Below are 56,745 nucleotides of genomic sequence, written 5' to 3' on the forward strand. Positions count from 1 at the left end.
CCCCGTCCGGTCCACTGCAACGGCGTGGTGCTCGCCCTTGCCGACGTCCAGGCCGATGAAGACATCAATGCTTTCGCGGTTTCCGATCACCTGTACCTCCCCGTCACAGCAGCTGATACCTGTGCTGGACTGTCCGCGGTGTCAGAGCCCGTATCCACGTTACGCACGACGATCCCAAACTGTCCTGCCTCTATTAGCGGTCTCTCCGGCACCTACCGGACCCCGGTGACAACACCCCCCGGAGCATTGACGACTGGGGGCGGCAATCATGCCGGGGTTGGCAGGCCAGCACACCCTCATCCTGCAACAGGAACGGGCTACGAAAAAGGTAACGGGGCGGCACCGGTGGCGCCGACTAGTTCCGGCGGCTCTCTCGCTTCCGTCCTGGCCCGGGCTCTCGCGGGTTGCGGCCGTGGGAGTGGGACCGACGCAGTGCCGTGGTCTTTCTGTGGAAATCGCCAGCATCGCCGGCCCTGCTTGGGCGAGACCGAGGGACACGTGCGGAACGACGGGCTGGTGCTGGGCAGGCGGGTGTCCCTGACTGGGGCGGAGCTTCCTGAGCGTGGAGTCCGATGCGTTTCCGGTGGCCGTACCGTCCACTCTGTTGCGTTCCGTGGGTGGAGCTTCTGATCGCATGGAACGGCCACACCGAGCACAAATGGCAGCTGCACGGTTCTCGTTGTTGCGGAAAGGCCCCCTCTCTGCCGGTGCCGCTGCGATCGCGCTAGTCAGCAACAGCCATCTTCGCCGCCTTCCAGAGCTCACTGACCAGCTGGGCTGGAGTGGTCCGTCAATGTTTCACGTGAAACGGGGCCGCGAATCTGCGCCTTGCCCCATCGAACGCCAGGCAGGCCGGGCACCTATGTGAGGAGACAAAAGGGCAGATGAATCCGGCCAGCGTTTGGAGACCGCTGCGCAGTCGTCAATCCGGCAGCTGGACTACATCCCCGTCCGTGCAAGTCCGCCTGCGGATTGGCGATCCGGCTCGGCCATTGCGCCGTAGGAGGTCATCGCAATGCCGGTGGACTGGGGTGCCGACCAGTCGTTTGACCAAGGGTCCACCGTCTGCGTCATGACGGTTCGGCCTTCCCCTTGCAAGAAATCGACCCACAGCTATGGCCCACCTTTGCCCGTCGGCCGGGCCGGCCGCGGGTGCGCCATGCGACCACATTGGTCCATGCCGGTGCGAAGCAGGAGAAGCGGCTCACTACGGCGCGGCTGCTGCTTGGCGGCGGAGCAAGCTCGCCGCAGCCACAGACGACCTCGGAGCGACTGTTGTACCGTTCCCAGTCTCTGCGGGATCACCTGCTCCTGGGCGCCTCTGAAAGCGTCATATGGCGCCGCTACTGCGTTGTATGCCCGCGTGGTTGGCTGAACGAAGGCTAAGCAGGCTGCAGGGCATCCGCAGCCTTGCACACCTCGGGATGCTCTAATACGGCACTGCCCGGTCCTGGCGGAGGCCGGCGGCACTCTCTCGCTGCTTACGATCACGGGTCGTGGGGGCAGCTTCCGTGAACGAAAATTGAAGTGGGTTGAACCGTGGGTTCGCGCGCGGGCCGGCAGGTTGGTCTGCTTGCTGCTTCGTCGGGTTCGGGCCATGGCTTTGTAGGAACGTTCCGGTGGTTACGGTAGAAATTGGCGCCGGACACGCGCCTCGAAAAGCGAACCTCAACAGAGGTCTCGATGTGGGCGTGGACGAAGATCGGGACAAAGTCGACGGCGCAGACCTGGACGCCGACCTTGGCGCGGGAACGGACGCGGGCCGTGATGCGGACGGTGATCTGGCGTCGGCGCCACAGGAAGCATGTAGTCTCGATCGCATTGTTGAAGACCTCTTGTGGGAGTCTGATCGCGAAAGCTGACCGGAACTGCCTCGCTTTGCGGATGTCTGCGTCCTTCGACTCCCCCGCTAACTTGCCGCTCACCCCTTCGCCGGCTTGCACCCACGTCCCCGATTCCGCATTCGGTACATGATTGTGCCTGTCAGTTTGCCGGGACCCGGGCAAAGGGAACCGGGACCCTGACACGCATCCTCCCCACCCAGGTAGCCGGGTGCCATGACCGCCAACGTTCTGCTGCAGTCCCATCGCCGCATCCAGCTGTAACCATGCGCCATGGGGCATGCCGGCGTGCCAGGCATGCCTGATCTCCTTGGGGCCCCGGCGGGCGTGCTGTTCCTGCCGCATTTTTCAGCTTCCTCCGGTGAGCCCGACGCCTTATCCAATAGCCGAGATGGCACTCTGGGGGTCTATTCCGGCACTCCGGACACGGCTCCCCTCATCCGGAACAGCACACCGGACGCCTCGCGGGCCCCCCACACTGTGCCGCTGCTGACGCACCTGCCGGCTTGCCAGTACCCGCTTGATGAGAGTGCAGTGCAGATCCTGTACTGCTGCACACCGGCTGATCCTGCTGCAGAGTGTTGGAAGGGGTCTTCCGGCAGGAGCTCAGGCCGCGCGACGCACCCGCGAGAAGGGAAGCGGAGGCCATGTGAAGTAGGGCCGGGGTCGTGCCGATTGATCCCAGACGCCGACCACGCCTTCCTGTGGATTCGGCCTGGCTGGAACTGTCGGGATGGCTCTTGTGTGGGCATCCAGCCGCCATTATAGGGAAGCAGCCGAGCTGCTGCATGTTCCAACTACACGGCTACCAGCGCCGGGTCCGCTCCCCCGGACCAGTGTGTTTCGGGCGGTAAGGTTCGTCGCCCCGGGCACCAGGGCGCAGTTGCCTGCAGGATCCAATCCGCTGATCGCACCGGACCCGTAAGTTGGTGCGGCAACCGGAGGGATTCAAACCGCAAAGAAGGAAGGTCTGCATCCGGACCAATCTGATTGGGTTCGGGACTCGTGCTTGCGCGTGTCAACTGTGCGGGCTCGACCGGCCCGACCGCTTTTGCAGTCCGGTGCCTCCCTCATCCGAATCCCCGGGTCGACAGGCAATGCTTCAGTCGGGACAAGTCCAGGGCCATCTCAATGCAAACAACGCATGGCAAACACACGGTGGACGAGCCTCTTCGTGTTGGCATCGGCCAACGGACACGGGGGGTCCGCGAGGACCGGAGTGGAAAGATCATCGACCGGACAGACCCAGCGAGGGCGTGAGGTCCGCCAAGGTCTCCGAACTCAGAGAATGTGAGCTGCCCGGAAAACCCATCGATTCAGCGGGTGCCGTTGTCGCATCTTGGCCCGGCAAAACGATCACCTGGACGTGGGACGGGAGAGTTCCTTGGGACAGTGACTCCGCTCCCCTGGTCTTCTTGAAGTCCGCCTTGCGCTGTGGAACAAGCTGGCTTCGGCCGGCGCGGCGGGCGATGCAATGACACGTCGGCGGTCCCGGCGCTCGACGGGTTTTGGTTCGACCCACGTGGATTTGCAGCTCCCGGCCGCCGTGGGATGACGCGTCCGGAGGGTACTTCACCGCAGGTCAAAGCTGCATCCAGGCGAGGTTCGCGGGGCCGCTCCCGGCCCGAGTTTTAGCCAGCGGCCGGTCGATGGCGCGGTGGATAGCGCGGTGGATATTGCTGTGGATAACTTTGTGGATTAGTGACTGACGGCAGCCCGCTCGGGACGCCAGATTCTTGTACGAGCTGCTGCCGTGACAACTGCCCCGAACCTCCTTTGAGGGCTCACTGTCTGTTTCACGTGAAACATGATTATGGTGTGCAGCGACGATGGTCGAAGCATTCGCGAAGATGTACTAAATCGCCGTTCTACGGTTAATTTTTCGGGGATATACGCTCGATGACCTGATTGCGGGCCGGAGTTCCTCATTGGGGTCCAGGACATATCCCCGGCACGGCGGGTGGCGGGTCAGAGGACCAGTACCGGAGGGGCGACGGCGCTCGGCCGCTCACCAGGAAGGGCATGTGAATAATCTCTCAGCACCTGTGGATAACGGTGTGAATAACTTCTGTGGAGAAACTGGTGGATATCGAGTGAGCTCCGGATCTTATAGCCGCTAGACAGGCCGGAAATGCTTGGGTGTCGGCCACCGCCGACCTCCGCTTGGTACCCAGCTCGGCGGTCGTGATGGCTCGTGGATTGACGGTCGGAAAGCCTGCACCGGTCACTATGAGAGTGGGGAATTACGGACAGACGCCGAGGGCTCGAAGGACATCCATAGCGGGCAGCGGCGGTTGCGGCGCCTGCCGGGGCGGGGGCAGGTTCGCGGCTGGACCTGGGTGTCCTTGGTCTTGCCGCCATGGAATCGAACCTGCTGCGCCGCGACTGTCAGGGCACAGACACCAACCTTCATGAGAACAAGACTTTATGAGAGCGGCCGTGCGATCTTCTTGTCCCGCGAATGCCGAATGGTCCCTACTCGGGGACACAAGAGCCGGCCCAATCCGGTCCCCTCTAGAGCAAAATGGGGCGGCCAGCCGCTAAAGGCACAGGAGTTTGGGCAAGCCCAATGCAGCTTGAGTGGAGCCTGAGACCGAACCGGGCCTGGGCGGAGACAGTGGGCATTGATCAGCGGGACAAGACCATGCCGCGGGCTGAACGGTGATGGTGATTGATGAACCGATCAGCCCACGAACTCTGAACAGGCACTGCACGATTGACCTTGACCGCCGCCGGAGTGACCCTGGACAGGAACCATGGTGAAGCGGAGCAGCGACTCGTACAGGGGCGTAGGACGCGGACCGGAGGCTGCGACGGTCCAATTGTCGGGACGAGCCATGGATTGGACCAAGTGTCGGACCTGACCGTCAGAATCGCCTCAGCGCCGGGCCCTGTGTTTGGTCGGGGTCCCTATGGAATGCAGGTCCGGTTCCGTGCGTCCCACGCCGCGCAGGGTGCGGGAACTGCGCCGGCCGTAACGGCGGCGGGGCGTGTTCATTCGATGACTGACTGCCGCAGCGATCCGAAATTGATCATCGGTTCGCTTCAAATCAGACAACATAGGCCCATGGTCGTAAGCGGGCGGCCGAGAACGCCCATGAGCACTCTGCCCCAAGCTCAGGCGGCTGAGCTCAGGCAAGTCCCCTCGCCGGTTACGGGGCGCACTGCACGCCGCTTCAAAGGCACCCACGTTCGCCTGTCCCCACACACGGCGGGTCACAGAGGCCTGGAGGGGCTGGCGGCCGTTCCCCCGTCGGTGGCTACGGACGGGAATCTGGGTCTGCTTTGCCGCAGACTGTTTCTGGTCCGCTGACATGTTTCACGTGAAACCAGGAGGTCTGGAGATGTTGGGACGGGATCGGATCCGGTGAACCGTGCGAAATCCGGTCTGTTGTGCGGAATTTGGGTCGGAGCCGGCGGTGCTGGAGCGAGCGTTAGGGCGGGGAACAATGTCGTTCACGGGCGCGGGCCAACGTCCCCGGGGGCCGCTCAGCCAAGGTTGGGCCGCGCCTTTCCAGCTGGGACGCACAGACCATCAAGCGAATCTTTGCGTCCCACCGACCTCTATTCCTGCGGAAATGGGCGGGCTGAGTCGGTAACCGCGGCGGCTTATCGAAGAGTCAACTATCACTTCGCGCCAAGTTGCGATTTATGGATTGCGACTATGGGTGTTTCACGTGAAACATCGGCGCGGCGGAGGTGGGCGGAAGTAGTCGGCACTCTCGCGACGTGCACACCCGTTTCACGTGAAACATGGGGAGCCTGGAGGTGGGCCGGACAATTCGGCAGCTGCGACGTACACACCTGTTTCACGTGAAACAGGGTCCGAACCGGGCGGCCGGTGGCTAGGACCGCTAGTGACTTGCCAGCATTGATCGCCGTTCTTGGAAAACGTGGACGAATGTGTGTGTTAGAGACAGTCGATCGCAGTCCTGGCCACCCGCCGACTGGTCTACTATTTTGCCGCGGACCAGGGTGGCCCCCAACTCTCCCCGGACCCGTGGCGGACGTGCAGGAGCAGTCATGGCGTGTTGCGCTGGCAGGAGGGCCCCGACCCTGCCCGAACTCGGGGCGGCAGCGGAGTGCGGCGCCGCCTTAACGGCAGTTTCGGCAGAAGCCTACCCGTCAGAAAACCACGAACCTGGTACAAGTGGGACCTCCACCCTCGACTCCCCCGCGGCGGGCCATGAGTGTATGGAGTGCATTTCGAGTCCGGACTCATCCGAAAGCCGTCCCAAACTTCATGACCCTAAGGAAGTTGGATGTTTCACGTGAAACACGTCCATTACGCGACATGGCGCATGGTGCTTCGGTGGAATTTTGGCAACCAGCCCTCGGCATACACGCAGACAACGTAAATCGGCTGTGATGTCCTAATGGGAACCCGCTGTGTCTACGCGCAGGTTCACATCGCGCACCGAACTGATAAGTGGGGGTGCAGCGGTCATTATGTTTCACGTGAAACAAGAGGGTGCTGTCCCCTAAGCAACGGCCAAAAACCCTACGTGACTCTCAGCACGAATAGCAGTTCGCCGGCCGAGGGATACCCCATTTCACAAGCCGGCGGCGGCCAGGGGAATTCTCAGCCAGCAGAACAAAAAACCACTCCGATAGACAGCCACCCAAGGTTGCAGTAACGGTTATGGCAGATCTAGGGGCTGTCCGCCTAGTCCTACTCCCCGATCGTGGGCCGTGAAGCACAACAAAAAAGTGGCCCCCGCCAGAAGCGGGGGCCACTTTCGGTCAGCCTAGGACAGGACGTCCGCAAATTCCTTCTCGAAGAACTGCTTGGGCCGGGCGCCGATTACGGTGCCCTTGACCTCGCCGCCCTGGAACAGGTACACGGCAGGGATGGAGGTGATGCCGTACTCGGCAGCGATGGCCGGGTTGTCGTCAACGTTCACTTTGACCACATCAACCTTCTCGCCGTACTCGACCGAAATCTCGTCAAGAATCGGACCGAGCTTGCGGCAGGGGCCGCACCATTCGGCCCAGAAATCGACAATGACGGGCTTTTCGGAGGCCAGTACATCAGTGCTGAAGCTGGCGTCCGTTACGTCTTTTGCGTTGCTCATAACCTTTGTCTCTCTTCCGTTGGTTGCTGCGCGCCGGTTAGGCGTGGAAATCTGCGAGGTAGTGCTCGACGTCGAGGGCGGCCACGCACCCGGAACCGGAGGCCGTGATGGCCTGGCGGTAGGTCGGATCAATGACGTCGCCGGCAGCGAAGACGCCCTGGACGCTGGTCTTCGAGGTGCGGCCGTCCACGGCGATGGTTCCCTCTGCGGTCAGCTCGAGTTTGCCCTTGACCAGATCGGTGCGGGGATCGTTGCCGATTGCCACGAATACTCCGGTTACGGCCAGTTCGGATTCCGTGCCGTCCACCAGGTTCTTCAACCGCAATGCGGTGACTTTGTCCTGTCCCACCACGTCTTCCACACCGGTGTTCCACACAAAGTTGATCTTCTCGTGGGCCAAGGCGCGGTCAGCCATGATCTTTGAAGCGCGGAGGGCATCGCGGCGGTGGACCACCGTGACGGACTTGGCGAACTTGGTGAGGAACAGGGCCTCTTCCATGGCGGAGTCGCCGCCGCCAATGACGGCAATGTCTTGATCCTTGAAGAAGAAACCGTCGCAGGTTGCACACCAGCTCACACCGTGGCCCGAAAGCCTCTTCTCGTTCGGCAAGCCGAGCTCGCGGTAGGCCGAACCGGTGGAAAGAATGATGGAACGGGCCTTGAAGGTCTCCCCCGTGCCGATGGTGACGGTCTTGACGTCGCCGTCGAGGTCCAAATCGGTGACGTCCTCAAACTGGATCTCCGTGCCGAAACGGGCAGCCTGCTTCTCGAAGTTCTCCATCAGGTCCGGGCCCATGATGCCGTCGGGGAATCCTGGGTAGTTCTCCACGTCCGTAGTGTTCATCAGTTCGCCGCCGGCCGTAACCGAGCCTGCCAGGAGCAGCGGCTTCAGGTTCGCGCGCGCCGTGTACACCGCTGCGGTGTAGCCCGCCGGGCCGGAGCCGACGATGATGACATCACGTACTTCGGAGGCAGTGTTTTCTGCGTTGCTCACTGAACGGTGAACCTCTTCCTTTGTCGATGCGCCCGCCGCGATGGCCGGCCACATGGCACAACTATTGCCGGGCATTGAATATTCCGGCCGAAATGGGCGTCACGGAGCAACACCACTACTCAGGGTACCGGTTTGCCGGGGTCGGGGCCGGAGACGGCCCCGGATTACCGGCCAACCGGCGGGCAAGGCCTCCGCTGCACGACAGCCGCCTTAGGGCGCAGCGGCAGTCTTAGAGCGCAGCCGCAGCCTTACAGCGCAGCCGCCGCCTTTGGGCGCAGCGGCAGCCGCGCAGGGCCGTTACTGGACTTTGATTTCGGCCAAGCGCAGGCCGTACCCATAGCGGGTCTTGGGTGCGGCCAGCTTCGGAAGCTTCTTGATGGACACGATCACGTACTGCGCCGTGACGGGTTCAGACAGCGGCATGGTCAGGTCCGGTGACGTAAAGCTGTTGCTGCCAATCTGCTTTGCACCGTCCAGGGTCGGCTTGTCATTGGTGAAGACGCTGATGTTGCCACCGGAGGCCCCCAACTGGCTCAGAGTGACGGAAGAGACCTTGGAAGGGTCCTTCAGCTTGACCACGAGCGGAACTTCGGAGGCGAGTCCGCCCCAGTCGTCCGTCGCGAATTCCATGTCTGACCAGAAGCTCGCGCCGTTGCCGTCAAAAGTCTTGACGAGGTCGGAGTCGTAATTTCCGGCGAAATCGAAGTTGCCGAGTCGCGTCACGTCTTCGATGACGGGCGGTCCGGCCGCCGGCGCCTCGGTGGCGGTCGACGACGGCTGCGCGGTGGACGGTTCCGGTGCGCTGGAGGAGGCGGAGGTTGCGGCGTTGGTCTGCGGGCTGCTCTTGAAGAGGCTGCCAAGGTTGGTGACCGCGAAGATCAGGCCGACCACCAGCACGGCAGCCAGGAGCCCGCCCACCAGCCAGCGCATGGAACGCGGCTCCCGGTTGGGCTCGTCCTCGTCTTCGTACTCGTACTCGTCCTCATCCTGGTCGACGGCGGCACGGGCGGAGGCGGGGAAGTTGCCCGGAGCCCGATCCGCCGAGTCGAAGCCGGCAGCAGCCACTCCGGCAGCCGCGGCTGCGCCGCCGTGGTGCTCTCCGCCGCGGTGATCGTCACCGGTGTAGTCGTCGTCGGACCACAAGGAAACTTTTGGTGCCGCGGCGGTTGCCGGCTGCTGCGCTGCCGGTTCGGCCTGGCGGGGCGAGCCGTTCTGGACGGGCTGCGGCGCCGTTGAATGCGCCGCCGTCTCCTGCGGTGCGGTTGTGGGTGCCCTGGCGGCCGCCGCGGCTGCTGCCGCGGCAGCAGGAGCGGAAGCGGGCCGCGACGGTACTCCCGCGGGGGGCGGTGCCGGAGAAGCCGGCGGCTGTGCGTTTGTGCCCTGGGCCTGGCCATAGTTGATGTACCCGGCGTCGACTTCCTCGTCGTCGTAAAGCCCGTCGTAGGTTTCGGGTTCGTGGGAGCGGGCCTGCCCAAAGATCTCGCTGCCCAGCGTGTCCGTGAAGAAGGGTTCGACGTACGGCGGGTTGGAAGAGACCACAAGATCCAGCAGATCCGCGGCCGAGGTGTGGTTGGTGATCAGGTACGTGGTGGCGTCGCTGACGCCAAGATCGAGGATCTGCACGTTGCCGGGACGTTCGCCCGTGGCCACTTCACGGGCGCTCTGGGCCACCTGGTCGGCGTTGCCCGGGCCTGCGACGAGTATGCTCACGGGGCGGTTGAGCACCTGGTCCACACCGTCCAGCACCAGATCCTGGTCATGTGAGGTCAGTACGGTGGCAGTGACCTTGTAGCGGCCACCGAGTACTGATCCGACATCGATCGGGTGGGACACGGGCTCCTCCTAGACTGTCCGGGACCTGCCGACGTGGTCACTCCGAGAGCGACCGTGTGCCCTCCGGTAAGCCGGTTGACCGCTGGTCCGCAACTTCCCTTGTTAGTCTTCGATCCTAGCCGATGCTCTGTCCAGGCCGCGTGAGCACGGCAGTTCGAAACGGAGCCGGGATCATTTTTTCTTTTTCCCGCCAAACGGGAAGTAGGGGTTGTGGCCGGCCGGCCCCTGGTAGGTGCGGCGGCCCGGCAGGGGAACATCGCCCTTGCCCAAGCCGCCCTGCGCGGTGCTGGGGAGGTCTTCTGCCGGCAGGTAACCGCCCTCCGGGCCAGCGGGACGGCCGTAAGGGAACGAGTCCTCTTCCCGAATGTCGGGACCGGCACGGAACGACTCGGCGTCGAACTCGCCGGAAATTCGCGGAATCAGGCCCGTATCCACCGAGACGGTGGCCCGCTCCGGTGCCCTCCGGACCTCCGCCGCGCCGTCTGCCTGCGGCCCCGTGCCGGGCCCTGCGGCGGTGCTGCGCCGGAGCCGCCCAAGCAGCGGCTGCAGGAGGTCCTGCAGCTCGGTGACCCGGAAGAGCTTCAGCAGCAGGAAATAGGCGGCCAGCATGACGGGACCGACGACGACGATTGTCACCAGGGCGGCGGTCCGGTCGCTCCAGGCGTAGCCGTCCGGGTTGTAGCTGCCCAGCAGCCACAACGCCACAGCTCCGGCGAGGGCGGAACCCAGGGCCGCATACCCCATGCGGATGTAGGAGCTGGCGATGCGGGGCCCGTCGAGGTGGCCCAGGAGCCGGCGCAGGAAGGTCGCGCTGACGATCACGGAAAGGATGTTGCCGGCCGTGTAGAGGATCGCGATGGCGAAGATGATCTGATCGAACGGCAGGAACTGGATCGCGAACGCGGCCGACAGGTTGACCAGCGCCAGGACCAGCTGGATGAAGAACGGCGTCCGTGCGTCCTCATTGGCGTAGAACACCCGCGACATCATGAAGTTGGCGCTCATGAACGGGGTGCTGAGGGCCAGGATCGTGAGGGTTTGGGCCAGCATGACGCCGTCCAGGCGATTGTTGCCGGAGAAGAACATGCCCAGCGGTCCGGCCAGCGCGAAGAGCGCCAGCGCGCCGAAGACGGTTGCCACGGCCATGGTCCGCAGCCCGTGGGAGAGCGCGTTTCGCAGGGCGGCCCGGTCACCGTCCTGGGACGCCCGGGTCATCCGGTTGAACAGCACGGTGGCCAGGGACAGGGCAATGATGGAGTGCGGCAGCAGGTACAGCTGGCTGGCCACCTCCAGCACCGCGTTGCCTGGAATGAAGGCTGCCGCGGGATCCCCGGCCTGCTGGAGGCGGAGCCGTTCCGCGCCCGGGATCGTCGCGATGCGCATGACGTAAAGGAAGGCGAACTGCCCGACGGCGGCGGTCGCCAGGGTCCAGACGCTCAGCTTCGCGGCATGGCCCAGACCGACCCCGCGCCAGCCGAAGCGCGGCCGCAGCCCCAGCCGGAGCCTGAACACGGGGATGAGCAGCACGGCGGTCTGGGTGACGACGCCGATTGTGGAGAACCCGGCGACGAGGATGGTCTGGAACGGGCCCCAGTTGTCGATCGTGTGCGGGTTGGTGGCGTTGGCCCCCATGATGCCGATGAACATGCCCAGCCCGGCGATCGCCACGACGTTGTTGATGATTGGCGCCCACATCGCGGGTCCAAAGGCCCCGTGGGCGTTGAGGACCTGGGTCAGCAGGGCGTACAGGCCGTAGAAGAAGATCTGCGGAAGGCACCAGAACGCGAACGACACCGCGAGGGCCTTCTGCTGCGGCGAGTAGCCCTGGGTGGTCAGTTGAATGACTGACGGCGCCAGGAGCGTGACCAGCAGCGTGAGAACGAGCAGCACCAGCACCGCCAGCGTCAGCAGCCGGCTGATGTAGTCCGCTCCCTTGTCCGGCGCCTTGCTGGCTTTGATGATCTGCGGCACCAGAACAGCATTGAACACCCCGCCGGCCACCAGCAGGAAGATCAGGTTGGGAAGGTTGTTGGCGTTGATGAAAGTGTCGTTGACCGTCGAGCCCAGGCCCAGGGCGGCGGCCAGCATCCAGGTCTTGGCGAAGCCCAGGAAACGCGAAACGAGGGTTCCGGCGGCCATGACGGCGCTGGAACGGGCTTCTCCGGATTGGGCAGCTTTGGAATCGGCGGGGCCGGAGGGTACGGGGGCGGGTTTGGCTGATGACATCGTCTTCATCGTCTCACCCGCGCGGGGCATTAGTCGCTATCCGTGGACGTGACCGGCCGCACCGGCGGCCTTCAGCGGTCTTCCGGCAGGACTTCTTTGGCCAGATCCGCGATGCGGCGTTCGTTGGGGAAGGACAGCTTGCGCGCCAGCTCCTGGATCGGAACCCATGCGACGTCCACGGCTTCCTTGTCCGGATCGTTTTCGATGGTGAGTTCCCCGCCGGTGGCCCGCAACAGGTAGTGGTGCACGGTCTTGTGGACGCGGTGCCCGCTCACGGTGAACCAGTAGTCGATGCTCCCCAGCGGTGCCAGGATCCTGCCTTCGATCCCGGTTTCCTCGGCGATCTCGCGGACCGCGGCTTCCTCGTTGCTTTCCTTGCCTTCCGGGTGGCCCTTCGGCAGGCACCACTCGAGACGTCCGCCGCGGTTAAGGCGCGCGATGATCGCTACCCGCAGGTCGGCGTCGGACATGTCCACCACGACGCCGCCGGCGGAGATTTCCTCCACGGTGGGCAGGGAGGCGTGGCCCGTGTGCTGGACAGGCGCGACGTTGGCACCTATTGCCGACGGCAACGGTGCGTTTGTCCTCCTGCCGGGAGCGCTCGGTACGGGATGGGCCATGAGGTCCACTCTAACGACTCTTGCCCGCTGTTGATGACCTAAACATGGCCGGAAAGTAGACGGCCGGGAAAGTCGGCCCGCGCCGGTTCGTGCGCAATCGTGACGAACCCGCCGGATCCTTGCGGGTTCCGGTGTGGTGCTGGCGCGGTTTTCTGACAAGCTTAAGTAACTATGGCGCACGCACATCACAAGACTGACTCCCACACCGTTTCTTTCCAGGTGGATCCGGTGGTTCTGGAGCTCGGGCAGCGCTTCGTCGACGCCGGCCACGAGCTGTCCCTCGTGGGCGGGCCGGTCCGTGACCTTTTTCTTGGCCGGGTCTCGCCCGACCTGGACTTCACCACTGACGCCACTCCGGACCAGACGGTTGCCCTGATCAAGAAATGGGCGGACAACTACTGGGAGATCGGGCGCGCCTTCGGCACCATCGGGATGCGCAAGGACGACTTCCAGATCGAAATCACCACCTACCGGGCCGACGCCTATGATCCGGAGTCCCGCAAGCCGATAGTGGCCTTCGGAACATCCCTGACGGATGACCTGTTGCGGCGGGACTTCACGATCAATGCCATGGCCCTGCGGCTGCCCATGCTGGAGCTCGTCGATCCTTTCGGCGGCGTCCGCGACCTGCACGCCTCGATCCTCAACACGCCCGGGCCGCCGGAAACGTCCTTCTCCGACGACCCCCTGCGCATGATGCGCGCCGCGAGGTTCGCGGCCCAACTGGGGGTGTCGCTGCACGCCGACGTCCGCGAGGCCATGGTCCGGATGGCGGAACGGATCAGCATCATCTCGGCCGAACGCGTGCGCGATGAACTGATCAAGCTCATCTGCGCCGCGCAGCCGCGGGCCGGCGTGGACCTGCTGGTCGATACCGGACTTGCGGACCTGGTGCTGCCGGAAGTCTCGGCCCTGCGCCTGGAATCCGATGAACACCACCGCCACAAGGACGTCTACCAGCACTCGCTGCAGGTCCTGGAACAGGCAGCAGCGCTGGAGTCGAAGGCGGACGGCCCGGTTCCCGGCCCGGACTTCGTGTTGCGGTTCGCCGCCCTCATGCACGACGTCGGCAAGCCGGCCACGCGCCGCTTTGAACCGGGCGGCGCAGTGAGCTTCCGCCACCACGACATGGTGGGCGCCAAGCTGACCGCCAAGCGCATGAAGGCGCTGCGCTTCGACAACGACACCATCAAGGCCGTGGCCAGGCTTGTGGAGCTGCACATGCGCTTTTACGGCTACGGTGAGGCCGGCTGGAGCGATTCCGCGGTCCGCCGCTACATCACCGACGCCGGTCCCCTCCTGGAGCGCCTGCACCGGCTCACCCGCTCCGACGTCACCACCCGGAACCAGCGCAAGGCGGACCGGCTGTCCTTCGCCTACGACGACCTCGAGGACAGGATTGCGGCGCTGCGGGAGCAGGAGTCCCTCGACGCCGTCCGCCCGGACCTGGACGGCGGCCGGATTATGGCGCTGCTTGATCTCAAGCCCGGTCCCGTGGTGGGCCGCGCCTACAAATTCCTGCTGGAAGAACGCATGGAGCACGGCCCGCTCGATCCCGCCGTCGCCGAATCCCGCCTGCGGGACTGGTGGGCGGCACAGCCCGAGGCGGCGCCCGCCGGCGCCGAACTCTCCACCACTGAGGAGTCCTAAGTGATTGCACCATCCAACGGCCCCCGCCCCCAACTGTGGATCCTGCGGCACGGTGAAACAGAGTGGTCCAAGAGCGGGCAATACACCGGTCTCACGGACATGCCCCTCACGGTGGAAGGCGAGCAGCAGGCCGTGGAGGCGCGCAGGGTGCTCGAGACAGTCGACTTCGACCTCGTACTGACCTCACCCCTGCGCCGCGCCCGCCGGACCGCCGAACTCGCCGGCTACCCCGACGCCCAGTTGGAGCCGCTGGCGGTGGAGTGGGACTACGGCGACTACGAGGGCATCAGCTCGGACCTCATCCGCAAGGACAACCCCGAATACCTGATCTGGACGCACGGCGTGCCCAATGGTGAAGCGCTCGACGACGTCGCCGCCCGCGCGGACAAGATCGTGGCCCGGGTGCTCGAATCGGGCCTGGACAATGTGCTGATCGTAGCGCACGGGCATTTCTCCCGCATCCTGACCGCCCGGTGGCTCGGATTGGACCCCCGCGAGGGCCGGCATTTCGTGTTGGGGACCGCCAAAGTCTGCACACTGGGATGGGATAAGAAGACACCGGCAATCGTGCGCTGGGGACTCTAAAACCGGTTTTTAAAACAAAGTTAAAAAAAGTTTATGAATTCGGTAGGCAACTGCCGCATTCGTAGTGTATTTTTATTTCTGACCCCAAGGCGACTTGCCGGGGTCACGGCGCGCGTCGCCCGGCCTGTCAGCCGGAGCCACGGCAGAACAGAAAAGGAGGTTGGGAAAATGATGATTACTTTGACTAGCGGATGGATGTACTCCACCACCGCCAACCCGGCCTCGTTCGCTGACCCGCGCCCAAATGTCGGACTGACTGTTTCCTGACCGCTTTCCCGTCCCAGGCAATGCAGCCTGGGACCCGCGGCAGTTGGCCTTCCATGACGGAAAGCCGAATGACGGCAGCCTGAACAGGCGGAACCACGCGGTTGCGCAGCCTCCCCATAGTTCGGAACCCAGCTTCTTGTTGGGGTTTCGGCGCTACCGCGTCCAGGGGCCATTCTCCATCGAATAACTATTTCCTATCCGGAATTCCGGCCTAATTAAGGCCGGGGATTTTCGGGCTAATTGCCACGCCCGGAACCGGTTATTCGAATTCCCTGCATCCAGCGCTCTATTTGTCGCGCCCAAAATACGGCGGCCCGTTTCATCCGCCCATTCCTGCTGCCTCCTGTTCGCCCCATTGAACCAAGGCGGCTCAATCCCCACCAACGAAAGGTCCCTGTGACTACCGCAACCACCGCTCCTGCCCACCGCACAGCCCTGCCCGCCACCAGGGCGCGCCGATCGAGTCCCCGAGGGGAGGTAAGAACCATGATGAACAAGCTCTATACGGTCCTGTTCCGAAAGCTGAGCCGCAGGGAGTCGACACGCTTCAACGGCCAACTCCTGGACCAAAGGCGGGACGACACGTTCCTCGCCATGCATCAGGCCGGCCTGATTCGCTGACGCCCGATCTGCTGACGGCCGGACATTTCCGCCACCGGCGCATGGACTAGTCCCGTGCAGGGGCGGAGCCCGTTGCCGGCAGGACTGTCCGCAGCGAAGGAGGACCTGATGACTGACATTGGAACCGATCCCAGGGAGCCCGTGCGTCGCCGCACGGGCTCCCCCTTTTAAGCATCCCTTCGTGGCCAGCCGTTGTGGCGGCTCCGATACGACGTGCCAGCGAAGACCGCGGCGCGGCACGGGTCAATGTCCCCCGGTAAGCTCAAGGTCATGCAGGAGACAAAGCCGCCGGAGCGCAAACGGGTCCGATTGGTCATCCCGAGCCGCAGCGACCCTTTTCTCCGAAACTTCACGGAACTGGTAGGCGGTCCCTTGGGCCACCGCTCGGCGCCCGGGATCGTTTCGCCGGGATTCTTTACGGTGGATCGTGTTCTGGTCATCCTCACTGTCCTCGCCGCCCTGGCCGGGATTCTGCTCAAGAACTTCTGCCGCACCAACGGCTGGGAAACACCCGGGCAGTTCTACGCCACGTGCTACTCGGACTTTCCGGAGCTGTTCCGCAACCGCGGCCTCGGCGATGGCGCCTTCCCCTTCATTACCCCGGGAAGCCTCTTCGAGTACCCCGTGCTGATGGGGTTGATCGCGGGTGCCACCGCACTTCTGGTGCCCGGCGCCGGCACCGACGATCCCCGCGTCCTTGGCTACTTCGACGTCAACGCCACCTTGATCGCCGCCGTCTGGATCATCACCGTGCTGGCCACGGCGCGGACGAACCGCCGGCGGTCCTGGGACGCGGCGATGGTTGCCCTCGCCCCCGGCATTGTCCTGGCGGGCGTCATTAACTGGGACATGTGGGCCGTGTGCATGCTGGCTCTTGGCATGTACTTCTTTGCGCGGAACAAGCTCGTCCTCGCCGGGATCTTCATCGGCCTGGGCACGGCCACCAAGCTCTACCCGCTGTTGATCCTCGGCGCCGTCCTGCTGCTGGCGCTCCGGAGCGGGCGCATCCGGGCGCTGCTGATCACGGCCGGTGCCGCAACCGCGGCCTGGCTGGCGGTCAACGTCCCGGCAGCCGCGGCAAATCCGGACGGCTGGAAGTACTTCTACCAGTTCACGCAGGAGCGGCCGGCGGGCTACAGCTCGCCCTGGTTCGCCTACAACCTGGTGGCCGCCCGGCTGGGCTGGAATCCGCTTGAGGCCGCGGCCATCAACTCCCTGGCACTGGACCTGTTTCTCCTGGCCTGCATCCTGATTGCGGTCCTGGCACTGACGGCACCCCGCCGGCCGAGGATCGCGCAGCTGGCGTTCCTGATCGTGGCCGCGTTCATCCTGACCAACAAGGTGTACTCCCCCCAGTTCGTGTTGTGGCTGATCCCCCTGATCGCCCTTGCCCGGCCCCGCTGGCGTGACTTCGTCATCTGGCAAGCCATCGAAGCGCTGCACTGGGGCGCCATCTGGATGTACCTCGGGCAGGCAACCAGCGGCGGCTCGACCCAGCACAACATCGACATGCCCTACTACGTCCTGGCCGTGGTTGCCCACATGCTCGCCACCGCGTACCTGATGGCCCGTGTCGCCTGGGACATCTGGGATCCGTCCAGCGACGTGATCCGCCGCCACCGCATCGATGATCCGCATGGCGGCCCCTTCGACGGTGCACCGGACTGGCTGCGGATTGATCTGCGCCGGCCCGCGGCGTCCCTGGTGCCGTGGCGGAAGCGTGCCGTGGCGGAAAGCCACAGCGCATGACTGACGTCGCCGTCGTCGGTTCCGGCCCCAACGGGCTGGCCGCGGCGGTGACCATGGCGCGGGCCGGACTCAAAGTCCACGTGTTCGAGGCGGCCGCCACACCCGGCGGCGGACTGCGCACCGCCGAACTGATGGAACCGGGCCACTTCCACGACGTCTGTTCGGCCGTGCACCCCATGGTTCTGGCCTCACCCTTTTTCCGCCGGTTCGAGCTGTCCAGGCGCGTGCCCCTGGAGGTGCCCGAGCTCTCGTACGGATCCCCGCTCGACGGCGGCCGCGCGGCGCTGGCCTACCGTTCCCTGGACCGCACCGTTGCGGAACTCGGGAGGGACGGCGCCGCCTACCGCCAGCTCATGGAGCCCCTCGTGCGGCGGATGGAGGGCGTCGCGGACCTCACCCTGAACCAGCTGCTGCGGATTCCGGCAGATCCCCTGGCCGCCGCCGCGTTCGGCCTCCGGGCGCTCGAACAAGGCTCGCCGCTGTGGAATGCGAGGTTCAGCCAGGACCTGGCTCCCGCACTGCTGAGCGGCGTCGCCGCTCATGCCGTGGCGCCGCTGCCCTCGATCACCGCCGCCGGCGCCGGGCTGATGCTGGGCGCCCTGGGCCATGCCGGCGGCTGGCCGGTTCCGCGCGGCGGATCGGCCGCGATTGCCCGGGCGCTGACCGCTGACATCGAGGCCCATGGCGGGGTGGTCGAGACCGGCAGGCGGATCACATCGCTCGCGGAGCTGCCGCCGGCCCGGGCCACGCTGCTGGATGTGGCACCCCCCGCGCTGCTGCACCTGGCGGAGGGCCGGCTCCCGTCGCGCTATAGGAGCGCCCTGGCGTCCTTCCGCTTCGGGAACGCTTCCTGCAAGGTCGATTTCATCCTCTCCGGACCGGTGCCGTGGGCGGCGGACGGCCTCGCCGATGCCGGGACGGTGCACGTGGGCGGCACCCGGGCGGAAACCGCCGAAGCGGAACGCCTGGTCGCCTCGGGACGGCATCCGGACCGGCCCTACGTGCTGGTATCCCAGCCCTCGCGTTTTGATGCCGGCCGCGCGCCGGCCGGCCGGCACATCCTGTGGACCTATTGCCACGTTCCGGCCGGTTCCACCGTGGACATGAGCGATGCGGTCATGGCGCAACTGGAGCGCTTCGCGCCCGGGTTCCGGGATGTGGTGGTGCAGTTCAAGGTGACCACGGCCGCAGGGCTGGCGGCGTACGACGAGAACTTCGTCGGTGGGGACTTCGGCGCAGGCCGCATGGACCTTTGGGGCATGTTGCGGCGGCCGGTGCTGAGCCCGGTGCCCTGGCGGACGCCGCTGCCAGGGGTGTACTTGTGCTCGTCGTCGACCCCGCCCGGTCCCGGCGTCACCGGGATGCCCGGCTTCCACGCCGCCCGGCATGCCCTCAAGGACATGTTCGGTCTCGGCGTCCCGGACCTCGGATACCGGGTCCCCTAGCCGCTAGCCCCGACGCGGCGCCGCAACGGCCGCCGTCGCCGCCCTGGCGGACAGCCGTCCGTCGCGCATGCTCGCGACGGCGTCGGTGAGCGGCACGAAATCGGTGTCGTGGGTGACCATGACCGTTGCCACGCTGAACTCGTCGGTGACCTGCCGCAGCAGCCGGACGATTGCTTCGCTGCGCTGGTGGTCAAGGGCTGCCGTTGGCTCGTCCACCAGCAGCACGGCAGGGTTGCCCATGAGTGCCCGGGCAATGTTGACGCGCTGGCGCTGGCCGCCGGAGAGCTGGTGCGGCCGCTTCGCCAGGGCATGCCCGAGGCCGACAAGGTCCAGCAGAGCCGCGGCGCGTTCCCCGGCCGCCCGCGCCGTCCCGCCGCGCAGGCGCTGGGTGATCACGAGCTGCTCGACCGCGGTGAGGGAGGGCAGGAGGTTGGGCTGCTGGAAGATGATGCCGATCTTGTCCCGCCGCAGTGCGGTGCGGCCGGAGTCGGGCAATCCGCCGGCGTCCTCGCCGTCGACCACCACCAGGCCGGCGGTGGGCCGGACCAGGGTGGCGGCGACGGCCAGCAGGGACGACTTGCCGGACCCCGAGGGGCCGATCAGGGACACGAATTCGCCTGCGTTCACCTTGAGGCTCACGGAGTCCAGGGCCTTGAGGGTGCCGTCTCCGTCCGGGTACTCCAGGGTGACGTTGACGAGGTTCAGGGCGGTGTTGTTCAGGGTTGAATTCACGAGATATGCCTTTCTAGGAATATATGGGGCGGGCCGGGGCTGCTCAGTTGCCGCCGAGGGCGATGAGCGGATCGACGCGGGCCACGCTGCGGACCGCGAGGGCTGCCCCGGCCAGGCCCAGGAGCACGATTCCGGCGATGGGCAGCAGCGTTGTCCAGGGCGTGAGGAGGAACGGTGCCGCCTGCGCCGCGAGGACTCCGCCGGCAACACCGGCCAGCCCGCCGGCCACCGCGCCGGCCAGCAGGACCAGGGCCGCCTGCGCCATGGCGTCCCGGAGGATGTAGCGGGCGGACCCGCCCAGTGCCTTCAGAACGGCGATGTCCCGGGTGCGCTGGACCGTCCAGACCGTCAGGAAGGCCACAATCACGAGGGCTGAGATGCCGTAGAGAAAGGCCTGCATGAGCAGCAGCGAGCCGTTCTCGCTCTTGTACGAGCCGAGGGCCTGGAAGGACCCGTCGATCGTGGTGCTGACGGTTCCCGCGGCGGTGTTGGCGGCAGCGAGATCCACCCCTGTTCCGGCGGTGGAGTCGAATGTCACGGCCAGCACCGTCGCGGCGTCCGCGTCTTGGATATGGGCCAGCTTCTGCCAGTCGGCCAGCGTGGTCCACACGACGCCAGTGTGGGAATACCACTGCTCCGGCACGACGGCCGTCACCACGAGGTCGGCGCCGCCCACCGAGGCGTGGCTGCCGATGCTGAGCTCCAGGTCCTCCGCCAGTCCAGCTCCGACGGCGATGGTTCCCTCTGCCAGCGGGGCGGGAGCCAGGCCTGCGCCGGGCTCGGTGCCGAAGACCGCAACGCTTGCCGTGCGTGCCGGCACGCCTCCGGCGCCGAGTGCCTGGAAGCGGCTCTGGCTGATCCCAACGGCGTCGGCGCGGGCGACGCCGTCGCGCGCCGACCACAGGCCCTGTTGGGCGCGCGTGACCTCGGATTCGGTAAACGAGGCCTTGGGTTCGCTCCCGGCCGGGGCGCCGAAGACCAGCTGGTCGGCCGGGAGGGCGGCGAGGGCCGACGTCGACTGGTTTCCGAGGCCGGCCGTCAGTCCGGAAAGCATGACGAGCAGGAGGGTAATGAGGGCGACGACCGCACCCATCAGGGCGAACCGTCCCTTGGCAAAGCGGATATCGCGGATGGCGAGATACATGGTGTCCTTCGTGGTGTCGTTTGAGGCGCTTGTGGCGTTTCTTCCAGCCTTCCCTCCGCCGGACTCCGGGGCATCGGCCGCCCGGTTGGACCGCCGGCACCGGTCGGACGGCCCTGCGATCAACCAAAAGGTTGATTCCGCCGGGGGCGGGCCGTTTTCCGCAGGAGCCCCGCCGCACCGGCACTACGCTGGAAGCATGGAGGGCGACGCCGGCAACACGGTCCACAACGGCACAGGACCCAAGGGCGCTGGGCATGCCGGGGCTGGGCACGCCGACGCTGGGCATGCCGGCGCACCGGCGCCGGGCACGGAGCCCACCGGGGCGGCCGTCATTCTGCGCGTCCTTCGCGTGAGCCTGCACGTCGGCTTTGCGGTGCTGCTCCTGGTGGCGCTGCTCCGGCTCCTGGCCGGCGGCATCACGGGCCAGGAGTGGATCACCTTGTTGCTGGCCGTGCTGCTCGCCGCCTTTTACCTCGTGGGCACCGTGCTGGAGAAACGGCACGCCGCCCGCCGGACCCGGTTCGATCCGCGGCCCTACTCGGCCTGGTGGCTGGGCGGCGTCTGCCTCCTCTGGCTGCTGCTGGTCTGGGCCAGTGCCGACTTCGTCTGGCTGGCCTTCCCGCTGTTCTTCCTGCAGTTGCACGTTCTCCGGCGCCGGCTGGCGCTGCCGGCGATCGCACTGAGCACAGTGTTTGTCATTGCGGCGCTCTGGTTCCACAACGGCGGTACCGCGTCTCCCGATCTGGCCAGTGCGGATCCGGCCAGCGTGGGGCTGCAGCTGCCCATGGTGCTCGGGCCCTTTTTCGGCGCTGCCTTCGCTGTGGTCACCGGGCTGGCCTACCGGGCACTGTTCCTGGAGGCGGAAAACCAGCGGCTGGCGGCCGAAGAGCTTCGCCGCACCCGCGCCGAACTCGCCCGGACCCAGCACAATGCGGGCACCCTGGCCGAGCGGACCCGGCTGGCCCGGGAAATCCATGACACCCTCGCCCAGGGCTTGTCCAGCATTGTGCTGATGGGGCGCGCGGCCGAAAAGGCCCTGGACGACGGCGAACCCGCCGTGGCACGGGACAGGCTCCGCATTGTCCGGGACACGGCCGCCGCCAACCTGGCAGAGGCCCGCAACTTCGTCCGGGCCCTGCAGTCCCCCGATCTTGAGGACGGCTCCCTTGTGGCCGGACTTCTCCGGCTGTGCGAAACGACCGAAGCGGAGACCGCGGCGCGGGGTGCCGGGCTGCGTTGCCGCCTCGACGTCGAAGGCGTGCCGGTGGAACTCCCCGGCTCCCACCAGACGGTCCTGCTCCGGGCCGCGCAGGCGAGCCTGGCCAACGTGCGGGCGCATGCGCAGGCGGGCACCGCCGTCGTCACCCTTTCCTTCCTGGGCCCGGAGGTGGCCATGGACATCTACGACGACGGCGCCGGATTCGACCCCTCGGCCTTGCCGGCCCGTCCGGACGGGTCCGGCTATGGGCTGACGTCGCTGCGGGACCGCGTGGCCGCCCTCCACGGGCAGCTGGACATCGAGTCTGCCCCGGGTGAGGGAACCGTGGTGGCCATCCGGCTGCCACTGGGCCAAGCGCCCGGTTCCAACGCCGCGCCGGCGCCGGCCCGCGGGGACCGGAAATGAACAACATCCGGGTGTTCCTGGTGGACGACCACCCGGTGGTCCGGGCCGGTCTGCGGGCAATGCTGGGTGATCTGGAGGGCATCACAGTGGTGGCCGAGGCCGCCGACGGCGCCGCCGCGCTGGCCGGACTGGCCAGGCTCCACACCCTGGGCGAGCCCGCGGACGTGGTGCTCATGGACCTGCAGATGGGCGCCGGCATGGACGGCGTCACCGCCACCGGCCGGATCAAGGCAGGAGAGGCCGGCGAGCCGGCGCCGCCGGTGCTCATCCTGACCACCTATGACTCCGACGCCGACATCCTGGCCGCCGTCGAGGCCGGCGCCAGCGGCTACATGCTCAAGGATGCCCCGCCCGAGCAGATCCGCCAGGCGGTGCTCTCTGCCGCGGCGGGCGGCACCGCGCTGGCCCCCGAGGTCGCGGCCCGGCTGATGGGCCGGATCAGGAATCCGGAGCCCGCCCTGTCCGCCCGCGAGGTCCAGCTGCTCGGATTGCTGGCCACCGGGATGGGAAACCGGGCGATCGCGAAGCAGCTGTTCATTTCCGAGGCCACGGTCAAGACGCACCTGGTGCACATCTACGGCAAACTCGGCGTGGACAACCGCACCGCCGCGATCGCCGTGGCAGCGCAGCGCAGGATCATCCGGCGGCCCTAGGCGTCCCCGGCGGGCAGGTGACGGTGTTATGTGACAACAGAATTGTTGGTGGCCCGGGGCATAATGGGCGCCATGGGGAACTCATCAAAACTTGCACTGGCCCTTGTGGGCCTTGTTCTTGGCGGCTCGCTGGTCGCCTGCGGCGACGGCCGTGAGGGCGCCGAAAGCGCTGCCAAACAGCTCGCCTCCGCGGTGTCCGCGCTCGACGTCGGATCCGTCGCCTTTGAGGGCAAGGACTCAGGTGCCGCCAACGACCAGCTCAAGGAAATATTCAAGGGGCTTGACCCGGCCCGGCCTGCAGTGGACAGCGGCCAACTGACGCTGGAGTCCGATAAGGCCACGGTCCCGCTCAACTACCGCTGGAAGATCGGCTCCGAAGAGTGGAAGTACACCACCTTCGCCGAATTCAAGAAGTCCGGCGACAAATGGCTGACGGTCTGGAACCCGGCCACCCTGGTCCCCGAACTGGCCGAAGGCGAGCTCGTCGGCTCGGCAACCCATTCGCCGTCGCGCGCCGACATCCTGGGCGCCGGCGGGGTCCCGCTGGTCACGTACCGGCCCGTGGTCAATGTTGGCATCGACAAGCCGGCGCTCGGCGGTGCAGACGCCGCCGATTCCGCCACCAAGCTTGCCCAACTGGTGGGGGTCGACCCTGCGGCGTACGGCCAGCAGGTCGCGGCGGCCGGCCCCGAGGCGTTCGTTGCCGCCATCACTTTGCGTGAAGAAGGACGGACCATCACCGACGCTCAGATCGGTGAGATTCCCGGCGCCCGTGCCATCCGCGACTCCCTTCCGCTGGCACCAAACCGCACCTTCGCCCGCGCCCTGCTGGGCACGGCAGCGGAGGCGAATGCAGAACAGATCGAAAAATCGAACGGCGCACTCAAAGCAGGGGACACCACGGGCACCGGTGGCCTGCAACAGCAATACGACGCGCAGCTTCGCGGCAGCGACGGCATTCAGGTCTTCGCCGAGAAGGCAGGCCTCACCGCCGCAGAGAAGCAGGCTCTGCCCAACGCGGGACGCCGCGTACTTTTTCAGACTGAGATAAAGGAAGGCACCCCGCTGAAAACCACCCTGGACCCGAAGCTGCAGCAGCTTGCGGAAGACGTCCTCGGCAAGGTGGGCCCGGCGTCGGCGATTGTGGCGCTCCGGCCCTCCAGCGGCGCCGTCCTGGCGGCCGCCTCCGGGCCGGGCAGCAACGGCTACGACACCGCGATGCTGGGACAGTATGCCCCTGGATCGATCTTCAAGATGGTCGATTCCCTGGCCATGTTCCGCAACGGCATGACGCCCGACTCCAAGGTGGACTGCCCGCCCACCCTCACGGTGGACGGCCGCACCTTCAAGAACGCCGAGGGATACCCTGAGTCCTCCCTGGGGTCCGTGACGCTGCGCGACGCCTTTGCGCACTCCTGCAACACCGCGTTCATCAACGCCCGCGACACCGTCACCCAGGCACAGCTCGAATCCGCCGCGACCTCCCTGGGCGTGGCAGTTGAAGCACCTGCGCTCGGCGCGGCCGCATTCCTCGGCTCCGTCCCCGGGGATGCCGAAGGAACCGAACATGCCGCCTCCATGATCGGCCAGGGCAAAGTGCTCCTGTCCCCCCTGGCCGCCGCCGTCATGGCCGGCTCGGTTGCCAAGGGAGCCCCGGTGGCCGCCCAGCTGGTATTGAATCCGAACGAGGGCGACAGTCCCCCAGATGCCCAGGGCGCCGCGCCCACAGGAACGGCTACAGCCGGCACGTCGCCGGCTGCCCCGGCCTCCGGTGACGCGACGCCGTCGGCCCCCGCACCGGCCACGGCCGTCGAAAAGCCGGTAACTGCAGCGGAAGCCGCGGCACTGGCTGATATGATGCGGGCCGTCGTCACCAGCGGTCATGCCGGGTTCCTGGCCTCCGTCCCGGGCGAGCCCGTCGGGGCCAAGACCGGAACGGCCGAGTTCGGCAACGACACCCCGCCCAAGACGCACGCCTGGATCGTGGCCGTGCACGGTGACCTCGCCGTCGCCGTGTTCGTCGAGGACGGCGGACTCGGGGCCACCACCTCCGGGCCGCTGCTCAAGGAGTTCCTGACCCGGGCCGGCTGAGCGGACGCTTTCCCGGCCGTGGGAAGATTGAACGCGTGGCTCATATTGACGTATCCGGCATCGACTACTTCCTCTCCGACGGCACCCAGCTGCTGAACGGGGTGACCTTCAAGGTCCCGGACGGCACCAAGACAGCGCTGATCGGGCCCAACGGGACCGGCAAGACCACCCTGTTCCGGATCATTTCCGGCGATCTCGTCCCGGACGAAGGCGTGATCGGCCGGTCCGGCAACATGGGCATCATGCGCCAGTTCGTGGGCCAGGTCCGGGACGAGTCCACGGTCCGCGACCTGCTCGTCTCCGCCGCCCCGCCTGCCCTGGCCGCCGCAGCGCGGGCCGTGGACGAGGCAGAGCTCGCCATGCTGGAGCACGACGACGAGCCCACCCAAATGGCCTATGCCCAGGCGATCGTGGACTGGGGGGATGCCGGCGGCTACGACGTCGAAACCGTCTGGGACGAGGTCTGCATGGCCGCCCTCGGACTGCCCTTCGACCGGGCACAGCACCGCCCGGCGTCGAGCCTGTCCGGCGGCGAGCAGAAGCGGCTGGTCCTCGAGGCCCTCTTCGCCGGCCCCGACGAACTGCTGCTCCTCGACGAGCCGGACAACTACCTCGATGTTCCGGGCAAGCGCTGGCTCGAGGCCAAACTGAATGATTCGAAGAAGACCGTGTTCTTCATCAGCCACGACCGTGAACTGCTCAACAACGCCGCCGGCCGCATCGTCACCCTGGAACCGGGCATCAACGGCGCCGGCGCCTGGATCCACGGCGGCGGCTTCGGGTCCTACGTGGACGCCCGGGCCGACCGGAACGCGCGCTTCGAGGAACTGCGCAAGCGCTGGGACGAGGAGCACGTCAAGCTCAAGGAACTCGTCAACATGTACAAGAACAAGGCCGCGTTCCGCTCCGACATGGCCAACCGCTATCACGCGGCGCAGACCCGGCTCGCGAAGTTCCTCGAAGCCGGCCCGCCCGAGGCCCTTCCCATCGAACAGAACGTGCAGATGCGGCTCAAGGGCGGGCGCACCGCCAAGCGCGCCGTCGTGGCCGAGAAGCTGGAACTGACCGGCCTGATGAAGCCGTTCTCCACCGAAATCTGGTTCGGCGACCGGGTGGGCGTCCTGGGTTCCAACGGTTCGGGCAAGAGCCACTTCCTGCGCCTGCTCGCCACCGGCGGCACGGATCCCGAGCGGGAGCACCTGCCGGTGTCCGACGTCGAGATCGCCGAGGTGCCGCACGAGGGCACCGTGAAACTCGGCGCCCGGATCCGGCCCGGATTCTTCGCCCAGACCCACGTCCGGCCCGACCTGCTGGGTAAGACCCTGCTCGAAATCCTGCACCGGGGCGACGAGCACCGCTCGGGCATGGGCCGCGAAGCCGCCGCCGGGGCCCTCGACGGCTACGGGCTGGCGGCGCAGTCCGAGCAGAAGTACGAATCCCTCTCCGGCGGCCAGCAGGCGAGGTTCCAGATCCTGCTGCTGCAACTCTCCGGGGCCACGCTGCTGCTGCTCGACGAGCCCACGGACAACCTGGACCTGCACTCGGCCGAGGCCCTGGAACGGGCGATCGACCACTTCGAGGGCACCGTCCTGGCCGTCACCCACGACCGCTGGTTCGCCCGGACCTTCGACCGCTTCCTGGTTTTCGGCTCCGACGGCAGGGTCTACGAGTCCGCCGAACCGGTCTGGGACGAAAAGCGCGTCGAGCGCGCCCGCTAGAGCCATCGCGGGGTCCACTAAGCAACGCGGGGTCAGATGCAGCCCATGCCGGGGCCGGTTATGGGCGCTAAGTGACCCCGCGTTGCTATTTGAAACGCGCAACAAATGATTAAATGATCACCAGCCGCTAGCATTTGAGCATGAACACTGATGAGCGGCACCGCCTGATCGGCGGACTGCTGCGCGACCGGGAGCACGTGAAGGTGGACGATCTGACGGCCGCCTGCGGCGCCTCCGGCGCCACCATCCGCCGTGACCTCGACATCCTGGCCCTGCACGGCGTGTTGCGGAGGGTCCACGGCGGAGCCAAGAGCCTGGTTTTCGGCGGCGAAAACCCGCACTACGGGCAACGCGAACTCGAGGACCACACCGCCAAGATGCGGATCGCCGCCGGGGTGGCGGCCATGCTCGCGGACCGTGGACACGTCTGGCTGGACAGCGGCACCACCGCCACGGAGATCGCCCGCCAGTTGCGCCAGCGTGAGATGACGATCATGCCGATGTCGCTGCGGGCCGTCACCGCGCTGTCCGCGGACGACGGTCCGGCCGGGCGCCGCCCCGAACTCCTGATGCCCGGCGGCAGCCTCGTCCCCGGCGAACTTTCCTTCCGGGGGCCGATGACGGAATCCAACATCCGCTCGCTGCGCTTCGACACCGCCGTCGTCACGCCCTGCGCCCTGAACCTCAAGGACGGGCTGTTGGCCCACGACCTCGACGACGCCGCAGTCAAACGCGCCGGCCTCGAATCCGCCGCCCGGGTGATCGTCGCCTGTGCCGCCGCCAAATGGAACGCCACCGCCGTCGCCCTCGTCGCATCCCTGGACGCCGTGGATGCCATCGTGACCGACCGGCAGCTCAGCCCTGAAGAACTTGACCAACTCGCCCAGCACTCGGTGGAAGCAGTGATCGTATGACCAGTACCGCAACCGTCCCGCAACTCAAGGCTGCCACCGGGGCGACTTTCCTTGTCTTCGGGATCAACGGATTAGTTTTCGCCAGCTGGGCAGCCCGCATCCCGGCCGTGACGGAGATCCTGCAGATCACCGCGGGCCAGATGGGAACCCTGCTGCTGTGCGTCGCGGTCGGTTCGCTGATCGCCCTGCCGACGGCCGGGTTCGTCGTCGGCCGGATCGGCACCGCCAACACCGTCCGCAGCGCCGGACTCGTGGCCGCGGCGGCCGGTGTCGGCGTCGCGCTCTCCCTGATGGCGGCCTCCATCCCTGGGACTGCCATTGCCCTGTTCTTCTTCGGGATAGGCGTCGGGTTATGGGATGTTTCGCAGAACATTGAAGGTGCCGACGTCGAACACCGGCTCGGGCGCACCATCATGCCGCAGTTCCACGCGGCCTTCAGCGGCGGCGCGTTCGTCGGTGCCCTGATCGGGGCCGGATTATCCACCCTGGGGGTCGGGCTCCCGGAGCACCTGCTGGTCATAGCCGCCGTCGTCGCCGTCCTGACCACGGTGGCCCCCCGGTATTTCCTGCCCCATCTGCCTGCCGAGGCACCCGCCGCGGGGGACGCGGACCGGGGCAACGCGGGTTCGGCCTGGCGGGACGGGCGCACGCTGCTGATCGGTGTCGTCGTCCTCGGCGCCACCCTGACCGAAGGCGCCGGCAACGACTGGATTGCCAAGGCCGCGGTTGACGGCCTGGGCGCCGAACAGTCCACGGGGGCGCTGCTGTTCGCCGCGTTCGTGCTGGCCATGACTGCCATGCGCTTCTTTGGTGGCCGTGCGATCGACGTCTACGGCCGCGTTGCCGTGCTGCGGGCCAGCATGGCGGCGGCGACCGCGGGCCTCTGCCTCTTCGTGTTCGCCGGCACCATCTGGCTGGCCGCCGCCGGCGCCGTGCTCTGGGGCGTGGGGGCGGCCCTCGCGTTCCCGATCGGAATGTCCGCCGCCGCGGACGACCCCAAGAAGGCGGCCGCCCGGGTGTCCGTGGTGTCCACGCTGGGCTACATTGCCTTCCTCGCCGGGCCGCCCCTGCTCGGCTACCTGGGCGACGTCACCGGTGTCAGGACCGCCCTGCTGGCGATCGGGATTCCGATTGTGGTGGCGCTGGTCCTCGCCGGAGCCGCGAAGCCGCTGCCCGCGAGGTAGCAGTATGGTGGTCCAATGCGAACCATGCTGAGGAAGGCCCCCGGCCGCCTGTCGAAATTCGACCGCAAACTGGTGGGCGCCGTCTCCAATCTGCCGGGAGGAGGCCATGACGACTTCTTCCGCCGTCTGTCCGCCGCCGCCAACAAGGGCAAACTTTGGTTCGGCGTTGCCGGAGCCATGGCCCTGGTGCCCGGCAAGACGCGCCGGGCAGCGGTGCACGGACTCATCGCGCAAGGCGCCGCCTCGGCGGTCACCAACGTCGTGTTCAAGACCCTCCTGCCCCGGGCCCGCCCCCTGCCCGAACACCTTCCGGTCTTCCGCTTCGTGAACCCGCAGCCGACGAGTTCGTCGATGCCGTCGGGACACTCCGCCTCCGCGGTGGCTTTCGCACTCGGGGTGGGCATGGTCCGCCCGGCCCTCGGTGCGGCGCTTGCCCCCGTCGCGGCCGGAGTGGCCTACTCCCGGGTCCACACCGGGGCCCACTGGCCCTCGGATGTGCTGTTCGGGTCCGCGATCGGCGCCGGCGCGGCCATGGTGACGCGGAAGTGGTGGCCCGTCCGTCCGCCGTTCCCGGAAACCCGCCGCGGCGCCGCCCCGGCCGCGGAATTACCGGACGGCCAGGGGCTCGGCATCGCGGTCAACACCCTCGGCGGGTCCTATGCTGACGAGACTGCCGACGCCCTGCAAAAAGTATTCCCTAAGGCGTATATAAAGGAAATCGGGCCCGGTGAGTCCGTCGACGCTGGCATCGCCCAGGTCGCGACCCGACCGGGCATTGCGGCCCTGGGCGTTTGGGGCGGCGACGGAACCGTGGGCGCCGCGGCGGCCGCCGCCGTCGAACGTTCCCTTCCGCTGCTGGTGCTCCCCGGCGGAACGCTGAACCATTTCGCCCGCGACGCCGGAACCCCCACCCTGGCGGACGCCGTGCAGGCGGCGTCGCGCGGCGAGGCCGCCGTGGCCGACGTCGGCCACGTGAGTGTCGAGCGCGGGCTCCCCGACAGCCCGGAGCAGCTCGAGCTGATCATGCTCAACACGGCCAGCATCGGCCTCTACCCGAACCTGGTCCGCCGGCGGGAGCAGCTCCAGCCGGCACTGGGCAAACCCCTGGCCGGAGTGGTGGCCATGTTCCGGACCTTCGCGGCCGGCACCCCCACCACGCTGATCGTCAACGGGGTCCGGCACCGGCTTTGGATCCTGTACATCGGCCGCGGCCGCTATTACCCCCGCGACCACGCGCCGCTGGTGCGCCCGGTACTCGCCGACGGTGTCCTGGACCTGCGGATGATCACTGCCGATGAGCCGTTCGCCCGGTTGCGCCTGCTCTGGGCCGTGCTCACGGGCACCGTGGCCACGTCCGGGATCACCCATCTGAGCGAAACGGACCGGATCACGGTGGAACCCGGGAACGGGCCCATGGTCCTCGCCGTCGACGGAGAGGTCATGCCCGGGGTGCGGCGGGTGGAATTCACGGTCCGCCCCGGCGCGCTGACCTACTACTCGCCCCTCGGCTGAACCCCGTCGCCCGACCCCGTCGTCCAACCCCTGTCATCCTCCCGGACTACCCTGATTAGCCCCTGAATCATCCCTGAGACCGGCGAAATACGCAGCTTGCCTCGGTAGCGTGGTGTGCAGACGGGCCCGTGACTGCGGTGCCCCGGATCATCTCCCGCTACGCAAAGGAACGCTTCCATGATCGAAGCACGAGGCCTGACCAAGGTTTACGGCGACAAGACCGCCGTCGCCGGCGTCAACTTCACCGTCGAAGCCGGCCGGGTCACCGGCTTCCTGGGTCCGAACGGGGCCGGAAAATCCACCACCATGCGCATGATCATGGGGCTGGACCGGCCGACGTCGGGCTCGGTGACCGTCAACGGGTCCCCGCTGACCGGGCACGCCGCCCCGCTGCGCGACGTCGGCGCGCTGCTCGATGCCAAGGCAGTCCACACGAGCCGCTCCGCCTACAACCACCTGCTGGCCATGGCGGCGACCCACAGCATCCCGAAGAAACGGGTCCACGAAGTTATTGAGATGACGGGACTGGCCGATGTGGCCAGGAAGAAGGTCGGCGGCTTCTCGCTCGGCATGGGCCAGCGGCTGGGCATCGCCGCCGCCCTCCTGGGCGACCCGCAGACCGTCATCCTGGACGAGCCCGTCAACGGCCTGGACCCGGAGGGGGTGGTGTGGGTCCGCAACCTGGTGAAGTACCTGGCCTCCGAGGGCCGCACGGTCTTCCTTTCCAGCCACCTCATGAGCGAGATGGCCGTCACGGCGGACCACCTGATCGTGATTGGCCGCGGGAGGATCATTGCGGACGCCCCGATCCAGGAGATCATCACCGGCAAGGGCCAGGGCCGGACGCGGGTCCGCACCGACCAGCCGGACCGGCTCATGCAGCTGCTGGCCGGGACCGGGGTCTCGGTGGAGGTCCAGGAGCGCGAACTCCTCGAAGTCACAGGCCTGGACCCGCGCCAGATCGCCACTGCGGCGCTGGAGAACCACGTCATGATCTACGAACTCACCCCGCTGCAGGCCAGCCTCGAGGAGGCCTACATGGAACTGACCAAGGATGAGGTCGAATACCACTCGCTGATCACCACGGGCGCCGTTCCCGTCGAAGCCGGAGGCAACTAAGCCATGAGCTCCACAACCGTTGAATCCACGCCCTCGCGCCGCGGCGCCGACGCACAGCGGTCCGGAAACGGCAGCAGTTCCGGCCCCGGCCCCAGCTTCCTGCGGGTCCTCAACTCCGAATTCATCAAGTTCCGCACCCTGCTCTCCACGCTGATCCTGCTCGGCTCAACAGTGGTGGTCATGGTGGGGTTCGGGGCGCTTTCGGCCTGGGGGACGGGCCAGTTCTCCGAGGCCGCGGCCCGGGACCCGGAGGTCGGGGCCAGACTCGCGGCCCAGGGCGGCGACATCGCCGTCAGTGTGCCCACCTCCGGCATCGCGTTCGCCCAGCTGATCCTGGGCTCCCTCGGCGTGCTGCTGATGAGCTCCGAGTTCACCACGGGCATGGCCCGGTCCACGTTCGCGGCGGTGCCCAAACGCATCCCCGCGTTCGCGGCCAAGCTCGTGGTGGTGGTGGTGACTTCCTTCGTCGTCACCGCCGCATCCACCCTGGCCGCCGGATTTGTATCCGTGCCGATCCTGGACAACTACGGCCTGGGCCTGGACCTGGGCAGCCCGCAGTCGGTCAAGCTGCTCCTTGTCAACAGCATTTACGTGGCGGCGGTCGCGGCCATCGGCATGGCGCTGGGCACGCTGATCCGCAACTCGGCGGGCGGCATCATGAGCCTGGTGGGACTGTTCTTCGTGGCACCCATCGCGTTCCAGCTCATTCCGGGCGACTTCTTCGTGGAGGCCCGCAAATACCTGCCCGGCAACACCGTGGATCCGCTGACTGCGGTGGAGCACATCCCGGACACCCTCGAAGCCTGGCAGGCGGCCCTGGTGCTGGGCGCCTGGGTTGTCATCCCGGTGCTCCTGGCCGCCGTCCTGCTCAAGAGGCGGGACGTCTAGGCCGGCGCCACGGGCAGCGTCCAAGCCCTTCAGCGTTTAGGCTCAGAGCATGATCGATGCGGTACCTGTCAGGGACGCGCCGGCCGGACCGGCCGACGCGTCCCTTGCTGAACTCACGGCCCGCCGCCGCGGCCGGCTCCGGCGCTACCTGCTGGCCAATCCGCGGGTCATGGACGTCCTGGTGGTGTTCTGCTACCTGGTCCTGGTCACGCCCACGGCGGTCGAATCGGTCATCCACGGCGACTGGCCGGTGGCCGTGCTGCTCGCCGCGGCCGCGCCCGTCCTGCTCTTCCGGCGGGCGTATCCGGTGCGGGTGGCGGCTGTTGTGGGGGCCCTGGAACTGGCGGTCACCTTCCTGCATCCCTGGGGGTCCAATGTCTCCGCCGGGCTCTGGTTTTCGCTATACGCCGTCGCCGTCGTCCGCACCCGGCGGTTCGCCCTCGCCGCACTGGCCCTGACCACCGCCCCGCTGCTGCTCCTGTACTTCCTGCTGGCCGTCGGCCCGCTGGACGGCCGGCTCCCGGACATGGCGGTCCGCACACCGGAGAATTTCCAGCTGCTGACGGGCATCGCGGCGGGCATCGGCATCGCGCTCTCGAATGTGATCGCCACGGGGATCGGGATCTCGGTGCGGCAGCGGCGCGAGCACGAACACGAGATCGCGGCCTGGGCCGCCCGGGCCCAGCAGCTGGGCTCGGTCACGGAACGGAACCGGATCGCGCGCGAAATGCACGACGTCGTGGCGCACTCGCTGACGGTCATGATCAGCCTGTCGGACGGCGCTGCGGTGGTGGTCAAGAAGGATCCGGAGCGCGCCGCCGGCGTCCTGGCCGAGCTCTCCCGGACCGGGCGCACCGCGCTGGCCGACATGCGGCGCGTCCTTGGCGTGCTGCGCGAGGACACCGCCACCGGACATGCCCCGCGCGAGCCGCTGGTGGCCGGGGGCAGCCTGGCCAAACTGCTCGAGGGCTTCCGCACCGCGGGACTGCCCCTGCACTACACGCACACCGGCCCGTCCCTGCCCGACGATGCGGCGTTCCAGCTGACCGTCTACAGAATTGTGCAGGAGTCGCTGACCAACGTGCTGCGCTACGGCCGCGCCCTCAGCCGGGTGGAGGTCAGCATTGTCCGGAACGGCTCCCGCGTCACCATTGAAGTGCTCGACGACGGCAGGGGCACCGTTGACCCGGGCGCTCCCGGGACCGGCGCGCAGGCGAAGCCTGACGCACTGGATTCCTTCGGCACCGGGCATGGAATCGCCGGGATGCGGGAGCGGGCCAGGATCTACGCGGGCACCGTGTACGCCGGGCGCGCCGGTGACCGCGGCTGGCGCGTGCACGCGGAACTGAACTGCAACGGCGAGAATGCCACGGAATCAAGGGGGAACAATGTCCGACAACACGCCGGTACGCGTCCTGCTGGTGGATGACCAGCCGTTGCTTAGGATGGGCTTCCGCCTCATCCTGGAGGGTGAAGACGATTTGCGCATCGTGGGCGAGGCATCCAACGGCGCCGAAGCGGTCCGCCACGTCCGGGAGCTCGCGCCCGACGTCGTCCTGATGGACGTGCGGATGCCGGTGCTGGACGGGATCGAGGCCACCCGGGCGATCGCCGCCTCGGGCTCCGACGCCAAAATCCTCATCCTGACCACCTTTGACCTCGATGAATACGCCTTTGCAGCACTGCGGGCAGGGGCCTCTGCGTTCCTGCTCAAGGACGTGGCGCCGGCAGAACTGGTCAGCGCGGTGCGGGTGGTGGCCAGCGGCGACGCCGTGGTGGCACCCCGTGTTACGCAGCGGCTGCTGGAGACCTATGTCCGCGGTGCAGGCGGCCTGGATCCTGCAGGGACAGGCGGCGCCGGCGGTCAGCAGGCCGGCAGCCCCGCACGCCCGGCGCGGGATCCGTTGCTGGAAGACCTGACGCCCCGCGAAAACGAGATGCTCGGGGCGATGGCGGAGGGACTCTCCAATGCCGAAATCGCGCACCGATACTTCCTGTCCGAGGCCACCGTCAAGACGCATGTGCGCCGGATCCTGACCAAGCTCCACCTCCGCGACCGCGTCCAGGCCGTGGTGTACGCATATGAGACCGGCCTCGTGGTGCCAAGCAACGCGGACTACTGACCGCCGCCGCCCTGCCGCCGCAAGGCAGGTTACCGGCAGGTAGTACCTGAAGCAGTGGTTTCAGGCACATTGCCGAATTGCCCGTGAGGCAACTTTGGTTGACCCTATGGCCCTCGCGTTGGGTGATGGCCCGGTCTGACCCGCCGTCATTTGTGGGACTGCACAAGACGGACGGTCCGCCGCGCGGTCTAGTGTGAAACGACATTGTGGTCCGCCGCACAGCATGGATTCGATTCCGTGCCGGCATCGAGCGGGCCTGAACCCCCCACGAAGGACGGCGCTTCCATGCCCGCTGACCAGCAGCTTTCAAAATCCCTGAAACCCAGGCATCTGTCCATGATTGCCATCGCCGGAGTGATCGGCGCCGGACTGTTTGTCGGTTCGGGTGCGGCGATCCAGCAGGCCGGCCCCGGCATCCTGGTTGCGTACGCCGCGGCGGGACTCGTCGTCATCCTCGTCATGCGGATGCTGGGCGAGATGGCCGCGGCCAACCCGGAAACCGGCTCATTTTCCACCTACGCGGACAAGGCCCTGGGCCGCTGGGCCGGGTTCAGCATCGGCTGGCTCTACGCATGGTTCTGGATCATTGTCCTCGGCATCGAGGCAACGGCTGGGGCAGCGATCATGCACCGCTGGGTCCCCGGCATTGACCAGTGGGTGTGGGCGCTTGCCCTGATGGTGCTGCTGACGCTGACCAACCTCGGGTCCGTTAAGTCGTTCGGCGAGTTCGAGTTCTGGTTCGCTTCCATCAAGGTCGCGGCAATCGTGCTCTTCCTGCTCTTCGGCGTCGCCGCGATCCTGGGCCTCATCCCCGGCGTTCCGGCGCCCGGCCTGGACAACCTGATCGGCAACGGCGGGTTCATGCCCAACGGCCCCGGCGCCGTCCTGGCCGGCATCCTCGTGGTGGTGTTCTCGTTCTTCGGCGCGGAAATTGCCACCATTGCCGCCGGCGAATCCGAGAACCCGGTCGATGCCGTCAAGAAGGCCGTGAAGTCCACTGTCTGGCGCATCCTCGTGTTCTACATCGGCTCCATCGCCATTGTGGTCACCCTGCTGCCCTGGAACTCCGCTTCCGTCGCCAAGAGCCCCTACGTCGCGGTCATTGAGCTGTTCGGCATCCCCGGCGCCGGAACCATCATGGACATTGTGGTGCTGACCTCGGTGCTCTCCTGCCTGAACTCCGGGCTCTACACCGCCAGCCGCATGCTGTTCTCGCTGTCCCGCCGCGGCGACGCCCCCAAGTCGTGGATGCGGATTTCCAAGCGCGGCGTGCCCGCCGCCGCGGTACTGGCCTCCACCGTGGTCGGCTTCGTCACCGTCGGACTGAACTACGTCGCCCCGGACACGGTCTTCCTGTTCCTGGTCAACACCTCCGGCGCCATCGCGCTGTTCGTGTGGCTCGTCATCGCGACCTCCCAGCTGATCCTGCGCCGCCGCATGGGCGCCGCCGCCAAGGACCTCCAGCTGAAAATGTGGCTCTTCCCGTACCTGACCTGGGTGTCGATCGTGAGCATCGTGGCCCTGCTGATCGGCATGGTGATCCTAGAAACCACGCGGGAATCGCTGCTGCTCTCGCTGGCTCTCGCCGCCGCCGTCGTGGGGATCGGGGTCATCCGCTACCGCAGGAACGGTGCCAAGGCCGCTGTTCCCGCAACAGGGGCCGGCGAGGCTCCTGCCGGGGACGCCACCCCGGTTGACGCCGAGCCTGGCGCTGAAGACGCCACAGTGGGCGCCCGCCCGGTGTCGTAGCCCCGGAAGGCCCCCGCGGCCGTCCCGCTCCACCGGACATGCCCTCCCCCTGCGCCCACCACTGGACATAGCGCCATCATGTCCACTGCCCGGCGCGAGGGGAGGGCATGTCCATGCGTGCCGGGGCACAGCCGCGTCCCCGGGCCGAGGGGAGGGCATGTCCATGCGTGCCGGGGCACAGCCGCGTCACAGGAAGGGACTAGCCAGCCCATAGCGCTGCCGGGTTCGATGGGGTCATGACAAAAATGCCGCAGCCCCCGCACGAGCCGCACCCCAACCACGACCGCGGCCTGGAATTCGATCTCTCCACCCTCGTCAGCCGCCGATCGCTGGGCATGTTCCTCGGCGCGGGAACGGCCGCAGCCCTTGCGGCCTGCAGCCCGGGCGGCACCAGCGGCACCAGCGGCAGTTCGACGTCGGCCGCGGGGACCTCGGCCGCAACAGCCCCGGCGCCCTCGGCCGCGTCGGCGTCCGCGTCGGCGTCGGCCACTCCGACGCTCACCCGGGCGATCGCCGAGTGCGGGGTCGAAATCCCGCAGGAAACCGCCGGCCCCTACCCCGGTGACGGTTCCAACGGACCCAACGTCCTCGAGGCATCCGGCGTGGTCCGTCAGGACATCACATCCAGCTTCGGGACCTCCACCAGCACAGCCGAGGGCGTACCGCTGACCGTCACGCTGACCCTTCTCGACAACGCCAACGGCTGCACCCCGCTGGCCGGTGCCGCGGTGTACGCCTGGCACTGTGACCGCGAGGGCAAATACTCCATGTACGATTCGGGGCTTCAGAACGAGAACTACCTCCGCGGCGTCCAGGAGGCCGACGCCAACGGCCAGGTCACGTTCAAGACCATCTACCCCGGCGCCTACAACGGCCGCTGGCCGCACATCCACTTCGAAGTGTTCGAGTCCATGAACAATGCGACGGCGGCCGGCCAGGTCCTGGCGGTGTCACAGATCGCGCTGACCGAGGCCGCGTGCAAGGAGGTCTACGCGTCGGCCGGGTACGAATCCAGCGCGCAGAACTTCCCCCACACCACGCTGAAGTCCGACAACGTGTTCGGCAACGACGGCGGCATCTACCAGCTGGCCACCATCACCGGCTCGGTGGCCGCGGGCTACGCCGCCGGTCTCAACGTCACCGTCTAGGCGCGGCGTCGCCCGGCGCCCCGGCCCCCGGGGCCCGAGCGTGCCGGGCTAGACTCGGAGCCATGCCCACACCGAGCACTGCCGCAGAGCACATCCAGGACCTCGGCGCGTACGTCAGCGCGTCGCCGTCGAGCTTCCACGCCGTCCACGAGGCCGCGCGCCGGCTGGACGCGGAGGGCTTCACCGGCCTGGACGAACTGCAGCCCTGGCCGGAGCCCGCGGCCGCCGCCGGCAAGTTCTACGTGATCCGCGACGGCGCCCTCATCGCCTGGGTGGTGCCGGCAGGCGCCGGACCGACCACGGGTTTCAACATCCTCGGCGCGCACACGGACTCGCCCTCCTTCAAACTCAAGCCGAAGCCCACCACCGGCAAGTTCGGCTGGCTGCAGGCCGGCGTCGAGGTCTACGGCGGACCCCTCCTGAACTCCTGGCTGGACCGCGAACTCCAGCTCGCCGGCCGGCTCGTCATGCGCGACGGCACGCAGCACCTCACGGCCACCGGCCCGCTGCTGCGCTTCCCGCAGCTCGCCATCCACCTGGACCGGGCCGTCAATGAGGGCCTGGCCCTGGACAAGCAGCAGCACATGAATCCGGTCTTTGGCCTGGGCGATCCCGCCGGCGAGGACCTGCTCGGACTCCTCGCGGACCGCGTTGCCAATGCCGAGGTGGATCCGGCGCAGATCGGCGGGTACGACGTCGTCATCGCAGACACCCAGGCGCCGGCGGTGTTCGGCGCCAGGGGCGAATTCTTCGCCTCCGGCCGGCTCGACAACCTCTCCGCGACGCACGCCGGGCTCACGGCGCTGATCGCGCACGCCGCCACACCCGTGCCGGACGGTGCGCCGATTGCCGTGCTGGCCGCCTTCGACCACGAGGAAATCGGCTCGGCGTCCCGGTCCGGGGCGTGCGGGCCCATCCTCGAAGACGTCCTCGTGCGGATCTCGGACGGACTCGGCGCCTCTGCAAGCCAGCGGCGGCAGGCCTTCGCGGCGTCGTTCTGCGTCTCCGCGGACGCCGGCCACGCCGTGCACCCGAACTATCCCGAGCGGCACGATCCCGCCAACCGGCCGGTCCTCAACGGTGGTCCGCTGCTGAAGATCAATGCCAACCAGCGCTATGCCACCGACGCCGCCGGCGCCGCCCTCTGGGCCCGGCTGTGCACCGACGCCGGTATTCCGTACCAGGAATTCGTCTCCAACAACGTGATGCCGTGCGGGTCGACGATCGGCCCGCTGACCGCCACCCGGCTGGGAATCCGGACGGTCGACGTCGGGGTCGCCCTGCTGTCGATGCATTCGGCGCGCGAGCTCTGCGGCGTCGAGGACCCGCACCGGCTGGCCGCGGTGACCCGGACGTTCTTCCGGACGGCGGCCTGACGCCTGGCGCCCTACGCGGCGACGCCGACTACGAGGTTGATGGTGGTTGCCAGAATGATGGTCCCAAAGAGGTAGGAGAGCAGGCTGTGCTTGAGGGCCTCGGCCCGGATGCCATGGTTCTGCAGCGCGGTGTCCGATACCTGGTACGTCATGCCCAGACTTGTGGCTAAGTAGGCGAAATCGGTGTACTGCGGCGGCCGGCTCTGGTTGAAGTCGATGCCGCCCACCCGGGAGCCAGCCCTCGTGCCCGTGCCGTAGTACAGCTCCGCGTACCGCAGTGTGAACAGCGTCTGGACCAGGGTCCAGGACAGCGCCACCGAGACTACCGCGAGCAGCCCGCCGGCAATCCTGGAGAGGGTGTCAGTGTTGTTGTGCGAATCCACGATGACCGCTCCCGCCGCCGCCAGGCTGGCGGCGTTGGCGGCCAGGATAAGCAGGTCTGTCGTGCTCCGGGCCGGGTCTTCCGTTGTGGCGTGCAACCGGGTGTCCGCGGGGTCGAGGCGGCCGATAACCAGCCAGACCCAGACGACGTAGGTCAAGGCGGCGGCGCACCAGCCAATCGTGGGAGCCTGCACCCAGTGCCCTGACATTCCGGCCGCCCCGGCGGCGAGTAGCCCCAACAGCACCATGGCGGCGAAGCGGAGACGGCTGCGGCGGAGCGGTGGCGGCACGGCTGACGAGGGGTTGGTGTGCATTTTCAGATCATGGCACAGCCGATGCGCCCCCCGACTGAACGCTGGCCGTGTGGCGGTTATCCACATGGCCGCCGACGCTCTTCCCGGCCACGCCGCGGGGCCGTACGGTGGAGGCACGGAATCGCGGATTCCGGCCCGCATGCACTAAGCTATTGAAGTCTGTGCTGCGCCCTGCCTCCGTTCCGGCGGCCGGGCATTGCACGACACCGCAAATGAACCTCCTGTTACGGAAATGCCGTAACCGCTTAGCCCAAAGGAGGTGGGTTCACATATGCGTCCTTACGAATTGATGGTAATCATCGACCCCGAGGTCGAAGAGCGTGCCGTTGAGCCGTCGCTTCAGAAGTTCCTGAACGTCATCACCAACGATGGTGGAACCATCGAAAAGGTTGACATCTGGGGCCGTCGTCGCCTGGCTTACGAAATCCAGAAGAAGTCCGAAGGTATCTACGCCGTGGTGAACTTCACCGCTGAGCCGGCTACCGCCAAGGAACTTGACCGCCAGCTGAGTCTCAACGAGACCATCATGCGCACCAAGATCACCCGCCCCGAAGAGCAGAAAGTTGTTGCTGAGTAATTCAGCGGCCAACCTTCAATCTTCATCCCCGCAGGAACGCACAAGGAGGCAGTAGATGGCAGGCGAAACCACTATCACGGTTATCGGTAACCTCACCAATGACCCCGAACTCAGGTTCACACCGTCCGGTTCGGCCGTAGCGAATTTCACCATCGCTTCTACTCCCCGCACCTTCGACCGGCAGTCCAATGAGTGGAAGGACGGGGAAACCCTGTTCCTCCGCGCTTCGGTCTGGCGCGAAGCAGCCGAAAACGTCGCCGAGTCCCTGACCAAGGGCATGCGCGTTATCGTCTCCGGCCGCTTGAAGAGCCGTTCCTACGAAACAAAAGAAGGCGAGAAGCGCACCGTTATCGAGCTTGAGGTCGATGAAATCGGCCCGAGCCTGCGCTACGCCAACGCCAAGGTCAACCGCACCCAGCGCTCCGGCGGTCAGGGTGGTCAGGGTGGCTTCGGCGGCGGCAACAGCGGCGGTGGATTCGGTGGCGGCCAGGGTGCAAACCAGGGCGGCAACACCGGTGGGACATGGGGCGGCAACCAGCCCGCCGCGCAGGAAGACCCGTGGGCCACGCCCGGGGTCAGCAATGCGGGCGGCGGCTGGGGCAACGGCCCGGATTCCGAACCTCCCTTCTAAACAACATCTAAGGTCCGGCAACGAAAACCGACTGGCCGCCGCAAGGCGGTCTGGTGCAGACTGCGCCGGATCACCACCATCCCGTGGATCAATATCCACGGGCTCCATCGAATAGGAGCTCCACGATGGCTAAGGCTGAACTCCGTAAGCCCAAACCAAAGTCCAACCCCTTGAAGGCCGCTGACATCACTGTCATCGACTACAAGGACGTAGCATTGCTGCGCAAGTTCATCTCCGACCGCGGAAAGATCCGCGCCCGTCGCGTCACTGGCGTCACGGTGCAGGAACAGCGCAAGATCGCCCAGGCAATCAAGAACGCCCGCGAAGTTGCTCTGCTGCCTTACTCCGGCGCTGGCCGCGGCTAAGGAAGGGATTAACTAAAATGGCAAAGCTCATTCTGACCCACGAAGTAACCGGTCTCGGTGCTGCTGGCGACGTTGTCGAGGTCAAGGACGGTTACGCACGTAACTACCTGCTGCCCCGCAACTTCGCCCTGACCTGGTCCAAGGGTGGCGAGAAGCAGGTTGAGTCCATCAAGGCTGCCCGCGTTGCCCGCGAGCACGCTTCCCTGGAAGACGCTCAGAAGCAGGCTGCTGCACTCTCCGCCAAGCCGGTCAAGCTGGTCGTCAAGGCTGGCGCAACCGGACGCCTGTTCGGCACTGTCAAGCAGGGCGACGTGGCCGACGCTGTTGAGGCCGCAGGCCTGGGCCGCATCGACAAGCGCAAGGTTGAACTGCCGGCACACATCAAGTCGACCGGTTCCTACCAGGCAAACGTCCGTCTGCACGACGACGTTTCCGCTGTGATCGAACTCGACGTAGTCGCAGGCAAGTAGCCCTCACCGGCTGCAGTCCTGAACTGCTGGAAGGCCCCCGCCTCCGGACCTCTCTGAGGACCGAAGGCGGGGGCCTTCTGCTTTAACCCCAACACGAGGTCACTTGCGGTCCATGTTGGACGGCGTCATGGGCCGTAGGTGACCCCGCGTTGCTTTGGCGGGGCGGATCCCCTTAGGCGTGGTGCAGCGCCGTGGTGACATGCCGGTAGCCGAGCCGGACGAGTTCGGTGAGCACGGCCTCGTCGACGTCGTCGAGCTTGTTGACGTACAGGCAGCCGGCGCCGAGCTTGTGCCTGCCCAGCCTGCCGAGGAGTTCGGCGGCCTCCGGTCCATATGTCAGGCCGTAGAGCGACAGGCTGGATTTCCTGGGGGAGAAGCCCACCGCCGCGGCATCGCCCTCCCTGCCGCTCGCGTACTTGTAGTGGTAGCGGCCGAAGCCCACAATCGTCGGACCCCACATTTGCGCCGGTTCGCCCGTTATTTCGGACATCAGTGCCAGCAGGCGGAACCCGTCGGCGCGCCGGACCGGATGCTCGACGGCGGCCAGGAACTCCTGAACCGACGCGCCGGTTGCCTGCGTTTTGTTTTCTGCCATGAGGGCAGTCTTGCAGAGCGCGACATTCCTGTCAGGCGGGGAGGGTGGCCGGGAATAAATCCCCTATCCCGCCGCTTCTAAAGGTAGATGCAAACGCATGTAGTCGCGTTGCTGACCAGGATTCAACTTAGGAGCACTCCGTGGAAACCCGCCGTATCACCGTTATCTCCGCCGGACTCGGCGTCCCCTCCTCAAGCCGCCTGCTCGCGGACCAGCTGGCGGCCTCGGCCGAGCGGCAGCTTGCCGCGGCCGGCTACGCCGTGGACATCGAGGTCCTCGAGTTGCGGGACCTCGCCGTGGACATCGCCAACAACTTTGTAACCGGGTATGCGGCTCCGCGGCTCGCCGAAGTGATTGCCGGCGTCGAGGCCTCTGATGGCCTGATCGCCGTCAGCCCCGTGTTCAGCGCGTCCTACAGCGGGCTTTTCAAGTCCTTCATCGACGTGCTCGATCCCAAGGCGCTCGAAGGCAAGGCCGTGCTGATCGGGGCCACCGCCGGCACGGACCGGCACCAGATGGTGCTGGACTTCGCGATGCGGCCGCTGTTCACCTACCTGCGCACCCGGATCGCCGCCACCGCGGTTTTCGCCGGGCCGCAGGACTGGGGAAACAACGACGACGGCGGCTCGCCACTGTCGGTGCGCGTGGACCGGGCGGCGGGGGAGTTTGTCGCCCTGCTGCAGGACTCAGGGCCGCAGCAGAAGCCGGTTGCGCTGGAGTCCCTGCCGTTTGAGCAGCTGCTGGCCGGGATCGCTGCCCAGCGGTAGGTCTGCCCGGCGCAGGGCTCCCGGGCATGCAGCGCCGTCCGAACCTTTTCGGCCGCCCGCTCGTTGTCCGGGACATGAAATGTCCCGTGGATTCTATTGACCTGATCATGAGTGAACGCAGCGGCGTGGAGATTGACTATTGCCCCCAATGCCGCGGGGTGTGGCTGGACCGGGGAGAGCTGGACAAGATCATTGACCGTGCGGCGGAGTCGTTGGGCCCGGCAGCCAGCGTCCCCGCCGCACCACTGCCGCCGGCCGCGATGCCACCTACGGCGTTTTCACCTGCTGAGTTCCCACCTGCGTCGTTTTCACCTGCGGCGGGCGGCCACATTCCGCCGCCGCTGTACAACCTCGACCCGCGCCGGGACGACCGGCGTCCGGATGACCGCCGCTATGACGAGCGCCGGTACGATGACCGCCGCGACCGTCCGCGTCCCGACCAGTCCAGGTATGAGCAGCCGCGTTACGATGACCGCCGTCGTCCGAAGAAGAAGGAAGGCTGGCTGGGGGACTTGTTCGACTTCTAGCCCTGCCGGGCCCCGGCCGTGCCGGTGGCCCGGAGCCGGCGCGGGCCCCGCGGGGCTCAGTCGCCAAGCAGTGCGATGAATTCCCGGGCCTGTTTCATGGAAATATCCGAGTGGCGGGTCAGGGCGGTCGCTGCGGCCTCGGTGTCGCCGCTCTTGGCCAGGGTGCGGATCCTCCCGTAGATCTCATCATTGAGCATGTTGCTGCTCACCTCGCGGGTGACATCGCCCTTGCTGGCGATCGCGCGGTAGCGGTACGAGAACCGCTGGGGCACGTCGTCGTCGTCCGGAACGGCCGCCGGCGCCGGCTCAGGGGCGCGGAAGGGCTGGGGGTGGGCTGCCAGCGCCGCGACGGCGTCGCGGGACGCCCGGAGGCCCTCGCCTGTGGCCTCGAGGTAGACCTTGATGGCGGTCATGGCCTGCCCCTGCGCGATCAGCGCGTAGAGCTGCCGGTGCTGGTCCTCGGTGAGCCTGGCGGCCGCCGTCCGGGCCAGCTCCGCGGAGTTGGGGTCCGGCTGCGGCGCTGGTGCCGGCATGGTGCGTTCGCCGCGGCGGCTCCACGCCCGTATCGCCAGCAGTACGGCGGCGGCCACGAGCACCAGGATCAGTACGGGAATGAGCAGGGAGTCCATGTGCTAGAGCCGATCTACGTAATTCTTTGCGGTCTTCAGGTCCGAGCGCGTCGATTGCCGCAGCAGCCGGACGGCCTTCGTCTTGTGGCCGTCGTGGGCCAGCGACTGGAGCTGCAAGAGGAGCTGTGGGCTCAGGTGTCCAATGGCGGACAACGCATCCTGGTGGCCGGAGCTGTCCCGGCCCAAAAGGGCGGAGCGGGCGTGGTCGGCCTGCTGCGATTGCTGCTGGGAGTTCTGGCTGGGGCGCGTGGTAGCTTCAATCCGGGCGCGGGAGGCCTCGGCAGCCCGGACCTGTGCCGCGTAGTGGGCCTGGGACTTGAGCGCCAGTTCCTGCTGGTAACGCTCGGCATCTGAGATGCCGTGGTTCCGCGGCTTCAACGCCGTGACCGCCGCCCAGAGCACCGCCGCGAGGATGAGGGCAGGCAACATGACTATCAGTACATCGCCCATGATTAGAGCTTATGCCAGATTGCGGTTATCCACAGCATGTTCCGCACCTCGCGTACAGTGCGCCGCTGCTGGCGTCAATTCGGCTCGGCGGGAATGAATCCGGTCACAAAATGTGCGTATCGGGCGGCAAATGTGGCCTCCTGTGCCGCATCGTATCCCCAGCTCCAAGGTGCAGGCTGTGGATGAAGCTTGGCGGAAATTGTTTTGTGTCCACAAGATGAATGCAACATTTCCGCAGGTCAAGCACTGATTACAGGCTTAACTTTTTTTCTATCCACAGCTCTACCCACAGACTGTGCACAAGCATCAGGCACTAGTGCACAGGTTATCCACAGGGCAGCGGAGCGGCCGGGTTGGTGCCTGCCCCGGCGGCGGATAACGTAGCAGGATATCGGGCGTGGGAAGCGGAAAAACCTGCGGTCGCCGGATGGTGCCCACCAGGACACCGGCTCCGGGATCCGGCGCCCTGCGGCCGCACCAGCACTGTGGATAACGGCGGTTGCTGGTCCGGCGCGAACTGTCGGAGCTGACTGGTAAGAATAGAGCGGCCGGCATGTGCCGGGTTTTGCCGCCCGCATCACAGCAGTTCGGCAACACAGCAGTTCGGGATCACAGCAGTTCGGCAACACAGCAGTTCGGCAACACAGCAGGTACGCATCACAGCTCCGCAATGACAGCAGTTCGGCATCACGGCCGTTGAGCACCGCCGCGGCTGGGCGTTGACCCGCCGGGATACGGCGCTTGGCTGTAAAGCACTGGGTACGAGGGCATTGGGCATAAGGCGCAGTGCTTACGCGCCGCGGCGAACGGACATCCGCCACGGCACACAATGAAGGACGGCAGTTTTGTCAGTTACGCATCTGGACTCAGTCGAGGGTACGCGGGGAGCCGAGGGCAGCCGCAAGCCTCCGCAGGACATCCCCGCGGAGCAGTCAGTCCTGGGCGGCATGATGCTGTCCAAGGACGCCATCGCCGACGTCGTCGAGATCCTGCGTGGCCAGGACTTCTACCGTCCGGCGCACGAAACCATCTACGAGGCCATCATCGATCTCTATGGCCGCGGCGAGCCCGCGGACGCCGTGACCGTCTCGGACGAGCTGACCAAGCGCGGCGAAATCAACAGGATCGGCGGACCCGCCTACCTGCACGAACTCATCCAGACCGTCCCCACGGCGGCCAACGCCGGTTACTACGCTGAAATCGTGGGCGAACGCGCGGTGCTGCGCCGCCTGGTCAACGCCGGCACCAAGATCGTCCAGCTCGGCTACGGACAGGACGGCGAGGTCGAAGACCTGGTCAACCAGGCCCAGGCCGAGGTCTACGCCGTCGCCGAACGCCGGACCGCCGAGGACTATGTGGTCCTCAAGGACGTCATGGAATCCACCGTGGACGAGATCGAGGCCTCCGGCCACCGCGGCGAGGGCATGGTGGGTGTACCCACCGGCTTCTACGAGCTCGATGAACTCACCCACGGCCTGCATCCCGGCCAGATGATCGTGATCGCCGCCCGCCCGGCCGTCGGCAAGTCCACGTTCGCGCTGGACTTCGCCCGCTCGGCCGCCATCAAGAATAACCTTGCGACCGTCATGTTTTCCCTCGAAATGGGCCGCAACGAGATCGCCATGCGCCTGCTGTCCGCCGAGGCCACGATCGGTCTCCAGGACCTCCGCAAGGGCACCATCAAGGACGAGCAGTGGTCCAAGATTGCCACCACCATGGGCCGGATGAACGATGCGCCGCTGTTCATCGATGACAGCCCCAACATGTCGCTGATGGAGATCCGGGCCAAGTGCCGGCGCCTGAAGCAGCAGCATGACCTCAAGCTGGTGATCCTGGACTACCTGCAGCTCATGAGCTCGGGCAAGAAAGTGGAATCCCGCCAGCAGGAAGTCTCCGAGTTCTCCCGTGCCCTGAAGCTCCTGGCCAAGGAACTCCAGGTGCCGGTGATCGCGCTGTCGCAGCTGAACCGTGGCTCCGAGCAGCGCCAGGACAAGCGCCCCATGGTCTCGGACCTGCGCGAATCCGGCTCCATCGAGCAGGATGCCGACATGGTGATCCTGCTGCACCGCGAAGACGTCTATGACAAGGAGTCCCCGCGCGCGGGCGAGGCGGACATCCTGATCGCCAAGCACCGTAACGGCCCCACAAAAGACATTGTGGTGGCTTTCCAGGGCCACTACTCGCGGTTTGCCAACATGGCCGCCGACGCCGGCGGTGGCGGCGGCTTCTAGCCCCGCCCGGCTAGTGGTCGCGGGCCGCGAGCAGGTGGTTGGGCAGCCGGTTCCCCGGGGCCCGGCCGCGGATTTCCAGCAGTTCGCGGGCGTGGGAGTGCAGCCGGATATCCTCCGCTGACACCGGCACCCACTGCGGAATCGGGACCGAGGTGCCGGTCTCGTCGCGGGCGACCATGACCGTCAGGCAGTATGTGGTCAGGTTCAGCTCGCGCCCCTTGGGGTCTCCGGAGCGGACGTGGACGGCGATGTGCATGCCCTTGGTGCCGGTGTAGACCAGACGGGCCTCCACCTCTACGACGTGGCCGATCAGCAGCGGCCGGTAGAACCGCACGCCGCCGGAGAATACGGCCACGGTGTCCTTGCCGCAGTAGCGGGAGGCGCAGACGTAGGCAGCCTCGTCGATCCACTTCATGACGATGCCGCCGTGCACCTTGCCGCCCCAGTTCACGTCCGTGGGCGCGGCCATGAACCGCAGCACCACGCTCTCGGCCGTGCCGGCGTCGGTATATTCCTGTCCGCTCATGGCCTCCACGATGTCCTCGCGGACCTTGATCCGGGCCAGCGCGTGGTCCCGCTGTTCGATTTCGTCCGGCGTCTCAGGGACGAACTGCGGCACCGGTATGGGCTTGCCGTCCGCGCCCACGGCCACGAAGATCACGATGCACTGGCTCCGCATGGTGGCGGGGCCGCCCTTCGGATCGCCCGAGGACACCACGGTCCGGATGTGCATCGAGGACCGCCCGGTGTACACGATCGTGGCCTCGACCTCCACCATGTCGCCACTGTTGACCGGGTCCGCGAAGTGGATGTTCCCCACGTAGGCCGTCACGCAGTAGGACTTTGCCCAGCCGACGGCGGCGGCATAGGCCGCCTTGTCCACCCACTCGAGCACGGTGCCGGCGTCGACCGAGCCGCTGTGGCCGACATCGGTGGGGGCCGCCAGGAAGCGCAGGGTCACGGAATTGGGCGCGTTCTCGCTCATATTGTGAGTTTACTGATTGGCCCGGCAGGCGCGGCCGGCCGGCGACACAATCGCTCTCCTGCAGGCCACAACCACGCCATAACCACGCCATAACCCGGAGACACACGACGGCGGGCGGCCACCAAAAGGTGACCGCCCGCCGTCGCGCTCCAGGCCGTGAGCTATGCCGTGGATGCCTTAGGCCAGGACGCGGAGCTTCGAGTCGGCGCGGCCGAAGAGGGCGCGGTCGGCGGAGAATTTGCCGGCACCCACGAGGGCCACGGCTGCGGCGGCGGCCGCCAGGATCAGGACGAGTTCATAGCCGCCGGTTGCGACGAAGACGCCGGCGGAGGCGTGGACCATGAACAGGGCGCCGAGCATGTCCAGTGCGAGGAGGACCGCAAACACGCGGGTGAGCACGCCCAGGATCAGCGCGACACCGCCGACGAGCTCGAGGGTCGCGACGACGGGAGCCACCGCCTGGGCTGCCGGAACGCCCATCTGGGTGAAGGCGGCCTGGGTGCCTGCGATCGTGAATTCGTTGAACTTCTGCCAGCCGTGGGCGGCGAAAAGGAAGCCGGCGATGACGCGCAGGATGGTTCGGGCGGAGGTGGTCAGGGCGGGCTGGTTCATGGGAAATACCGTTTCGTAAGTAGGGGGCGTCGCGGCTCTCAGCCGCCGCGGCTTCGGTTGCGTTCAAGATCCAGTCTTCCGGATATTTAGTTGAAATGTCAACTAAATGACGTGCTGGGTCGATTCAGTGGCCCGGCTAGGGTTAACGCGTGCAACCTTCCCCGCAGCTGTCCACCGCCCCGCCGCCGACTACCGGGCAGCGCCGGGAAATCCTGCGCCTGGCAGTGCCGGCCTTCGGCGCCCTGATCGCCGAGCCGCTGTTCCTGCTCGCGGATTCGGCCATTGTGGGCCATCTCGGCGTGGCCGAACTGGCCGGCGTCGGGCTGGCATCGGCGGTCCTGCACACGGCGGTCGGACTGATGGTGTTCCTCGCGTACTCCACCACCCCGGCAGTGGCGCGGGCCATCGGCAACGGCCAGCTGGCCAAAGCCCTCGCCGCCGGGCGCGACGGCATCTGGTTGGCGTTACTGCTCGGACTCGTCCTTGCGGTCGCCGGGTTCCTGGCCGCGGGGCCGCTCCTGGACCTGATGGGCGCCGACGGCGAGGTGCATGCGTTTGCCGTGGACTATCTGCGCGGGTCCATGCCCGGCCTCGTGGCGATGCTGCTCATCTTCGCGGGCACCGGGGTGCTGCGCGGACTCCAGGACACCCGGACCCCGCTGATCGTCGCCGCCGCGGGTTTCACGCTGAACATCGCGCTGAACCTGGTCCTCGTCTACGGGTTGGGCTGGTCCGTGACCGGCTCGGCCGTGGGCACGAGCATCGCGCAGTGGGCCATGGCGGCCGTCTATGTGCTGATTGTCCGGCGCAACGCCCGCAACAACGGGGTGTCCCTGCGGCCGGACTGGCGTGGCATCCGGGCCCTGACCGGGGTGGGTTCCTGGCTGATGCTGCGCACGCTCAGCCTGCGGATCGCGATTCTCGCCACGGTGGTGGTGGTCACCGCCCAGGGGCCGGTCAATCTCGCCGCGCATCAGCTGGCCATGACCATCTTCACGTTCTTCGCTTTCGCCCTCGACGCCCTCGCGATCGCGGCCCAGGCCTTGATCGGCAAGGAACTCGGCGCGGCCCGGCCGGTGGCGGCACGAGCGCTGACGCGCACCATGACCCGGTGGGGGGTCGGCTTCGGCGTCCTGACCGGAATCTTTCTGGCAGCCGCGGCACCGTGGGCGGGCGCCCTCTTCACACCCGACGCCGAAGTCCGGGCGGCACTCACCCTCGCCCTCTGGGTGCTCGCCGCCGGGCAGCCGCTGGCCGGGTACGTCTTCGTCCTTGACGGCGTCCTCATCGGCGCGGGCGACGCCCGCTACCTGGCGATCGCCGGCGTCGTCAACCTCGGTGCCTACCTGCCGCTGCTGCTGGCCGTGCTGTATTCCGGCGCCGGTGCCGGCGCGGGATTGCTCTGGCTGTGGGCCGCGTTCTCACTCGGCTACATGGCGGCGCGGGCGCTGACGCTGGGCCTCCGGGCCAGGACGGACCGGTGGATGGTGCTCGGCGCGCGGTGAGTGCGGACAGGCACCACCGGCAGGCGTGCGAAGCCGCGGCTTCGCACTAAACTGGACGGGTGACTCTTCCCGCAGCGCCTGACGCGACCCCTGCCATCCGCGCCGCGGCCGACCTCTTCAAGCCCGTGCTTGTCAGGGCGGCCGTCGCGCTCGTGTTTGGCGCGGTCACCGTGTTCTGGGCGGCGCCGCCAGAATCGGGCATGGGCTGGGCCGGCGGCCTCTACCTGCTGGCCACCGGTGTGGTGATGATCTGGACCGTACCCAAGACCGGATTCCCCCCGCGGGAAGGCGCTGGCAGAGTCCTTTCCGCCGGCGGGGCAGCCCTGGCCGGAGCCGGCGCGGCCGTGGCCCTGATCCCCGCCCCGCTCGTCTTCGGAACCATCGCGGCTCTGGGCCTGGGCGTGGCCGGCGCCGCGGAGCTGTTCGCGGGCATTCGTGGCCGCGGCCGGTCCGTGCTGGCCCGTGACTGGATCGCCTCCGGCGTGATCGGACTGGGCACTGCGATCGCGCTGCCGTTCTTCATCGGCCTCGGCCCGCACGCCCTCCTCGGCGTTGCCGGCGGCGGGGCCATCATCAGCGGCGTCCTGTGGATGCTGTCCGGACTGACCCTGCGCCATGATGCTCCGGGCGATTCCGCGGAGGCCGTAAACTAGTACCGACAGGTTCTACCCGGCGTAGAACAATTGCGGTAACAAGACAGCCACGCTATTTGCGCGGGCTGCAGGAGGAAAACACCTTGGCACAGCAGAAACCCGGAGCGCCCCGCAGCCTGCGGACCTCGGTCAAGGGACCGCTCATGTTCTCCGCGTTCTGGGCCGTGGTGGTTTTCTTCGGCGTCCTGATCTTCGCCTCGGGCGGCAGCGCCCGCTCGCCCCGGTTCGATCTGGCGCTCACCGGCGCCGGCATCGCCTTTATTGTGATCCTGGTGGTGGCCGCCATGCTGGCCATGAGCCACAAGGAGAATCCCGCTGACCTGGGGAAGGGTTCCGGCGTCAACCTCAGTTCCAAGCGCACGCCCTCCGGCCATGGCGGCCCGTCAGCGCAGCCCCGGCCCGAGGCCGGCCCCGGCGATTCCCGTGACAGCGGCCCGCAGGCCTAGCAACGAGGCCTGGCAGCGTGGCCCCACGGTGAGGCCCGACAGGCCGGCCTGACAGCGGCCCGACACCGCGGGCCCCTCCCGCCGGCACCTTCGGCGTCAGGACGCGGCTTTCCGGGCCCGGTACGCGGCCACGTGCGCGCGGTTGGCGCAGTTTCCCGTGTCGCAGTAGCGCTTCGAGCGGTTGCGGCTCAGGTCCAGCACGACGGCGTCGCAGTCGTCCGCGGCGCACACCAGCAGGCGGTCCATTTCCTTGCTGCGGATCACGTCCACGATCGCCATGGCCGCCTCCGTACTCATCCGGTCGGCCAGCGGCGCCTCCGGGGTGGTGGCGTGCAGGTGCCAGTCCCAGGGTTCGTGCTTGACCAGCTGGGGCAGCGCCCGGGCCTCCCGGAGCAGCCGGTTCACGGTTCCCGCGGCTGCCGACTCCTCGGCCTGCCAGAGCTCGGCGAGCTCGCCGCGGAGCCGCCGCACGCTGGCCAGCTCGGCCCCGTCCCGGGTGCGGGAACCGGTGAAGCCCTCGGCCTCCAGGAAGGCATCCAGATCCCTGACCGTGGCCAAATGTTCCTCACCGTTGGCCGCGGTGTTGATGAGGTTGACCACAGAACGCAGGGCAACTTCCGTGTCAGGGGCAAAAACCATCTTGACTCCTTACCTTGCCGGGGCGTAATGTCATGAGCATAACCCTACTTTACTCCTGACAGGAGAATGCCCGTGTCTGCCCCCCAGCGCCCCGTCGCCACGCCGGTCCGAGACCTAGCCGCCCAGCGGTCTGCCTCCGAACCGGGCGGCACCCCGCAGGGAAGCAAACTCGAAGGCAAACGGGGCGGCAAGCAGGCCGCCAGGCAGAGCACCACGCCGGCCGCCGCACCATCCGGGTTCATGGCATCGGGCCTGGGCGTCGCCCTGTTTTCGTCCGCGGTATTCGGGCTCTCCGGATCATTCGCCAAGGCGCTCCTGGAAACGGGCTGGACTCCCGGGGCGGCCGTCACGGCCCGGCTTACCGGTGCGGCCCTGATTCTGGCCGTCTTCGCCATTCCCTCCTTGCGCGGGCGTTGGCACCAGCTCCGGGACAACTGGCTGACCGTGCTGCTGTTCGGATTCATCGGCGTCGCCGCCTGCCAGCTGTTCTATTTCAACGCCGTATCCCGGCTCTCGGTCGGCGTCGCCCTGCTGCTGGAGTACCTGGCGCCGGTGCTGATCGTCCTCTGGCTGTGGGCCGCCAGCCGGAAACGGCCGCGGCCACTGACAATTGCCGGCACCCTCCTGTCCCTCGGCGGGCTGATCCTGGTCCTGGACCTCACCGGAGCCGTCAAAGTCGACCTCATCGGGGTGCTGTGGGGGATCGCGGCTGCGGTGTGCCTGGCCATCTATTTCTTCATCACGGCGAAGGAAAACGACACCCTGCCGCCTATCCTTCTGGCCTCCGGCGGGCTCATGGTGGGCGCCATCGTCATGTGGCTTGCCGCGGCAACCGGGCTGCTGCCGATGGCCTTCAGCACGGCCGACACCCGCCTGGGGGCCTGGATCACCCCGTGGTGGGTGGCGCTGGGCGGCCTCGTGGTCCTGGCCACGGTGGTGGCGTACGTGTCCGGAATTGTCGCCGCCCGGGCACTCGGCTCGAAAGTCGCGTCCTTTGTCTCGCTCACCGAGGTGCTGTTCGCCGTCATCTGGGCGTGGCTGCTCCTCGGCGAACTGCCCGGACCCATCCAGCTCCTGGGCGGCCTGCTGATCGTCGGCGGGGTGGTGCTGGTCCGGCTGGACGAGCTCCGGGCCCCGTCCGGCACCGGCGCGGCAGCGCTGGACCACGCGAACGACTGCGAGCCCGTGCCGTAGTCGGTTGTCCGTTCGGGCCCGGGCACCTCGTTCCCGGGCCGAAGGAATCTCAATCGGGCGACAGCCTACAACGCGCCTAACCGTGCCTCAATCACCACAAGGCCCTTAGCATGGAGATATGTGCCGAAATATCCGGACCCTCCACAATTTTGAACCCCACGCCACCACCGCGGAGGTGGAGGCCGCCGCGTTGCAATACGTGCGCAAGATCAGCGGCAGCACCAAGCCGTCCAAGGCCAACGAGGAGGCCTTCAACCGGGCTGTGCATGAGATTGCCCATGCGACGAAACACCTCCTCGACTCCCTGGTGACCCACGCCCCGGCAAAGGACCGCGGGGAGGAAGCGGCCAAAGCCAAAGCCAGGGCTGCCATCCGCTATGGCGCGGCCTGAGGCGGGGCGCCCGGCCTAAGGCCTGACTACTTTCCGAAGCTGCGCAGCCGCAGCGAGTTGGCCACCACCAGCACGGAGCTGGCGGCCATGGCGGCGCCGGCGATCATCGGGTTGAGCAGGCCCAGGGCTGCCACCGGGATGCCCACGGCGTTGTAGAAGAAGGCCCAGAAGAGGTTCGTCTTGATGGTGCCGAGCGTCCGGCGGGAAAGCTCGATCGCCTGCGCCACCTGTCCGAGGTCGTTGCCCATCACCGTCAGATCGGCTGCCTCGATGGCGACGTCGGTGCCGGAACCCATGGCGATGCCCAGGTCCGCCTGCGCCAGCGCCGCGGCGTCGTTAACGCCGTCCCCGGCCATGGCCACAGTGGCGCCGGCCGCTTGCAGCGTCCGCACGGCCTCAACCTTGCCCGCCGGGAGCACACCGGCAAAGACGTCGCGCGGGCTGATCCCGACGGCGGCCGCCACCTGGGCAGCCACAGTGGCGTTGTCGCCGGTCAGCAGGATCGGCCGGAGCCCGAGCTCCCGGAGACGGGTAACTGCGGCCGCGGAACCGGGCTTAACGGTGTCCCGCAGGCTGATGATTCCGGCGATTTCGCCGTCCACGGCAACCCAGACGGCCGTGGCGCCGGAGTCTTCGGCAGCACCAAGCGCCTCGCGCTGAGCCGGGGCCGGAGCGACGCCGGACTCCAACAGCCAGCCGGTGCGCCCCGCGACCACGCGCCGGCCGTCGACCGTGCCATCGACTCCGCCGCCGGGTGCGGAGCGGAAGCCGGCGACGGCGGGGAGGCCGGCGCCGTTGTTGTTCACACGCCCCGCCGCCGCACCCAACGCCGCAGCGGCGATGGCCCGGGCGATCGGGTGCTCGGAGGCGTTTTCCACAGCACCCGCCAGGCGCAGGACCTCGGCTTCGCTGTGCGGCCCGAAACTTTGGACGCCGTCCACGGCAAGGCGGCCGGTGGTGACGGTTCCGGTCTTGTCCAGCAGGATCGTGTCCACCGTCCGGGTGTCCTCGAGGACTTGCGGACCCTTGATCAGGATCCCCAGCTGGGCGCCCCGCCCGGTCCCGGTCAGCAGTCCGACGGGGGTGGCCAGCCCGAGGGCGCAGGGGCAGGCAATGACCAGCACGGCGACGGCGGCGGTGAAGGCGGCCCGGACCTCGCCGGCGTTGACGGCAGGTGCGGCCGCAATCAGCCAGGCCCCGAAGGTGAGGGCGGCGATGACCAGGACGACCGGTACGAAGACGGCGCTGATGCGGTCGGCGAGCCGGGCGATGGGTGCTTTTCCGGTCTGCGCCGCGGAGACGAGCCTGCCCATCTGGGCCAGGGTGGTCTCGGACCCGACGCGGGTGGCGCGGACCAGGAGCCGGCCTGAGGTGTTGATGGTGGCCCCGGTGACCTGGCTGTCCGGGCCGACTTCCACGGGCACGGATTCGCCGGTCACGAGGGAGGCGTCCACCGCAGAGGCGCCGTCGATCACGACGCCGTCGGCGGCGATCTTCTCGCCGGGGCGGACCACTATCACGTCTCCGAGGGCCAGCTGGTCGGCCGGGATCTTGTGCTCGGTGCCGCCGCGCAGGACAGTAGCGTCTTTTGCCCCCAGGTCCAGGAGGGCCTTGAGGGCGTCGCCCGCCTTCCGTTTGGCGTTGGCCTCGAGGTAGCGGCCGAGCAGCAGGAACGTGGTGACCACGGATGCGACCTCGAAGTACAGGCCGCCGGAGCCCATGCCCTCCGCTGCCAGATGTTCGGTCATACCCGGGTCGGCAAGGAGTTGCCCAACCGAGAAGGAGTAGGCGGCAATCACGCCGATGGACACCAGGGTGTCCATCGTCGAGGCCAGATGCCGCGCGTTGATGGCCGCGGCGCGGTGGAACGGCCACGCCGCCCAGGCAACCACCGGCAGGGCCAGGATCGCGGCCACCCAGCCCCAGTTCGGGAACTGGAATGCCGGGATCATCGAGATCGCGAAGACCGGGACCGTGAGTACGGCCGCCAGAACCAGCCGCGGGCGAAGCGAGGGTGCGGCTGTGCCGGCCGGAAAATCGGTGCCGGCCGGGAGTCCTGCGTCCTCCACCGGCGTGCCCGGGTACCTGGCGGACCGGACCGTGGCCTTGTAGCCCGCGGCCGCGACAGTGGCCGTGATCTGGTCATCGGTAATGTCCGCCGGGACGCTGACCCGGGCGGACTCGAGGGGCAGGTTGACGCTGGCCTCGACGCCGTCGAGCTTTCCGAGCCTGCGCTCGACCCGGTTGACGCAGGAGGCGCACGTCATGCCCTCGATATCGAGGTCAATGACACGGCTCCCGGCCCGGTCCAACAACTGCTGGTCCAACAACTGCTCGCTGCTCACGGCGCCCTTCTTTTTCGGCTCGATTGGTTTCTGCCGTTCCGGCGCCTGCGCCCGACGGCGGTTGCCGTTCCGGTGTCTGCGCCCGACGGCGGTTGCCGTTCCGGTGTCTGCGCCCGACGGCGGTTGCCGTTCCGGTGTCTGCGCCCGCCCGGGGCTGTTGTCACTCAGGCTTCGCTGGCGACCACGAGGTAGCCGGCTTCGGCGATTGCCTCGCCGATTTCGGAGGAGGACAGTGCTTCGTTGGAGGTGATCGTGACGGTGGAGATGCCGCCGGCGTTGAGGTCGACGTCGATCTTTTCTACGCCGGAGAGCGCCTCAAGTTCTTCGCTGACAGAGGACACGCAGTGGCCGCAGGTCATGCCGGAAACGTTGACGGTGGTGGAAACGGGGGCCATGGGGTGCTCCTTGTCGCTGGGCCGGGTGTGGTTCCCCGGCCCGGTGGTGTGGTGGGTGGTACGGGTACTAGCGGAGCAGGCGTCCGATGGCATCGGTGGCCTCCTTGACTTTGACATCGATGGCCTCTGCCCGAAGCTCCGGGTCTGGCTCGGCGGCGGCGCCGACAACGCAGTGGCCGATGTGCTCTTCGACGAGCCCGAGGCTCACGGCATGCAGGGCCTTGGTGACGGCGGCGACCTGGGTGAGGATGTCGATGCAGTATTTGTCCTCGTCAACCATCCGGGCGATGCCGCGGACCTGCCCTTCGATCCGCTTGAGACGGCGAAGGTAGGCGTCCTTGTTGGACGTGTAGCCGTGTTCATGGGGCGGGGCGTCAAGGGGAACAGTGTCCAGACGTGCCGTGCCGGGGACTTCTGACTCGCTCATGCCCTCAACATATACCCCCTAGGGGTATGTTTCAAGCCCGCGGCCCGGCCGGCGCAGCATGTGGAATGTTGGGTAAAACAAAGAGCTCCGGAGTGCGTTATTGGGGGATACGCACTCCGGAGCAGCTTTGGGGTAGGCCGTTCCTCCGGCCTACAGATCGAGCTTACTCGCCGGTAGTGGGGTAACACCAGCGCTCTGAATAAGTACTTTCGCTTTATTTTCTTCCTGCCGGAGCGACGCCCGGAACGATCAGGATCGGACGTTCCTGATGGTGGCTGAGCCATGCCGCCACGGAGCCGTTCAGCGCGGCGGAGATGCGGTGGCCGATGCCGCGT

Annotated in this window: 50 protein-coding genes and 1 pseudogene (1 of these 51 only partly in view); 32 read left to right on the top strand and 19 right to left on the bottom strand. The window is 67.2% G+C overall.

Translation table 11 applies throughout. The annotated features are described in order from the left end of the window. Positions 1-158 (bottom strand): annotated as a pseudogene (locus AC1DFR_RS18475) (IS110 family transposase); the annotation flags it as partial. 1,461 nt (positions 159-1,619) lie between these two features. Here AC1DFR_RS18475 and AC1DFR_RS18480 point away from each other — a divergent pair. Next, on the top strand, positions 1,620-1,862 hold the full coding sequence (locus tag AC1DFR_RS18480) for a hypothetical protein (RefSeq protein ID WP_230008313.1): 243 nt from the start codon (positions 1,620-1,622) through the stop codon (positions 1,860-1,862). Positions 1,863-6,589: 4,727 nt separating this feature from the next. Here AC1DFR_RS18480 and trxA read toward each other — a convergent pair. The 5 genes from trxA to AC1DFR_RS18505 form a co-directional block, all read right to left on the bottom strand. Continuing rightward, the gene (gene trxA, locus AC1DFR_RS18485) at positions 6,590-6,916 is read right to left on the bottom strand and encodes a thioredoxin (RefSeq protein WP_223914875.1); all 327 of its coding nucleotides are present in this window, start codon (positions 6,914-6,916) and stop codon (positions 6,590-6,592) included. 37 nt (positions 6,917-6,953) lie between these two features. Then, positions 6,954-7,910, bottom strand: a complete 957-nt coding sequence (trxB, locus tag AC1DFR_RS18490) for a thioredoxin-disulfide reductase (protein ID WP_476874142.1) — start codon at positions 7,908-7,910, stop codon at positions 6,954-6,956. Between the two features lie 297 nt (positions 7,911-8,207). Next, positions 8,208-9,743 carry an ABC transporter substrate-binding protein gene (locus AC1DFR_RS18495; RefSeq protein ID WP_476850702.1) on the bottom strand — a complete coding sequence of 512 codons (1,536 nt, stop codon included), beginning with the start codon at positions 9,741-9,743 and terminating at the stop codon, positions 8,208-8,210. Positions 9,744-9,914: 171 nt separating this feature from the next. Continuing rightward, positions 9,915-11,978: a murein biosynthesis integral membrane protein MurJ gene (gene murJ, locus AC1DFR_RS18500; RefSeq protein WP_476859687.1), complete on the bottom strand. Its 2,064-nt coding sequence runs from the start codon at positions 11,976-11,978 to the stop codon at positions 9,915-9,917. A 62-nt stretch (positions 11,979-12,040) separates the two neighbouring features. Then, positions 12,041-12,589: an NUDIX hydrolase gene (locus AC1DFR_RS18505; protein WP_377984281.1), complete on the bottom strand. Its 549-nt coding sequence runs from the start codon at positions 12,587-12,589 to the stop codon at positions 12,041-12,043. 171 nt (positions 12,590-12,760) lie between these two features. Between AC1DFR_RS18505 and AC1DFR_RS18510 the strand changes: the two genes are divergently transcribed. The 5 genes from AC1DFR_RS18510 to AC1DFR_RS18530 all read left to right on the top strand — a co-directional run bounded on the left by AC1DFR_RS18510 (position 12,761) and on the right by AC1DFR_RS18530 (position 18,906). After that, a complete protein-coding gene (locus AC1DFR_RS18510; RefSeq protein ID WP_476874143.1) occupies positions 12,761-14,239 on the top strand; it encodes a CCA tRNA nucleotidyltransferase in 1,479 nt (492 codons plus the stop codon). Beyond that, positions 14,240-14,824 (top strand): histidine phosphatase family protein, encoded by a 585-nt coding sequence (locus tag AC1DFR_RS18515; protein WP_028277661.1) that lies wholly within the window; start codon positions 14,240-14,242, stop codon positions 14,822-14,824. It begins immediately after the preceding gene. Positions 14,825-15,577: 753 nt separating this feature from the next. Then, positions 15,578-15,712, top strand: coding sequence for a hypothetical protein (locus AC1DFR_RS18520; protein ID WP_263407439.1), 135 nt, complete (start codon positions 15,578-15,580; stop codon positions 15,710-15,712). A 270-nt stretch (positions 15,713-15,982) separates the two neighbouring features. Continuing rightward, the gene (locus AC1DFR_RS18525) at positions 15,983-17,461 is read left to right on the top strand and encodes a glycosyltransferase family 87 protein (RefSeq protein ID WP_476850699.1); all 1,479 of its coding nucleotides are present in this window, start codon (positions 15,983-15,985) and stop codon (positions 17,459-17,461) included. After that, complete coding sequence (locus AC1DFR_RS18530; protein ID WP_476874144.1) at positions 17,458-18,906, top strand: phytoene desaturase family protein; 1,449 nt, start codon at positions 17,458-17,460, stop codon at positions 18,904-18,906. Before AC1DFR_RS18525 ends, AC1DFR_RS18530 begins: the two co-directional genes overlap by 4 nt. Before the next feature lie 3 nt (positions 18,907-18,909). Here the strand turns inward: AC1DFR_RS18530 and AC1DFR_RS18535 are convergent, their stop codons facing one another. Further along, on the bottom strand, positions 18,910-19,638 hold the full coding sequence (locus tag AC1DFR_RS18535; RefSeq protein ID WP_476859639.1) for an ABC transporter ATP-binding protein: 729 nt from the start codon (positions 19,636-19,638) through the stop codon (positions 18,910-18,912). A 43-nt stretch (positions 19,639-19,681) separates the two neighbouring features. Continuing rightward, positions 19,682-20,782 (bottom strand): FtsX-like permease family protein, encoded by a 1,101-nt coding sequence (locus AC1DFR_RS18540; RefSeq protein WP_476874145.1) that lies wholly within the window; start codon positions 20,780-20,782, stop codon positions 19,682-19,684. 196 nt (positions 20,783-20,978) lie between these two features. Between AC1DFR_RS18540 and AC1DFR_RS18545 the strand changes: the two genes are divergently transcribed. The 14 genes from AC1DFR_RS18545 to AC1DFR_RS18610 all read left to right on the top strand — a co-directional run bounded on the left by AC1DFR_RS18545 (position 20,979) and on the right by AC1DFR_RS18610 (position 38,881). Next, entirely contained in the window at positions 20,979-22,406 is a 1,428-nt protein-coding gene (locus tag AC1DFR_RS18545) for a sensor histidine kinase (protein ID WP_476874146.1), read from the top strand. Further along, complete coding sequence (locus AC1DFR_RS18550; protein ID WP_230009120.1) at positions 22,403-23,059, top strand: response regulator; 657 nt, start codon at positions 22,403-22,405, stop codon at positions 23,057-23,059. The genes AC1DFR_RS18545 and AC1DFR_RS18550 overlap by 4 nt, the downstream gene beginning before the upstream one ends. Before the next feature lie 72 nt (positions 23,060-23,131). Next, positions 23,132-25,150: a penicillin-binding transpeptidase domain-containing protein gene (locus AC1DFR_RS18555; protein WP_476874147.1), complete on the top strand. Its 2,019-nt coding sequence runs from the start codon at positions 23,132-23,134 to the stop codon at positions 25,148-25,150. 35 nt (positions 25,151-25,185) lie between these two features. Next, the gene (locus tag AC1DFR_RS18560) at positions 25,186-26,868 is read left to right on the top strand and encodes an ABC-F family ATP-binding cassette domain-containing protein (protein ID WP_476850693.1); all 1,683 of its coding nucleotides are present in this window, start codon (positions 25,186-25,188) and stop codon (positions 26,866-26,868) included. 140 nt (positions 26,869-27,008) lie between these two features. Then, positions 27,009-27,782, top strand: a complete 774-nt coding sequence (locus AC1DFR_RS18565; protein WP_476874148.1) for a DeoR/GlpR family DNA-binding transcription regulator — start codon at positions 27,009-27,011, stop codon at positions 27,780-27,782. Continuing rightward, positions 27,779-28,966 carry an MFS transporter gene (locus tag AC1DFR_RS18570; protein ID WP_476856772.1) on the top strand — a complete coding sequence of 396 codons (1,188 nt, stop codon included), beginning with the start codon at positions 27,779-27,781 and terminating at the stop codon, positions 28,964-28,966. Before AC1DFR_RS18565 ends, AC1DFR_RS18570 begins: the two co-directional genes overlap by 4 nt. Positions 28,967-28,981: 15 nt before the next feature. Next, complete coding sequence (locus tag AC1DFR_RS18575) at positions 28,982-30,478, top strand: phosphatase PAP2 family protein (RefSeq protein WP_476874149.1); 1,497 nt, start codon at positions 28,982-28,984, stop codon at positions 30,476-30,478. 177 nt (positions 30,479-30,655) lie between these two features. Continuing rightward, complete coding sequence (locus AC1DFR_RS18580) at positions 30,656-31,597, top strand: ABC transporter ATP-binding protein (RefSeq protein ID WP_476874150.1); 942 nt, start codon at positions 30,656-30,658, stop codon at positions 31,595-31,597. 3 nt (positions 31,598-31,600) lie between these two features. Then, the gene (locus AC1DFR_RS18585) at positions 31,601-32,485 is read left to right on the top strand and encodes an ABC transporter permease (RefSeq protein WP_476850688.1); all 885 of its coding nucleotides are present in this window, start codon (positions 31,601-31,603) and stop codon (positions 32,483-32,485) included. Between the two features lie 49 nt (positions 32,486-32,534). Further along, positions 32,535-33,914: a sensor histidine kinase gene (locus AC1DFR_RS18590; RefSeq protein ID WP_476874151.1), complete on the top strand. Its 1,380-nt coding sequence runs from the start codon at positions 32,535-32,537 to the stop codon at positions 33,912-33,914. Continuing rightward, a complete protein-coding gene (locus tag AC1DFR_RS18595) occupies positions 33,874-34,608 on the top strand; it encodes a response regulator (RefSeq protein ID WP_476874152.1) in 735 nt (244 codons plus the stop codon). The genes AC1DFR_RS18590 and AC1DFR_RS18595 overlap by 41 nt, the downstream gene beginning before the upstream one ends. A gap of 285 nt (positions 34,609-34,893) precedes the next feature. Further along, the gene (locus AC1DFR_RS18600) at positions 34,894-36,357 is read left to right on the top strand and encodes an amino acid permease (protein WP_223914895.1); all 1,464 of its coding nucleotides are present in this window, start codon (positions 34,894-34,896) and stop codon (positions 36,355-36,357) included. 245 nt (positions 36,358-36,602) lie between these two features. Continuing rightward, on the top strand, positions 36,603-37,505 hold the full coding sequence (locus tag AC1DFR_RS18605) for an intradiol ring-cleavage dioxygenase (RefSeq protein ID WP_476874164.1): 903 nt from the start codon (positions 36,603-36,605) through the stop codon (positions 37,503-37,505). A 62-nt stretch (positions 37,506-37,567) separates the two neighbouring features. Next, positions 37,568-38,881, top strand: coding sequence for a M18 family aminopeptidase (locus AC1DFR_RS18610; RefSeq protein WP_476874153.1), 1,314 nt, complete (start codon positions 37,568-37,570; stop codon positions 38,879-38,881). An 11-nt stretch (positions 38,882-38,892) separates the two neighbouring features. Here the strand turns inward: AC1DFR_RS18610 and AC1DFR_RS18615 are convergent, their stop codons facing one another. Further along, positions 38,893-39,576 (bottom strand): DUF1345 domain-containing protein, encoded by a 684-nt coding sequence (locus tag AC1DFR_RS18615; protein WP_476870321.1) that lies wholly within the window; start codon positions 39,574-39,576, stop codon positions 38,893-38,895. A gap of 271 nt (positions 39,577-39,847) precedes the next feature. Here AC1DFR_RS18615 and rpsF point away from each other — a divergent pair, with 271 nt between their 5' ends. The 4 genes from rpsF to rplI all read left to right on the top strand — a co-directional run bounded on the left by rpsF (position 39,848) and on the right by rplI (position 41,619). Beyond that, positions 39,848-40,153, top strand: a complete 306-nt coding sequence (rpsF, locus tag AC1DFR_RS18620) for a 30S ribosomal protein S6 (protein WP_026266755.1) — start codon at positions 39,848-39,850, stop codon at positions 40,151-40,153. Positions 40,154-40,208: 55 nt separating this feature from the next. Beyond that, entirely contained in the window at positions 40,209-40,784 is a 576-nt protein-coding gene (locus tag AC1DFR_RS18625; protein ID WP_018775330.1) for a single-stranded DNA-binding protein, read from the top strand. 125 nt (positions 40,785-40,909) lie between these two features. Beyond that, a complete protein-coding gene (gene rpsR / locus AC1DFR_RS18630; RefSeq protein WP_003800144.1) occupies positions 40,910-41,149 on the top strand; it encodes a 30S ribosomal protein S18 in 240 nt (79 codons plus the stop codon). A 17-nt stretch (positions 41,150-41,166) separates the two neighbouring features. Beyond that, a complete protein-coding gene (gene rplI / locus AC1DFR_RS18635; protein ID WP_018775331.1) occupies positions 41,167-41,619 on the top strand; it encodes a 50S ribosomal protein L9 in 453 nt (150 codons plus the stop codon). A 172-nt stretch (positions 41,620-41,791) separates the two neighbouring features. Here rplI and AC1DFR_RS18640 read toward each other — a convergent pair whose 3' ends face one another. Next, the gene (locus AC1DFR_RS18640) at positions 41,792-42,214 is read right to left on the bottom strand and encodes a DUF1801 domain-containing protein (protein ID WP_230009171.1); all 423 of its coding nucleotides are present in this window, start codon (positions 42,212-42,214) and stop codon (positions 41,792-41,794) included. Between the two features lie 140 nt (positions 42,215-42,354). On the opposite strand from AC1DFR_RS18640, the gene AC1DFR_RS18645 reads away from it, so the two are divergent. Continuing rightward, complete coding sequence (locus AC1DFR_RS18645; RefSeq protein ID WP_476850682.1) at positions 42,355-42,981, top strand: FMN reductase; 627 nt, start codon at positions 42,355-42,357, stop codon at positions 42,979-42,981. 86 nt (positions 42,982-43,067) lie between these two features. Next, a complete protein-coding gene (locus AC1DFR_RS18650; protein ID WP_476874154.1) occupies positions 43,068-43,508 on the top strand; it encodes a TFIIB-type zinc ribbon-containing protein in 441 nt (146 codons plus the stop codon). A gap of 56 nt (positions 43,509-43,564) precedes the next feature. On the opposite strand, the gene AC1DFR_RS18655 is transcribed toward AC1DFR_RS18650, so the two are convergent. Both AC1DFR_RS18655 and AC1DFR_RS18660 read right to left on the bottom strand, forming a co-directional pair. Continuing rightward, positions 43,565-44,137: a hypothetical protein gene (locus AC1DFR_RS18655; protein ID WP_476859629.1), complete on the bottom strand. Its 573-nt coding sequence runs from the start codon at positions 44,135-44,137 to the stop codon at positions 43,565-43,567. Between the two features lie 3 nt (positions 44,138-44,140). Then, positions 44,141-44,587 carry a hypothetical protein gene (locus AC1DFR_RS18660; RefSeq protein WP_476850679.1) on the bottom strand — a complete coding sequence of 149 codons (447 nt, stop codon included), beginning with the start codon at positions 44,585-44,587 and terminating at the stop codon, positions 44,141-44,143. An 845-nt stretch (positions 44,588-45,432) separates the two neighbouring features. Between AC1DFR_RS18660 and dnaB the strand changes: the two genes are divergently transcribed. After that, complete coding sequence (dnaB, locus tag AC1DFR_RS18665) at positions 45,433-46,818, top strand: replicative DNA helicase (protein WP_018775337.1); 1,386 nt, start codon at positions 45,433-45,435, stop codon at positions 46,816-46,818. A gap of 10 nt (positions 46,819-46,828) precedes the next feature. Here the strand turns inward: dnaB and AC1DFR_RS18670 are convergent, their stop codons facing one another. Then, positions 46,829-47,803 (bottom strand): acyl-CoA thioesterase, encoded by a 975-nt coding sequence (locus AC1DFR_RS18670; RefSeq protein ID WP_230007189.1) that lies wholly within the window; start codon positions 47,801-47,803, stop codon positions 46,829-46,831. 177 nt (positions 47,804-47,980) lie between these two features. Then, positions 47,981-48,415 (bottom strand): DoxX family protein, encoded by a 435-nt coding sequence (locus tag AC1DFR_RS18675; RefSeq protein WP_028277632.1) that lies wholly within the window; start codon positions 48,413-48,415, stop codon positions 47,981-47,983. A 149-nt stretch (positions 48,416-48,564) separates the two neighbouring features. Here AC1DFR_RS18675 and AC1DFR_RS18680 point away from each other — a divergent pair, with 149 nt between their 5' ends. The 3 genes from AC1DFR_RS18680 (at position 48,565) to AC1DFR_RS18690 (ending at position 51,019) form a co-directional block, all read left to right on the top strand. Continuing rightward, the gene (locus AC1DFR_RS18680; protein ID WP_476874155.1) at positions 48,565-49,920 is read left to right on the top strand and encodes an MATE family efflux transporter; all 1,356 of its coding nucleotides are present in this window, start codon (positions 48,565-48,567) and stop codon (positions 49,918-49,920) included. A gap of 59 nt (positions 49,921-49,979) precedes the next feature. Then, the gene (locus AC1DFR_RS18685) at positions 49,980-50,573 is read left to right on the top strand and encodes a hypothetical protein (RefSeq protein ID WP_028277630.1); all 594 of its coding nucleotides are present in this window, start codon (positions 49,980-49,982) and stop codon (positions 50,571-50,573) included. Positions 50,574-50,656: 83 nt separating this feature from the next. Then, positions 50,657-51,019, top strand: a complete 363-nt coding sequence (locus AC1DFR_RS18690) for a hypothetical protein (RefSeq protein WP_079555031.1) — start codon at positions 50,657-50,659, stop codon at positions 51,017-51,019. A 96-nt stretch (positions 51,020-51,115) separates the two neighbouring features. On the opposite strand, the gene AC1DFR_RS18695 is transcribed toward AC1DFR_RS18690, so the two are convergent. Next, positions 51,116-51,658, bottom strand: coding sequence for a CGNR zinc finger domain-containing protein (locus AC1DFR_RS18695; RefSeq protein WP_230007185.1), 543 nt, complete (start codon positions 51,656-51,658; stop codon positions 51,116-51,118). 240 nt (positions 51,659-51,898) lie between these two features. Here AC1DFR_RS18695 and AC1DFR_RS18700 point away from each other — a divergent pair, with 240 nt between their 5' ends. Together AC1DFR_RS18700 and AC1DFR_RS18705 are read left to right on the top strand one after the other, a co-directional pair. Further along, on the top strand, positions 51,899-52,852 hold the full coding sequence (locus AC1DFR_RS18700; protein ID WP_230007191.1) for an EamA family transporter: 954 nt from the start codon (positions 51,899-51,901) through the stop codon (positions 52,850-52,852). Between the two features lie 118 nt (positions 52,853-52,970). After that, positions 52,971-53,243 carry a DUF2277 domain-containing protein gene (locus AC1DFR_RS18705; protein ID WP_476874156.1) on the top strand — a complete coding sequence of 91 codons (273 nt, stop codon included), beginning with the start codon at positions 52,971-52,973 and terminating at the stop codon, positions 53,241-53,243. A 26-nt stretch (positions 53,244-53,269) separates the two neighbouring features. On the opposite strand, the gene AC1DFR_RS18710 is transcribed toward AC1DFR_RS18705, so the two are convergent. The 4 genes from AC1DFR_RS18710 to AC1DFR_RS18725 form a co-directional block, all read right to left on the bottom strand. Next, positions 53,270-55,573, bottom strand: a complete 2,304-nt coding sequence (locus AC1DFR_RS18710) for a heavy metal translocating P-type ATPase (protein WP_476874165.1) — start codon at positions 55,571-55,573, stop codon at positions 53,270-53,272. 179 nt (positions 55,574-55,752) lie between these two features. Then, positions 55,753-55,983 (bottom strand): heavy-metal-associated domain-containing protein, encoded by a 231-nt coding sequence (locus AC1DFR_RS18715; RefSeq protein WP_028277624.1) that lies wholly within the window; start codon positions 55,981-55,983, stop codon positions 55,753-55,755. Between the two features lie 67 nt (positions 55,984-56,050). Beyond that, positions 56,051-56,410 (bottom strand): metal-sensitive transcriptional regulator, encoded by a 360-nt coding sequence (locus AC1DFR_RS18720; protein WP_230012592.1) that lies wholly within the window; start codon positions 56,408-56,410, stop codon positions 56,051-56,053. Positions 56,411-56,624: 214 nt separating this feature from the next. Then, on the bottom strand, positions 56,625-56,745 hold the 3' portion of the coding sequence (locus AC1DFR_RS18725) for a universal stress protein (RefSeq protein ID WP_476850674.1). It continues 377 nt past the right edge of the window; the window shows 121 of its 498 coding nt (coding positions 378-498); its start codon lies beyond the right edge, outside the window; its stop codon occupies positions 56,625-56,627.

This window comes from Arthrobacter sp. 05T410 (assembly GCF_056396505.1).

Excerpts from the sequence above, each read along its gene's own strand:
- trxA (WP_223914875.1), bottom strand. The coding sequence starts at position 6,916 with ATGAGCAACGCAAAAGACGTAACGGACGCCAGCTTCAGCACTGATGTA.
- murJ (WP_476859687.1), bottom strand. The coding sequence starts at position 11,978 with ATGAAGACGATGTCATCAGCCAAACCCGCCCCCGTACCCTCCGGCCCC.
- AC1DFR_RS18505 (WP_377984281.1), bottom strand. The coding sequence starts at position 12,589 with ATGGCCCATCCCGTACCGAGCGCTCCCGGCAGGAGGACAAACGCACCG.
- AC1DFR_RS18510 (WP_476874143.1), top strand. The coding sequence starts at position 12,761 with ATGGCGCACGCACATCACAAGACTGACTCCCACACCGTTTCTTTCCAG.
- AC1DFR_RS18520 (WP_263407439.1), top strand. The coding sequence starts at position 15,578 with ATGATGAACAAGCTCTATACGGTCCTGTTCCGAAAGCTGAGCCGCAGG.
- AC1DFR_RS18525 (WP_476850699.1), top strand. The coding sequence starts at position 15,983 with ATGCAGGAGACAAAGCCGCCGGAGCGCAAACGGGTCCGATTGGTCATC.
- AC1DFR_RS18530 (WP_476874144.1), top strand. The coding sequence starts at position 17,458 with ATGACTGACGTCGCCGTCGTCGGTTCCGGCCCCAACGGGCTGGCCGCG.
- AC1DFR_RS18540 (WP_476874145.1), bottom strand. The coding sequence starts at position 20,782 with ATGTATCTCGCCATCCGCGATATCCGCTTTGCCAAGGGACGGTTCGCC.
- AC1DFR_RS18545 (WP_476874146.1), top strand. The coding sequence starts at position 20,979 with ATGGAGGGCGACGCCGGCAACACGGTCCACAACGGCACAGGACCCAAG.
- AC1DFR_RS18550 (WP_230009120.1), top strand. The coding sequence starts at position 22,403 with ATGAACAACATCCGGGTGTTCCTGGTGGACGACCACCCGGTGGTCCGG.
- AC1DFR_RS18555 (WP_476874147.1), top strand. The coding sequence starts at position 23,132 with ATGGGGAACTCATCAAAACTTGCACTGGCCCTTGTGGGCCTTGTTCTT.
- AC1DFR_RS18565 (WP_476874148.1), top strand. The coding sequence starts at position 27,009 with ATGAACACTGATGAGCGGCACCGCCTGATCGGCGGACTGCTGCGCGAC.
- AC1DFR_RS18570 (WP_476856772.1), top strand. The coding sequence starts at position 27,779 with ATGACCAGTACCGCAACCGTCCCGCAACTCAAGGCTGCCACCGGGGCG.
- AC1DFR_RS18575 (WP_476874149.1), top strand. The coding sequence starts at position 28,982 with ATGCGAACCATGCTGAGGAAGGCCCCCGGCCGCCTGTCGAAATTCGAC.
- AC1DFR_RS18580 (WP_476874150.1), top strand. The coding sequence starts at position 30,656 with ATGATCGAAGCACGAGGCCTGACCAAGGTTTACGGCGACAAGACCGCC.
- AC1DFR_RS18585 (WP_476850688.1), top strand. The coding sequence starts at position 31,601 with ATGAGCTCCACAACCGTTGAATCCACGCCCTCGCGCCGCGGCGCCGAC.
- AC1DFR_RS18590 (WP_476874151.1), top strand. The coding sequence starts at position 32,535 with ATGATCGATGCGGTACCTGTCAGGGACGCGCCGGCCGGACCGGCCGAC.
- AC1DFR_RS18595 (WP_476874152.1), top strand. The coding sequence starts at position 33,874 with ATGTCCGACAACACGCCGGTACGCGTCCTGCTGGTGGATGACCAGCCG.
- AC1DFR_RS18600 (WP_223914895.1), top strand. The coding sequence starts at position 34,894 with ATGCCCGCTGACCAGCAGCTTTCAAAATCCCTGAAACCCAGGCATCTG.
- AC1DFR_RS18605 (WP_476874164.1), top strand. The coding sequence starts at position 36,603 with ATGCCGCAGCCCCCGCACGAGCCGCACCCCAACCACGACCGCGGCCTG.
- AC1DFR_RS18610 (WP_476874153.1), top strand. The coding sequence starts at position 37,568 with ATGCCCACACCGAGCACTGCCGCAGAGCACATCCAGGACCTCGGCGCG.
- AC1DFR_RS18615 (WP_476870321.1), bottom strand. The coding sequence starts at position 39,576 with ATGCACACCAACCCCTCGTCAGCCGTGCCGCCACCGCTCCGCCGCAGC.
- rpsF (WP_026266755.1), top strand. The coding sequence starts at position 39,848 with ATGCGTCCTTACGAATTGATGGTAATCATCGACCCCGAGGTCGAAGAG.
- AC1DFR_RS18625 (WP_018775330.1), top strand. The coding sequence starts at position 40,209 with ATGGCAGGCGAAACCACTATCACGGTTATCGGTAACCTCACCAATGAC.
- rpsR (WP_003800144.1), top strand. The coding sequence starts at position 40,910 with ATGGCTAAGGCTGAACTCCGTAAGCCCAAACCAAAGTCCAACCCCTTG.
- rplI (WP_018775331.1), top strand. The coding sequence starts at position 41,167 with ATGGCAAAGCTCATTCTGACCCACGAAGTAACCGGTCTCGGTGCTGCT.
- AC1DFR_RS18640 (WP_230009171.1), bottom strand. The coding sequence starts at position 42,214 with ATGGCAGAAAACAAAACGCAGGCAACCGGCGCGTCGGTTCAGGAGTTC.
- AC1DFR_RS18655 (WP_476859629.1), bottom strand. The coding sequence starts at position 44,137 with ATGGACTCCCTGCTCATTCCCGTACTGATCCTGGTGCTCGTGGCCGCC.
- AC1DFR_RS18660 (WP_476850679.1), bottom strand. The coding sequence starts at position 44,587 with ATGGGCGATGTACTGATAGTCATGTTGCCTGCCCTCATCCTCGCGGCG.
- AC1DFR_RS18670 (WP_230007189.1), bottom strand. The coding sequence starts at position 47,803 with ATGAGCGAGAACGCGCCCAATTCCGTGACCCTGCGCTTCCTGGCGGCC.
- AC1DFR_RS18675 (WP_028277632.1), bottom strand. The coding sequence starts at position 48,415 with ATGAACCAGCCCGCCCTGACCACCTCCGCCCGAACCATCCTGCGCGTC.
- AC1DFR_RS18695 (WP_230007185.1), bottom strand. The coding sequence starts at position 51,658 with ATGGTTTTTGCCCCTGACACGGAAGTTGCCCTGCGTTCTGTGGTCAAC.
- AC1DFR_RS18700 (WP_230007191.1), top strand. The coding sequence starts at position 51,899 with ATGGCATCGGGCCTGGGCGTCGCCCTGTTTTCGTCCGCGGTATTCGGG.
- AC1DFR_RS18705 (WP_476874156.1), top strand. The coding sequence starts at position 52,971 with ATGTGCCGAAATATCCGGACCCTCCACAATTTTGAACCCCACGCCACC.
- AC1DFR_RS18715 (WP_028277624.1), bottom strand. The coding sequence starts at position 55,983 with ATGGCCCCCGTTTCCACCACCGTCAACGTTTCCGGCATGACCTGCGGC.
- AC1DFR_RS18720 (WP_230012592.1), bottom strand. The coding sequence starts at position 56,410 with ATGAGCGAGTCAGAAGTCCCCGGCACGGCACGTCTGGACACTGTTCCC.